57 protein-coding genes, 5 pseudogenes and 1 other annotated feature (2 of these 63 cut by a window edge) are annotated in these 57,671 nt (G+C 35.8%); of the genes and pseudogenes, 45 read left to right on the top strand and 17 right to left on the bottom strand.

The genetic code is table 11. The features are described 5' to 3' along the window. Positions 1-144, top strand: partial view of an SRPBCC domain-containing protein gene (locus tag ACQKMI_RS12410; RefSeq protein WP_427489259.1) — the 3' portion only. Its footprint begins 555 nt before the window's first position; the window shows 144 of its 699 coding nt (coding positions 556-699); its start codon lies off the left edge, out of view; the stop codon is at positions 142-144. A gap of 276 nt (positions 145-420) precedes the next feature. Here the strand turns inward: ACQKMI_RS12410 and ACQKMI_RS12405 are convergent, their stop codons facing one another. From ACQKMI_RS12405 to ACQKMI_RS12385, 5 genes are all read right to left on the bottom strand, one after another. Further along, positions 421-1,356, bottom strand: a complete 936-nt coding sequence (locus ACQKMI_RS12405) for a bile acid:sodium symporter family protein (protein WP_427489257.1) — start codon at positions 1,354-1,356, stop codon at positions 421-423. Between the two features lie 341 nt (positions 1,357-1,697). Then, the gene (locus ACQKMI_RS12400; protein ID WP_427489344.1) at positions 1,698-1,895 is read right to left on the bottom strand and encodes a hypothetical protein; all 198 of its coding nucleotides are present in this window, start codon (positions 1,893-1,895) and stop codon (positions 1,698-1,700) included. Between the two features lie 130 nt (positions 1,896-2,025). Then, entirely contained in the window at positions 2,026-2,145 is a 120-nt protein-coding gene (locus ACQKMI_RS12395) for a DUF2992 family protein (RefSeq protein ID WP_427489342.1), read from the bottom strand. Between the two features lie 304 nt (positions 2,146-2,449). Then, positions 2,450-2,596, bottom strand: a complete 147-nt coding sequence (locus ACQKMI_RS12390) for a YjcZ family sporulation protein (RefSeq protein ID WP_427489255.1) — start codon at positions 2,594-2,596, stop codon at positions 2,450-2,452. 244 nt (positions 2,597-2,840) lie between these two features. After that, on the bottom strand, positions 2,841-3,035 hold the full coding sequence (locus ACQKMI_RS12385; protein WP_427489253.1) for a DUF4177 domain-containing protein: 195 nt from the start codon (positions 3,033-3,035) through the stop codon (positions 2,841-2,843). 879 nt (positions 3,036-3,914) lie between these two features. Here ACQKMI_RS12385 and ACQKMI_RS12380 point away from each other — a divergent pair. Further along, complete coding sequence (locus ACQKMI_RS12380; RefSeq protein WP_427489251.1) at positions 3,915-4,322, top strand: hypothetical protein; 408 nt, start codon at positions 3,915-3,917, stop codon at positions 4,320-4,322. A 385-nt stretch (positions 4,323-4,707) separates the two neighbouring features. Here ACQKMI_RS12380 and ACQKMI_RS12375 read toward each other — a convergent pair whose 3' ends face one another. Beyond that, positions 4,708-5,475, bottom strand: coding sequence for a MerR family transcriptional regulator (locus ACQKMI_RS12375; protein ID WP_427489249.1), 768 nt, complete (start codon positions 5,473-5,475; stop codon positions 4,708-4,710). A 434-nt stretch (positions 5,476-5,909) separates the two neighbouring features. Between ACQKMI_RS12375 and ACQKMI_RS12370 the strand changes: the two genes are divergently transcribed. The 3 genes and pseudogenes from ACQKMI_RS12370 to ACQKMI_RS12360 all read left to right on the top strand — a co-directional run bounded on the left by ACQKMI_RS12370 (position 5,910) and on the right by ACQKMI_RS12360 (position 9,105). Next, positions 5,910-7,985 (top strand): serine hydrolase domain-containing protein, encoded by a 2,076-nt coding sequence (locus ACQKMI_RS12370; RefSeq protein WP_427489247.1) that lies wholly within the window; start codon positions 5,910-5,912, stop codon positions 7,983-7,985. Between the two features lie 457 nt (positions 7,986-8,442). Beyond that, positions 8,443-8,748 (top strand): annotated as a pseudogene (locus tag ACQKMI_RS12365) (recombinase RecT); the annotation flags it as partial. A gap of 195 nt (positions 8,749-8,943) precedes the next feature. Further along, on the top strand, positions 8,944-9,105 hold the full coding sequence (locus ACQKMI_RS12360; protein ID WP_427489245.1) for a hypothetical protein: 162 nt from the start codon (positions 8,944-8,946) through the stop codon (positions 9,103-9,105). Between the two features lie 245 nt (positions 9,106-9,350). Here ACQKMI_RS12360 and ACQKMI_RS12355 read toward each other — a convergent pair whose 3' ends face one another. Beyond that, the gene (locus ACQKMI_RS12355; protein WP_427489243.1) at positions 9,351-9,794 is read right to left on the bottom strand and encodes a carboxymuconolactone decarboxylase family protein; all 444 of its coding nucleotides are present in this window, start codon (positions 9,792-9,794) and stop codon (positions 9,351-9,353) included. 133 nt (positions 9,795-9,927) lie between these two features. On the opposite strand from ACQKMI_RS12355, the gene ACQKMI_RS12350 reads away from it, so the two are divergent. After that, positions 9,928-10,200 carry a hypothetical protein gene (locus tag ACQKMI_RS12350; protein ID WP_427489241.1) on the top strand — a complete coding sequence of 91 codons (273 nt, stop codon included), beginning with the start codon at positions 9,928-9,930 and terminating at the stop codon, positions 10,198-10,200. A 66-nt stretch (positions 10,201-10,266) separates the two neighbouring features. Here the strand turns inward: ACQKMI_RS12350 and ACQKMI_RS12345 are convergent, their stop codons facing one another. Beyond that, the gene (locus ACQKMI_RS12345; RefSeq protein WP_427489239.1) at positions 10,267-10,419 is read right to left on the bottom strand and encodes a YjcZ family sporulation protein; all 153 of its coding nucleotides are present in this window, start codon (positions 10,417-10,419) and stop codon (positions 10,267-10,269) included. A 353-nt stretch (positions 10,420-10,772) separates the two neighbouring features. Between ACQKMI_RS12345 and ACQKMI_RS12340 the strand changes: the two genes are divergently transcribed. The 16 genes from ACQKMI_RS12340 (at position 10,773) to ACQKMI_RS12265 (ending at position 27,997) form a co-directional block, all read left to right on the top strand. Further along, complete coding sequence (locus ACQKMI_RS12340) at positions 10,773-11,213, top strand: hypothetical protein (RefSeq protein ID WP_427489237.1); 441 nt, start codon at positions 10,773-10,775, stop codon at positions 11,211-11,213. Positions 11,214-11,389: 176 nt separating this feature from the next. After that, positions 11,390-11,869, top strand: a complete 480-nt coding sequence (locus tag ACQKMI_RS12335) for a GNAT family N-acetyltransferase (RefSeq protein WP_427489235.1) — start codon at positions 11,390-11,392, stop codon at positions 11,867-11,869. A 521-nt stretch (positions 11,870-12,390) separates the two neighbouring features. Beyond that, positions 12,391-12,612: a hypothetical protein gene (locus ACQKMI_RS12330; RefSeq protein ID WP_427489233.1), complete on the top strand. Its 222-nt coding sequence runs from the start codon at positions 12,391-12,393 to the stop codon at positions 12,610-12,612. A 154-nt stretch (positions 12,613-12,766) separates the two neighbouring features. Next, positions 12,767-12,976, top strand: a complete 210-nt coding sequence (locus ACQKMI_RS12325) for a hypothetical protein (RefSeq protein ID WP_427489231.1) — start codon at positions 12,767-12,769, stop codon at positions 12,974-12,976. A gap of 266 nt (positions 12,977-13,242) precedes the next feature. Next, on the top strand, positions 13,243-13,665 hold the full coding sequence (locus tag ACQKMI_RS12320; protein ID WP_427489229.1) for an ester cyclase: 423 nt from the start codon (positions 13,243-13,245) through the stop codon (positions 13,663-13,665). 664 nt (positions 13,666-14,329) lie between these two features. Continuing rightward, positions 14,330-14,518 carry an excalibur calcium-binding domain-containing protein gene (locus ACQKMI_RS12315; protein WP_427489227.1) on the top strand — a complete coding sequence of 63 codons (189 nt, stop codon included), beginning with the start codon at positions 14,330-14,332 and terminating at the stop codon, positions 14,516-14,518. Between the two features lie 663 nt (positions 14,519-15,181). Then, the gene (acnA, locus tag ACQKMI_RS12310; protein ID WP_427489225.1) at positions 15,182-17,887 is read left to right on the top strand and encodes an aconitate hydratase AcnA; all 2,706 of its coding nucleotides are present in this window, start codon (positions 15,182-15,184) and stop codon (positions 17,885-17,887) included. A 78-nt stretch (positions 17,888-17,965) separates the two neighbouring features. Continuing rightward, positions 17,966-19,375, top strand: a complete 1,410-nt coding sequence (locus ACQKMI_RS12305; RefSeq protein WP_427489223.1) for a YcdB/YcdC domain-containing protein — start codon at positions 17,966-17,968, stop codon at positions 19,373-19,375. Between the two features lie 671 nt (positions 19,376-20,046). Further along, entirely contained in the window at positions 20,047-20,718 is a 672-nt protein-coding gene (locus ACQKMI_RS12300) for a DUF3885 domain-containing protein (protein WP_427489340.1), read from the top strand. Positions 20,719-21,224: 506 nt separating this feature from the next. Then, positions 21,225-21,770, top strand: coding sequence for an XRE family transcriptional regulator (locus tag ACQKMI_RS12295; protein ID WP_323645763.1), 546 nt, complete (start codon positions 21,225-21,227; stop codon positions 21,768-21,770). Positions 21,771-22,074: 304 nt separating this feature from the next. Continuing rightward, positions 22,075-23,073 (top strand): ABC transporter ATP-binding protein, encoded by a 999-nt coding sequence (locus ACQKMI_RS12290; RefSeq protein ID WP_427489221.1) that lies wholly within the window; start codon positions 22,075-22,077, stop codon positions 23,071-23,073. After that, the gene (locus tag ACQKMI_RS12285; protein WP_427489219.1) at positions 23,063-24,064 is read left to right on the top strand and encodes an ABC transporter ATP-binding protein; all 1,002 of its coding nucleotides are present in this window, start codon (positions 23,063-23,065) and stop codon (positions 24,062-24,064) included. Before ACQKMI_RS12290 ends, ACQKMI_RS12285 begins: the two co-directional genes overlap by 11 nt. A 35-nt stretch (positions 24,065-24,099) precedes the next feature. Continuing rightward, entirely contained in the window at positions 24,100-25,695 is a 1,596-nt protein-coding gene (locus ACQKMI_RS12280) for an ABC transporter substrate-binding protein (protein WP_427489217.1), read from the top strand. A 103-nt stretch (positions 25,696-25,798) separates the two neighbouring features. Beyond that, complete coding sequence (locus ACQKMI_RS12275; RefSeq protein WP_323645767.1) at positions 25,799-26,812, top strand: ABC transporter permease; 1,014 nt, start codon at positions 25,799-25,801, stop codon at positions 26,810-26,812. Then, positions 26,812-27,645: an ABC transporter permease gene (locus ACQKMI_RS12270; RefSeq protein WP_427489215.1), complete on the top strand. Its 834-nt coding sequence runs from the start codon at positions 26,812-26,814 to the stop codon at positions 27,643-27,645. The genes ACQKMI_RS12275 and ACQKMI_RS12270 overlap by 1 nt, the downstream gene beginning before the upstream one ends. A gap of 13 nt (positions 27,646-27,658) precedes the next feature. Then, complete coding sequence (locus tag ACQKMI_RS12265; protein ID WP_427489210.1) at positions 27,659-27,997, top strand: cupin domain-containing protein; 339 nt, start codon at positions 27,659-27,661, stop codon at positions 27,995-27,997. 203 nt (positions 27,998-28,200) lie between these two features. On the opposite strand, the gene ACQKMI_RS12260 is transcribed toward ACQKMI_RS12265, so the two are convergent. Continuing rightward, positions 28,201-28,785, bottom strand: a complete 585-nt coding sequence (locus ACQKMI_RS12260) for a DJ-1/PfpI family protein (RefSeq protein WP_427489207.1) — start codon at positions 28,783-28,785, stop codon at positions 28,201-28,203. 141 nt (positions 28,786-28,926) lie between these two features. Between ACQKMI_RS12260 and ACQKMI_RS12255 the strand changes: the two genes are divergently transcribed. From ACQKMI_RS12255 to ileS, 3 genes are all read left to right on the top strand, one after another. Then, positions 28,927-29,370, top strand: a complete 444-nt coding sequence (locus ACQKMI_RS12255) for an Lrp/AsnC family transcriptional regulator (RefSeq protein ID WP_427489205.1) — start codon at positions 28,927-28,929, stop codon at positions 29,368-29,370. A 210-nt stretch (positions 29,371-29,580) separates the two neighbouring features. Then, positions 29,581-30,435, top strand: coding sequence for a DUF2785 domain-containing protein (locus tag ACQKMI_RS12250; protein ID WP_427489203.1), 855 nt, complete (start codon positions 29,581-29,583; stop codon positions 30,433-30,435). Positions 30,436-30,508: 73 nt separating this feature from the next. Continuing rightward, positions 30,509-30,748 (top strand) — a binding site (T-box leader). 59 nt (positions 30,749-30,807) lie between these two features. After that, positions 30,808-33,897, top strand: coding sequence for an isoleucine--tRNA ligase (ileS, locus tag ACQKMI_RS12245; protein ID WP_427489201.1), 3,090 nt, complete (start codon positions 30,808-30,810; stop codon positions 33,895-33,897). Positions 33,898-34,423: 526 nt separating this feature from the next. On the opposite strand, the gene ACQKMI_RS12240 is transcribed toward ileS, so the two are convergent. Continuing rightward, positions 34,424-34,867 (bottom strand): hypothetical protein, encoded by a 444-nt coding sequence (locus ACQKMI_RS12240; RefSeq protein WP_386828116.1) that lies wholly within the window; start codon positions 34,865-34,867, stop codon positions 34,424-34,426. Positions 34,868-35,203: 336 nt separating this feature from the next. Next, a complete protein-coding gene (locus ACQKMI_RS12235) occupies positions 35,204-35,806 on the bottom strand; it encodes a LysE/ArgO family amino acid transporter (RefSeq protein WP_427489199.1) in 603 nt (200 codons plus the stop codon). A 153-nt stretch (positions 35,807-35,959) separates the two neighbouring features. Between ACQKMI_RS12235 and ACQKMI_RS12230 the strand changes: the two genes are divergently transcribed. After that, positions 35,960-37,399: a PLP-dependent aminotransferase family protein gene (locus ACQKMI_RS12230; protein ID WP_427489338.1), complete on the top strand. Its 1,440-nt coding sequence runs from the start codon at positions 35,960-35,962 to the stop codon at positions 37,397-37,399. A 40-nt stretch (positions 37,400-37,439) separates the two neighbouring features. Here the strand turns inward: ACQKMI_RS12230 and ACQKMI_RS12225 are convergent, their stop codons facing one another. After that, the gene (locus ACQKMI_RS12225; protein ID WP_427489197.1) at positions 37,440-38,048 is read right to left on the bottom strand and encodes a CPBP family intramembrane glutamic endopeptidase; all 609 of its coding nucleotides are present in this window, start codon (positions 38,046-38,048) and stop codon (positions 37,440-37,442) included. A 372-nt stretch (positions 38,049-38,420) separates the two neighbouring features. Here ACQKMI_RS12225 and ACQKMI_RS12220 point away from each other — a divergent pair, with 372 nt between their 5' ends. From ACQKMI_RS12220 to ACQKMI_RS12210, 3 genes are read left to right on the top strand one after another with little or no spacing between them, the layout of a single operon-like run. Continuing rightward, positions 38,421-38,786, top strand: coding sequence for a DUF2089 domain-containing protein (locus tag ACQKMI_RS12220; RefSeq protein ID WP_427489195.1), 366 nt, complete (start codon positions 38,421-38,423; stop codon positions 38,784-38,786). A gap of 13 nt (positions 38,787-38,799) precedes the next feature. Continuing rightward, positions 38,800-39,180: an SHOCT-like domain-containing protein gene (locus ACQKMI_RS12215; RefSeq protein WP_427489193.1), complete on the top strand. Its 381-nt coding sequence runs from the start codon at positions 38,800-38,802 to the stop codon at positions 39,178-39,180. A gap of 10 nt (positions 39,181-39,190) precedes the next feature. Continuing rightward, positions 39,191-39,472: a hypothetical protein gene (locus ACQKMI_RS12210; RefSeq protein ID WP_427489336.1), complete on the top strand. Its 282-nt coding sequence runs from the start codon at positions 39,191-39,193 to the stop codon at positions 39,470-39,472. 174 nt (positions 39,473-39,646) lie between these two features. Here ACQKMI_RS12210 and ACQKMI_RS12205 read toward each other — a convergent pair. Continuing rightward, a pseudogene (locus tag ACQKMI_RS12205) lies at positions 39,647-40,248 on the bottom strand (transglutaminase-like domain-containing protein). A 193-nt stretch (positions 40,249-40,441) separates the two neighbouring features. Between ACQKMI_RS12205 and ACQKMI_RS12200 the strand changes: the two are divergent. Together ACQKMI_RS12200 and ACQKMI_RS12195 are read left to right on the top strand one after the other, a co-directional pair. Continuing rightward, positions 40,442-41,032, top strand: a complete 591-nt coding sequence (locus tag ACQKMI_RS12200; RefSeq protein WP_427489191.1) for an O-methyltransferase — start codon at positions 40,442-40,444, stop codon at positions 41,030-41,032. Positions 41,033-41,098: 66 nt separating this feature from the next. After that, positions 41,099-42,274 carry an oxalate decarboxylase family bicupin gene (locus tag ACQKMI_RS12195; RefSeq protein WP_427489334.1) on the top strand — a complete coding sequence of 392 codons (1,176 nt, stop codon included), beginning with the start codon at positions 41,099-41,101 and terminating at the stop codon, positions 42,272-42,274. A gap of 41 nt (positions 42,275-42,315) precedes the next feature. On the opposite strand, the gene ACQKMI_RS12190 is transcribed toward ACQKMI_RS12195, so the two are convergent. Then, complete coding sequence (locus tag ACQKMI_RS12190; RefSeq protein ID WP_427489189.1) at positions 42,316-43,467, bottom strand: MFS transporter; 1,152 nt, start codon at positions 43,465-43,467, stop codon at positions 42,316-42,318. 100 nt (positions 43,468-43,567) lie between these two features. On the opposite strand from ACQKMI_RS12190, the gene yeiL reads away from it, so the two are divergent. Further along, a complete protein-coding gene (yeiL, locus tag ACQKMI_RS12185; RefSeq protein WP_427489187.1) occupies positions 43,568-44,230 on the top strand; it encodes a transcriptional regulator YeiL in 663 nt (220 codons plus the stop codon). 6 nt (positions 44,231-44,236) lie between these two features. On the opposite strand, the gene ACQKMI_RS12180 is transcribed toward yeiL, so the two are convergent. Beyond that, positions 44,237-44,527 (bottom strand): hypothetical protein, encoded by a 291-nt coding sequence (locus tag ACQKMI_RS12180; RefSeq protein ID WP_427489186.1) that lies wholly within the window; start codon positions 44,525-44,527, stop codon positions 44,237-44,239. Positions 44,528-44,809: 282 nt separating this feature from the next. On the opposite strand from ACQKMI_RS12180, the gene ACQKMI_RS12175 reads away from it, so the two are divergent. Beyond that, a complete protein-coding gene (locus ACQKMI_RS12175) occupies positions 44,810-45,790 on the top strand; it encodes a diaminopimelate dehydrogenase (protein WP_427489184.1) in 981 nt (326 codons plus the stop codon). Between the two features lie 607 nt (positions 45,791-46,397). Here the strand turns inward: ACQKMI_RS12175 and ACQKMI_RS12170 are convergent. Further along, entirely contained in the window at positions 46,398-46,607 is a 210-nt protein-coding gene (locus tag ACQKMI_RS12170) for a hypothetical protein (RefSeq protein WP_427489182.1), read from the bottom strand. A gap of 562 nt (positions 46,608-47,169) precedes the next feature. Between ACQKMI_RS12170 and ACQKMI_RS12165 the strand changes: the two genes are divergently transcribed. From ACQKMI_RS12165 to ACQKMI_RS12130, 8 genes and pseudogenes are all read left to right on the top strand, one after another. After that, entirely contained in the window at positions 47,170-47,673 is a 504-nt protein-coding gene (locus ACQKMI_RS12165; protein WP_427489180.1) for a GrpB family protein, read from the top strand. Positions 47,674-47,963: 290 nt separating this feature from the next. Then, on the top strand, positions 47,964-51,155 hold the full coding sequence (locus ACQKMI_RS12160) for a BTAD domain-containing putative transcriptional regulator (protein ID WP_427489178.1): 3,192 nt from the start codon (positions 47,964-47,966) through the stop codon (positions 51,153-51,155). A 414-nt stretch (positions 51,156-51,569) separates the two neighbouring features. Next, positions 51,570-52,388, top strand: coding sequence for an alpha/beta fold hydrolase (locus tag ACQKMI_RS12155; protein ID WP_427489176.1), 819 nt, complete (start codon positions 51,570-51,572; stop codon positions 52,386-52,388). Positions 52,389-52,528: 140 nt separating this feature from the next. After that, on the top strand, positions 52,529-52,813 hold the full coding sequence (locus ACQKMI_RS12150; RefSeq protein ID WP_427489174.1) for a hypothetical protein: 285 nt from the start codon (positions 52,529-52,531) through the stop codon (positions 52,811-52,813). A gap of 222 nt (positions 52,814-53,035) precedes the next feature. Then, entirely contained in the window at positions 53,036-53,230 is a 195-nt protein-coding gene (locus ACQKMI_RS12145) for a hypothetical protein (RefSeq protein WP_427489172.1), read from the top strand. Then, the gene (tnpB, locus tag ACQKMI_RS12140) at positions 53,227-53,457 is read left to right on the top strand and encodes an IS66 family insertion sequence element accessory protein TnpB (protein WP_427489170.1); all 231 of its coding nucleotides are present in this window, start codon (positions 53,227-53,229) and stop codon (positions 53,455-53,457) included. Before ACQKMI_RS12145 ends, tnpB begins: the two co-directional genes overlap by 4 nt. Beyond that, a pseudogene (locus ACQKMI_RS12135) lies at positions 53,402-53,650 on the top strand (transposase domain-containing protein); the annotation flags it as partial. The gene tnpB and the pseudogene ACQKMI_RS12135, both read left to right, overlap by 56 nt. 83 nt (positions 53,651-53,733) lie before the next feature. Then, a pseudogene (locus ACQKMI_RS12130) lies at positions 53,734-54,021 on the top strand (DDE-type integrase/transposase/recombinase); the annotation flags it as partial. Positions 54,022-54,227: 206 nt separating this feature from the next. Here the strand turns inward: ACQKMI_RS12130 and ACQKMI_RS12125 are convergent. Further along, positions 54,228-55,124: a DegV family protein gene (locus ACQKMI_RS12125; protein ID WP_323646460.1), complete on the bottom strand. Its 897-nt coding sequence runs from the start codon at positions 55,122-55,124 to the stop codon at positions 54,228-54,230. A 166-nt stretch (positions 55,125-55,290) separates the two neighbouring features. Here ACQKMI_RS12125 and ACQKMI_RS12120 point away from each other — a divergent pair. From ACQKMI_RS12120 to ACQKMI_RS12105, 4 genes and pseudogenes are all read left to right on the top strand, one after another. Further along, a pseudogene (locus ACQKMI_RS12120) lies at positions 55,291-55,879 on the top strand (IS66 family transposase); the annotation flags it as partial. Positions 55,880-55,945: 66 nt separating this feature from the next. Further along, entirely contained in the window at positions 55,946-56,395 is a 450-nt protein-coding gene (locus ACQKMI_RS12115) for a hypothetical protein (protein WP_427489168.1), read from the top strand. Positions 56,396-56,728: 333 nt separating this feature from the next. After that, a complete protein-coding gene (locus ACQKMI_RS12110) occupies positions 56,729-57,280 on the top strand; it encodes a hypothetical protein (protein WP_427489166.1) in 552 nt (183 codons plus the stop codon). 239 nt (positions 57,281-57,519) lie between these two features. Continuing rightward, positions 57,520-57,671, top strand: the 5' portion of a protein-coding gene (locus ACQKMI_RS12105; protein ID WP_427489165.1) for a hypothetical protein. The gene runs 112 nt beyond the window's last position; only the first 152 of its 264 coding nucleotides appear in the window; the start codon lies at positions 57,520-57,522; its stop codon lies beyond the right edge, outside the window.

Raw genomic sequence — 57,671 nt, 5'->3', positions numbered from 1 at the left:
GGAGAAGAAATCGGAGGATATGAATCTTTTGAAAGAACATTGAATGAAAAAAATGTTAATGGCAATGTTACCTTAACGATAGAAAGCAAAAATGAAAAATCACAAGTAAACTGTCTTGTAGATACTTATCCTATACCTTATTAATATTTAATTAAAGGATTATCGGAAAAATTGTACATGTAACAAAAGGAATAAATGTAATATATGTACGATGTTTTATGGTCGAAAAAATATGATGTAAACTCGGCGGTAAGTTGGTGTGGTAGGGATACTCTCCAAAGGTATTCAACAAAATAATTAATTACAAGACGTCTGAGCATGCATAGATAATTGGTTTTTAAGTGAGTAAAACTAAAAAACTCTGGAAAGCCAAGGCTTCCAGAGTTTTTGAACATTTAAATGTTGTGTGTTGAATCTTATTTACGTATCTTTATCTTTCATACGGCTAAAAATGGTTGCTAATATAGGACCAGATATATTATGCCATACACTGAAGATCGCACTTGGTACCGCGGCTAATGGAGAGAAATGTGCAACGGCTAAAGATGCACCTAGGCCCGAATTTTGCATGCCTACTTCAATAGCAATAGCCTTCTTTTTCGCTAAGTTCATACCGAAAATCTTTCCAAATAAATACCCGATTAAATAGCCTAAACAATTATGTAAAACAACAACTGCGAAAATAATTAAACCAGTTTCAGCAATCTTTTGTTGATTGCCCGCAACAACCGCAGCCACAATAGCAACGATGGCTACTACAGAAACAAGTGGCATCACTTTCACACTTGCTTTGGCTTGTTTGTTAAAGAATTTTTGTACAATAAAGCCCAATGCAATCGGAATAATTATTACTTTGACGATCGACATAAAAAGTGCACTAGGTGCAACATCAATGTACTCACTTGCGAATAAATAAATAAGTCCAGGTGTGATGATCGGAGCTAATAAAGTTGTGATAGATGTAACTGTCACCGATAATGCCACATCTCCTTTGGATAGGAATGTCATGACATTTGAAGATGTACCCCCTGGGCAGCAACCTACCAATATAACACCAATTGCAATTTCCGGTTGAAGATTGAATAGTTTCACCAATAAAAAGGCTAAAGTTGGCATGATTAGAAATTGACCAACTACACCAACTGCCACATCTTTCGGTCTAGTTAAGACTTCTTTAAAGTCCGCAACTGTTATGGTTAATCCCATACCAAACATTACAATACCTAGTAATATCGTGATATACGCCCCAATCCAAGAAAATCCGCTAGGAATAAAAAAGGCAAGTGCTGCAAAAAGAAGCACCCAAATTGCAAATGTATTGCTAACAAACTGACTAAAACGTTCTAAAGCTTTCATGTAACACCTCGATGTAATATTTTACTAACATAGTAAACTATATATCGAATACAGAATTTAATCAATAGTGAGAATAATCAATTAATAATAGTTAGTTCTATATTCATAATATTTAGGAAAATAAAGTTATAATGCCTTGATGCAACTAAAAAAATAACCAGGACATCACGAGAGTTAGAACTATTGGTTGCGAATAATACTGAGAGACGTTGGAATGTTGTGAGTAGGATGAATTACATTTCTCAAGTTCCACGACCGTATCAGATACTATTGGAATGGGAACTGATGAGTTAATTACAATAACATCAATGTTCGTAATAAACCAAATGCGCAGGTATCGACTAATAAAAAAACTGACAACCAATGTTGTCAGTAAAGAGAATGATATTACCTACCTTTATGTTTATTTTTAGACTTTGAACTTTAATATTCCTAATATATTCTTTACGTTCTTCTTTTAGTCGTTTGCAGGTAACAGATTTTTCTTTTTTCCTTAGATCCAATTCTGCTTTGAGCGCTTCTTCAGCCTTAGTGGAAATACTAGGTTTTTTAAGTTCTTTCGCTACTTTTCTTTGAAGTCTTTTAGGGTTAATTTTTTTACTTTATTTTGTTGTATAGGTATTACACCATGTTTATCATTATTTTTGATTAAATCCAACAATTTCGTATTTACAAAATCATAGACTTCTGATCTTTAGGTTCTTTTCCAAAAATATACCGGTATGCTTTGTATTTGTTTTCGGAAATGTTTTCTATTAGCCCTATATAAAATTGTCCATCATAACAAATGGTTAGTTTCGTAGTAGGTCCCTCCTTAAAAATAACCTCGAATGATGGACATCCCAGGAGGGGAAGGTTAATGACATCAAAATGTGATGCATTCGGACTTCCAACCGAATCGTGTTTTTTTTTTCAAGTATGTATTATAAACCACTTGGCAATTTTTGTAATGTGAAATTTGGATTTTAATTATGAGTTGACTTGAAATTGATACAAAAAAAGAAAACCTCATAATGTAGAAATTTAACCACTATATGAGTAAAGTAACAATAAAAGGGTCACCGGGCTGGTGGGGACCCTATAATCTGAAATGTTAATATCCTCTATTCATGAAAGTAGCGCCGATAATAATTAAAAGTATAAATAGAACAACAATTAAGGCAAATGTTGAACCATTACGATGTCCGCCACCGTAATAGCAGCCTTCATTTATACCACCAACATTTCCGTAGTATCCCATAAAGTATACCTCCTTTCTACAATATATAATATGTAAGCTGTTGAGAAGGAGTGAGGTGTTAAACCATTTAGCTATAGGCATTAAAAAATATATTTTTGTGAGATAAGACAATAAAAAATGGTCACTTGGGATAGGAGTGACCATTGTAAAGAATCCAGGAGGTGTAAGGCTAAATTAGCTTTACATTACTATTAATATGACGTGGTAGCTATGTTTGTATAGTTTATAGCCTCAGGAAATAGATTTATGTATTTTGTGGTCTTTCGAAAATTAGTTCAAAGTAAGTACCTAACCCTGGTGCAGAAGTGAAATCAGGAGTTAAAATTTGAATAAATCTCCATCCTTCTTTTGCGTGATTATTAATTACTTCTCGATAATCTTCGGTAGGTCTACCTGTTATTTTTTTAAACTCAATTTTAACAAACTTATATTCGTACATTAGAAACAACTCCTTTTTACTAGATTATACCATAAAAAGTCGCAGCGTTAGCAGACGCTTCAGCTCAGAGTTGGTTTATGCCATTCTATTTAGGCTAAAACATAGGAGGGCAAAACTATGTAAAAAGAGAAAACACAACAAAATCGCTATCAGCTAGACAAAGCAATTAAGAAGTACCAAGACAACATGTGTAAGTATATGAGAATGAAATTCAAGAAGGACAAGAGATACGATTGGGAGAAGGATGATTTAGCTGAATGGCATACAGTTCTCATTGGAGGAATTTTTATAGTTGTAGTTTTTTATTGAGTATCTACTAGATTAGGTGGTGCAATTGGATGAATAATGTACAGACCAGATTTTTATTGCCCGCTTGGATTTTCAGAAATGCGGAGAATAATGATAAAATCAGTCGCTTGTTGCTGGAAATGTAAGACTAAACTTGTCATTTCTTGCGCTTACCCGGGAAATTATTTCTTATTTCCTAACCTGAGTAACCATTTCCCAAATAGCTTTCAAGGCAGATAAAAAATAATGCGGGGTTGAGGCTTTGCATATGGTTTTGTTAAAAAATACGTGATTTAAAATTTGAATATTACGTCAAAGAGAAATACGAGGGCAAGTGGCAAAATTCAGATACGACTATGCAACTTTTTATATTAATCCTCGTGCGGTTGAGGAAATGACAGCAGAGTGAGATTATCAGTACCTCTGTTTTAAAAGGTGGATAAAAAATAACGCCAAAAAGTGGTGATAATAACCTTTTAATTAGGAAAATCAGAAATAAAAGGATGGTAATACCTCGAGGGTAAGTATTAGTTATAGCTAATTAAAATTAAATAAATAGAGATAGCCTTATTATCATTAGGGAGTGAGGAAATGATTGATTATTTTGAACGAAAATTAAGATTTGAAGATATGGAAGTATGGGATCTTCGAATTGGAAAAGATATTTATCGGTTGTTTATTGTAGATGAAAATCGTGCTTCTGAAATAAAGGATCTGAATTTGCCTTCTAATGTAAGGGTATTTGAAGAAGATTTAAAAGAAAATTTAATCACTGTTAAGGTATACTCCGATAAACAAGTGAAAACAGAACATATAGAGTTAATAGACCAGTTTTCGAAACAAATAACTGACCATGTTGCATTAGCTCATTGTCAAGTAGTTCTTTCATTTTTTACTGGTAAGATTGATGATGTATTAGAGGATATTTTAAAAAATATGTATAATATAGAATTTGAAAAAATTCCTTTGAAGCATTTGTTACATTTAAACCAGGACTAATTTTTTTCTTTTATATAATGTACCTATCCAAACGATTGTTTTATTAGGTGGGGCACCATTCGTATTGACACATTCTACAAGAGTATTGAATTTTACCTTTGCTTAATGTGCCACGTATAGGTATGTATTCACTTTTTCGTAACTTAACATCTTTTAAAATAGTCCATTTCTTTCGAATAATTCGCTCTCTCTGATGGCCAATATAGTTTTTTGAACGATTATGTGTTAGACACGATGATTACAGACTATTAAACGTATTAAGGATAACATTGTGAATCAAATGATGGCATTACGTAGGGGCATTGTGCCCCTACGTAAGATAGGTACATATTTATGAATAATGAAATATAATTCACCTGTAATTTAAAATAGATTAGAGTTATTTTTATTCCATTTCTGTTTGTTTCATATAACATTCTATCGCTTGATTAAACCATTTTTGTTCCTCTTCTGTGAAAGGAGAAGGTATCCTATTTTCAAGTTCTTGAACGTTTAGTTCTTCCACCTTAGTATTAGCTAACTGTTGGATTAAATCATCACCAAGAAATGAAAAAATTGATTCTAAATAATTCTTGATCATGTCTTGTACTTTGGAGTCAGCTACTGGTTTACCATATAATTGTTTCATTTCTTTAGACAGTTGGATGAACGTTTTATCCAATGCAATTTTATCTTCCTCTGATTTCTTTGATAGCTCCTCCACGATATCTGTTAATTCATGATGTTCCATCCATTCTTTTTGTTTATGTTCTGTATTCATACCATAAATAAGGCTAAATAATAGTGTACTATCTACTTCTCCTTCCTCCTCGACTAACTTTATTACTCTTTTAATTGCTTGCATCGATTGCTCAATTTTTTCCTTTTCACTTTCTAAAGCAATTAAATGGAGGGATAAACTTTCATTCAAATCAACGTTAAAAGATGATTTATGTAATAAATTGGAAACTTTTTCTAGGCTATACCCTAAAAATTTTAGACTTATAATTTTTTGCAAGGTAATAATATCTTGATAATTGTAAATGCGGTGCCCTGAAGTAGGATTCTTTTCTGGTTGTAATAAACCAATTTCATCATAGTAATGCAAAGTAGGAATTGGTATTCCTGTTTTTTCTGAAAATTCTCCGATAGAAAACTTTTTATCCTTATTCATCAAAATTCCTCCTATTAAAAAGTATAGGTTCATCATACAACCTCAAGCAACTTGAGGTTCAAGAGGAAAATTTAAAAAGTGTATGAATAATTACTGCACGAGTTACAAATATGATACATGTTACAAACGGTGCTTATGATACATTCGTTACACATTAGGTATTTAATAATTAAGAAGATGACCAGCAAAGCTAATTTAGCCGAGCTGGTCTTTTTTATTTACTTAGTCATAATCAACCAAAAGTCTCAAGCTCGATATGGTCAGTCTATCATTGTATTTACGAGTAAATAAAACTTTGATATTCTATATATGGGAAATTTTTCTTAGTGAAGGGAGTAATAAGGGTGTTAAAGTGAGCAAAAAAATTATACCTGTGGGGCATTAATTATTGTTTTAGAAAGTGTATGTCTAGAAATCAAGGAGGCAGTTTTTTTATGAAAAATAAACTATCTGCGGTGTTAGCCGCTACATTAGCGTTAACGATGAGCCTACCAACAGGGGTAATGGCGTTTTCTAGCAGTCAGACTACGGTTGTGGCTAGTCAAGAATTAGCTAGTCAAGAACTGAAAAAGATAGCTGCAGAGAAGGCTACTCTACTCACGGAGTCCTATGAGACGACTAGCGTGCAGTATGCGCTAATTGATAATGGCAAACTTATTTTGTCGGGTCAGACAGGCAAGAACGATATGAAAGGGAAACAGCCGCTGACCAAAGATACCCTATACGGGATTGGTTCAATCAGTAAAATGTATACAACGGCGGCTGTAATGAAATTGGTCGACGAAGGAAAAGTAGATTTGGATGCTCCTGTCGTCCACTATGTTCCTGATTTTAAAATGAAAGACGAGCGTTACAGAAGCATTACGCCACGTATGCTGTTGAACCACTCTTCCGGCTTGCAAGGTAGTACGCTTAGTAGTTCATTTTTATTTGAAGATAATGATACCTATGCGCATGATAACTTGTTGCAGCAATTGTCCAACCAGCAATTGAAGGCGGATCCTGGGGCGTTCTCGGTATACTGCAACGATGGTTTTACGCTAGCCGAGATTATGGTGGAAAGAGTCAGCGGTATGAGCTTTACCGAATTTATACATCAACGGTTTACAAAACCCTTAAAGCTAAATCATACGAAAACGCCGCAGGACAAATGGGAAGACGATAAGCGGGCTGGACTTTATTCTCCAATGTACCAAGGGCAGCTTCCTACTGAAACGGTGAATGTGATTGGTACGGGAGGGATTTCTTCCACAGCAGAAGATATGGTGCGATTCTCACAAATATTTATGGGGCAGGAAAAAGGAATCCTCTCTGATCAGGCAATCAAGGAGATGGAGCAAGAGGAATATAAAAAAGGAATGTGGCCGGGGGATGAAGATAATACTTCCAACTATGGTCTTGGGTGGGATAGTGTGAAACTATATCCATTTGGTGAATATGGGATAAAGGGCTTGGCTAAAGGCGGCGACACGTTACTGCAACATGCTTCACTGGTCGTACTTCCTGAACAGAAGATGGCAGTGGCTGTATTGTCATCTGGCGGTAGCAGCACTACAAATCAACTGATGGCGACTGAAATACTGCTCGCTGCGCTTAAAGAGAAGGGCACAATTAAGGATATCAAGCCGAACAAATCCTTTGGCAAGCCGGTCAAGGCCAAGATGCCTCAAGACGTAGCAAAGAAAGCTGGTTATTACGGCAATAGTATCAGTCAATTCAAAATAGAAATTACGAAGAATGGTGAACTGATCTTCCCATCAAATCCAAAAGAAAAATATGTATATACTGCGGATGGAAGCTTTATTAATGAGGAAGGTACCGCTAAGCTCAATTTCGTTACTGAGAAGAATGGACGAACTTATTTGAAGGAGAGTACATATGTATCGGCTCCAGGTTTAGGGCAAGTAGCAATTACTCAATATGCAGCCGAGAAACTAGGATACTATGCGCTATCGAAGGAAACCGCTGCCGCATGGGCAAAGCGGGAAGGTGTCAAGTTCTATCTTGTGAGCGAGAAATTTAGTTCTATGCAATATTTAATGATGCTTACCGCACAAATCAATAGCAAGGAAGGCATGGCGGGCTATTGGGGAAGCCAAAAAATTACAGGCCCTGACTCGGCGATGAATCAGCTCCAAATACCTGGGATGTTTGGCCGTGATACGTCGGAAGCCCGTTTCTATACAGAAGGCGGCGATGAATATATGGAGATGTCCGGATATTTATACGTAAGTGAATCCAACGTAAAACCGCTGGATGCAAGCCAATCATCTAAATTTACGCTGCAAGCAAATGGGCATGCGAAATGGTTTACGATCCCACAAGCGGCAGCAGAGAAAACGATGACCGTGGCGTTACCATCGGAGAGTTCGTTCGTGGTGTATGATGAGAATGGTATATGCGTCAATTTTACTGTTGTGAGCGGCAATAACAAAGTAAAACTGCCGAAGAACGGAACGGTTGTATTTGCTGGCGCGCCGAACGCGGAATTTGCAATTACGTTGAACTAGCTATAATTCAAGAACGACTCCAACAAAACCAGTGCGACACAGAAATAACTCGAGCTCATTTGACTGCATTCTTAACTCTGAAATATGTATAAGATAATAAACAAAAGCTACTAAAAATGAACTATACTCCAAAAGTTAGACAGAAAATCTAACTTTTGGGGTCACTACCATAGTAGCTTTTTTATTTTTAAAAATGGAGAAAAGGGTTACAAACCTAGATGTTGTAAGTTATTTTCTTTGATAAAATTTCTACTATATAACGTACTTAGATAAATCGATTGTTGAGGCACCATTTAAAAAAACTACGAGTCCCCCAGAAAGTACCCCAGTCAAAAACATTTTATACACTTCGATAAAAAGGTATAAAAATGCCGTTTCAGCGAAACCTTCATATCATGCACATCAAAAATTAAATACATTAGGATAGAAATCAATGTCATAAGGATTACACAAGGATCTTGTTCATGTTCCATCTCAAAATCCGCAAGTGGAACCAATCGGCTACTATGCTGTATACCACTTGAAAAATGGTGGATACGACTTTGTTTACTGGACAAGAGAACGTATTGAAAAACATGCTCACAAGTTCTCTCAAGCAGTTCAGAAGGGTTGGACAAGTCCTTGGAAAACCAACTATGACGAAATGGCTAAAAAGACAGTACTAAAAGAAGTATTAAAGTATGCACCAAAATCTATCGAACTACAAAAGGTAGTCGAGGCTTACGAAACGATTAAAATCGACATGGTACGCACCGAATGCTGAGTTGGTGAAATGTCCTGTAGCTGGTTGTAATCACATGGGAATTATCATCACGAAAGTACATTGTAGATTAGAGCAGGGGATGTCAAGGGACGAGGTTGGTAAAATTTACGGGATGCCTAAGCGTGTTTTGACGTATAGCGAGAATCAAATTAAAGCGAGGGATGCAAAATGGGTGAGAAATATTTCATAGATTAAATGGTGTTGCATGTAGGGCTCTACAAGAAATATCAGTACAACAAAAATGTGATGGGGTTTTATCAGAACCTTGAGGACTTACGAAAGCTCAAAGAGTTTGATACACAGGACGAGGCATTGGATTATGCGATTGAAAAACTGGAAGGGGCCAAGGTCGCTTGAGTATTAGAGAGATTAACTCATTAGGACCATGTAGCATTTCTCGAATGCCGAGGATGTCAATAACGCAAAGCACATAATCCTACCAAGAAATGCAGAAGATGCAAGACTTATAGGCAACTACGGAGCATTGGAAAAGAGCTTGAGCAGATTAGTCGTTTGCGTAGATGGACTAAGTGAATAATTGGAAGAAATTGCGAAACAAAGGAAGGAAAAACGAACACCGTGAGATGTTCGTTAAAGAGTTATTATTTTTCAGTTGCTGTATTCCCCATTGCAATTGAAATTCTATTCCAACTGTTGATTTGATTGATGATTAGAACAAGGTCAACATACTGTTTCTCGTCATAGTATTCACGTACTCGCTTATATAGGTCATCTGGAACTCTTTTAGTAGGAATTAAAGTTATATGTTCAGATAATTCTAGAGCAACTTTCTCTTCAAGTGTATAAAAAGTACATTCATTCCAAGCATTTAAGCAATAAATACGCTGTTCGGTTTCACCCATCTTACGAGCATCGGATGTATGCATGTCTATGCAGAAAGCGCACCCATTAATTTGAGAGACTCTAATTTTGATAAGTTCTCTAGTTACTCGATTAATTGTAGATTTTTTAGTGTATTTTTCCATGTCCATCATAATTTTCATACCATCAGGTGCAACATCATAGTAGGCAACTCTTTGACTCATAAGGCAAGACTCCTTTTGTTTTTAAGATAAGATAATTATAACTATGCACGAACGTTTGTGCCAATTTTTAGCACTGTGACATTTCAATTAAATGGGATTTAAGAAAGAAAATGTGCAGTAGAGGAGAAGAAGTATGAAAAAAATGCCTTATGAAATAAAACAAAAGCTACGTCAATATAACAAAGCAAATTTAAAAGCGAAGACTTTACACGCTGAATTGGTGGAAATCTTTGAAGAATACAGTGTTCCGTATGAGAACCTAACTGCTAATCAAGTGTTTGGTAAATATGAAGAAGAACTAGTAACGGAGGCTCTTGCATTTATTAATAATTGTGAGGGTGATGTTGAAGATAATATTACTGATATTGAAGAAGTATTTTTGTACTTTTCTAATAAAGACAACTGAACAATTTGAGAAAAGTAACTTTAAAAGGGTCACCAGGCTGGGAGGGCGACCCTTAGATTGGAAATGTTAATATCCAGTATTCATCATGAATGTAGCGCCGACAATAATTAGAAGAATAAATAGAACAACAATTAAGGCAAATGCAGAACCATTACGATTTCCGCCACCGTAATAGCAGCCTTCATTTATGCCACCAACATTTCTACCATAGTATCCCATAAAACACACCTCCTTTTTACAATATATAATATGTTAGCTGTAGAGAAGGAGTGGGGTGTTAAACTATTCAGCTATAGTCATTAAAAAATATATTTTTATGAGATAAGACAATAAAAAGAGGGTCACTTGGGATAGGAGTGACCCTTAGTAACAAAAATCGGAGGTGTAAGGCTAAATTAGCTTTACATTACTATTAATATGACGTGGTAGCTATGTTTGTATAGTTAATTGCCTGAGAAATAGATTTAAAAATAAAAAAAGCTGCAGCGTGGTTAGACGCTACAGCTAAGAATTGGTTTATGCCCTTTGAGGTTTTTCAAAAGTATTATATCACACCGTAGGAGGGCAAACCTATGAAACAAGGGCAAACGGTAGTTACTAAAGAGAATTTATTACAGTGGATTGTGGACTACAGATGGATGATTGAATCCATTGAGGAAGCGCGGCAGCCAGTAGCAAATGTTGATAACAACAGCTATATTGGAGCTAAAACAGCTATGTATGGTATAGAGGCAACATTACCGAAAGCTAGTGGTGGCACAAGTGATTCAGTATTTTCAGAGGTTCAACGCCATGTATATTCACTAAACTATCGTATTAAGGAATATGAGCAAAAGATTGAGGAAGTACAAAAACGGATTCTATTTGTAGAAGGGGACAGAGAGGTCGAAGTGCTTCATAGATTGCTTGATGGAGATAGTATGCGTGCTATCGGTAAGCACATGCAGTTATCTAGCACAACAATCATTCGCACAAGGGACTGTATAGTTAAACAAATGTTGAAGGGGGATTAGAGCCCCTTTTAATAAAAGTGTTTTTTAAAATACTCTTTGTATTCCTAACGGTGCAATAGACTGTTGAAAAAGCAAAATATTTACGTCGGTATTATTTTTCGGAATTTTCAATTAAATGAATGAACAAAACCTAATTAAGTGGTAAGGTATAGAAAAAATGAATGGAGAATTATGCCATGGAAAAATTGAAAAGGGTTGTATTAAAACATTTTTCAAGTGAATATATAAAAGAATTGAACTCTTTTGTACTTACAGAAGAACAAAAACAATTTTCGGCACTTCCAAGCAAATTTGAGGTAATTAATGAAGGACAGTATCGTATTGTTATTTTAAGTGATAATACACCAGTTGGTTTCTTTCTCCTAAATTCAAACGAAAGAGTAAAGAAATACTCTAATAATTTGAATGCTATGTTATTAACTGCGCTATCAATTAATCATACTGAACAAGGAAAAGGTTACGCAAAACTAGGAATGACATTACTAGTTGATTTTGTTAAAAAAGAATTTCCTAATTGCGATGAAATTGTTTTAGTTGTAGACAAAGATAATATACCAGCACAAAAACTATATTTAAAAGTAGGATTTGAAGATACAAATGAGAGATTAATAGGACGTATCGGCGAAGAAATTATCATGAGACAATTAATAAAATAATATTAAACTACTATCATCACCAGAGTTGATTTCACATTTTGTAGATTAACTCTGGTTTTATGTTTTGCTTGGAAATTAGCTTTATAACATGTATCAAATGGCGCAAATGTATCATTTGTATCAAACGTTACATTTTATGTATAAGTGAAATTAACGTGTAAACTGTGAGGTAGGAAGGCGTGGAAATATTCCCCTGCGTTGGTATTTATAAAATACTGAATATTAGGGAAAGACAGACCAACGACCGACCTGCACTCCATTAAATTGTTCGAGGCAAGACATACAGGACCGGCCCATATTTTTAAGAGATTAATATAGGTTCTTTGCGCATACATTGTACTATTATGCTAACGTAGCAGTTTTGATAAAGAAGAGTTGAATCAATACTTATAAGTGATTTCTTGATTGGGAAAATAACGATTGAATATTCAGTTTTTAATATTTATAATAATAATGTCACTTCCATATTATCATCTCCTTTTTTGTATTACCTTATATAATTTCAAAACGGAGGTAATATGATGAAAACTTATTATTTTTGTAGTGCAGCAGAAACTTTGAGAACGAATCTTTCTGAAAAAGTAAAGGGTGTAAAGTCAGAGGACTTGGAACAAATTGTTCATTATGCTCTGAAATATTACGCTAAAATTCACCATAATCACCATAAAGGTGATGACCACGAATTTACTAGTCGTGATATTAAGCACCTGTTCCATAAGATTCTTGCTGATGCTATTTTATAAGTGGTGGCAAAACTGACTATCGCTTTGTGGTGGTCAGTTTTTAATTTTAAAGTAGTAGATGAATCTTATCCCTAGCACGGTAAGGCTTTTTATATGGGATATAAATTACATAATTTTTATCTTTCAACCATATAAATTGGATGGGGGTGGGATTATGTATAAATATAGAGCGCAAGTATATTTAACAGAGGGCGAAACATTGCCTTTTATTGAATTTGAATTAAACAGCGATAGTCATGTTGCTGCATTCAACTATCTATATTGTAATACTGCTGATAAATTTTTAGTGTTCCCTTTCTGGGAAAATCGAGTCTCTTTTGTTGCAAGAGATAAAATTAAACGAATAGAGATTGTTAGATGTTAGCATCCTACGGGATGTTTTTCTTTTGCTTTGAAAACAGCATCAAACAGCCATAAAACAATCGGAGGCTAGTTCATGGGCTATGGTGTACCGTTAGGAAGATTACGATACTTGAGCTTACAAAGATTAGTTATTAGTAGGGCGGAGTTTGGTGTGGTTTTGAGAGTGGAAATCGTAGAATAAGATTCCAATTCGTTGACTCTTGGATTATTATTAAGTACGGGGAGATATGATATCCTCGCCATCATGTATAACAACGGAGGGCTATAATGACACCAGAGCATATTGTTAAGAAATTTTTTGAAGAAGTACGTTCAGGGAAAAATCCAGATTATGCAACTGAATTAATGGCAGAGCAAGTATTGGCACACCAAGTTATTTCTGAAGAGGAATTAACGGTTTTAAGAACGCCCAAAGATTATGCTGACCATGTAAAAGAAATGGTAGAAGTGTATGGCAATTTTTCATTAGAAATACAAGAATTCATGGTTCAAGATAATAAAGTTTATGTACGTTGGAAACAAGTTGGTATGCATGTTGGAGAGGTCGATGGATATCAACCGACAAATCTTCCGGTTATTGAAATAGCAAGCGCAGTTTATAGAATTGAAAATGAAAAAATAGCAGAATATTGGATTCAAATTGATCGGGCTGGTATTGAAAACCAACTCATACGCAATAAGAGTAATTAACATCCTTCGGGGTGTTTTTATTTTGCCCTGAAAAGTGAGTATCGAGCAGAGTTTCCTTCCATTTGATTCGTAGGTACTTGCTTTTGAAGGCAAAAACTTATTAAGGTTTAGTACATACTATTTAATCTATATATGAATGGGATTATATAGATACACCAGGTGTATATCGTTCAAAGGAAACATTAGAATATTCGGCATACGGTGGAATAAAAGCGAAGATAAGACCTAAAAAAGATGCAAATCTCCGCACAGATCATGTATATTTAAGAGTGAAAAATGACTCTTACTCGGTTGATTCTTCATTTTAATTACTTAACTAATGAAAAAAGGTTATTTTAGTGGCAATAGAAGGTTTTTTTTGTTTAATCATTGAACCACTCTTATGGTCATTAGTTGTTTTTTTTAGCTTGCAGACAATTATTGTTACCTTCAATAATGCTGATACAAAAGCAAAAAAATATGCAATCGTCACTAGTGTCTTAGTATTTTTATTAGTTATATCAGATGATATTATGAGAATGATTGATATTATGAGATTGTATTAGACAAATCCAAAGAAATTAAAAATTGTCTACAAACTGAACCAGGTACTCATTTAAGTACCTGGTTTTCATTTATTTAGATATTAACTAATTAATACTTCTAAGAAACGCTTTTCGAGCCAGTGAAAGAAACTAATACAACAGAGCCAGCTCCACTGCCAGAACAGACAGAACCAACTATACCTAAAAAGGAATATTTTAAAAACTGTACAGAACTAAACAAAGTTTATCCTAATGGTGTGCAAGAAGGACACCCCGCCTACGACAAGAAGATGGATCGTGATGGTGATGGATGGGCTTGTGAGAAATAAATGTGTTTCCTTTATTATCGTTTACAATACAAGTCTTATAATAGAAAAAAATTTAACATCATAAACAATAATTAATTGAATATTTTAGATATGATGTATAGTTTCGTTTTGTGAAGTAGTTATTCATTATAGATAGGATTATTCAGGGTTTTGAAGAGAAGTTTAAGCGTTACAAAATGATGGAAGCAATCTGAAGAGCTGAGTAATGAAAAAGTCACTCATTTGAAAAATAATGAGTGACTTTTTTTGACATGCTTCTCTAATTTAATAACGAGTTGTAAGTTGTATTTCCTACTATTAAATTTCCTGTCCGAGAAATCCAAATTTCAGTTTTAAATTTACCATTATATTGCTGTGGTACAATTTCAATAAAAAACTCCTCGTACCTCAGTTTGTACCTCAAGTTGTACCACAGTTAAAAACATTTAAATACACTTTAATACATAGGTATAAAAATCTCGTTTCAGCGAAACCTTCATATTATGCACATCAAAAATTAAATACATTAGGATAGAAATCAATGTCATAAGGATTACTTATTGAAAAAGATAATATTAATGTAATTTACTTATGAATATAAATGAGCTATCATGGGTATTGGAGAAAAGATGCTTTAACAATTTATATAGGCCTTTTCAAAAAGATATTTAGGGGGATCCGCAAATGGCACAAGGTAATTTACACAACAGCCGCGCATCATTCGAAGTTAATGGTAAATCTTATAATTACTATGACTTAGCTGCGATTGAAAAAGCTGGCGTTGCAAAAGTTTCAAACCTTCCTTACTCAATCAAAGTATTATTAGAATCAGTTTTACGTCAATATGATGCATATGTTATCAAAGAAGAGCACGTAAACGAATTAGCAAAATGGGGTAATGGTGCAGATCCAGAAGCTGAAGTACCATTCAAACCTTCTCGCGTAGTATTACAAGACTTCACTGGTGTACCAGTAGTAGTTGACCTTGCTTCTCTACGTTCTGCAATGAAAGAAATGGGCGGCGACCCAAGCAAAATCAACCCTGCTATTCCAGTTGACCTTGTAATTGACCACTCAGTACAAGTTGACAAATACGGTAATGCATCTGCATTAGCAGCAAACATGGACCTAGAATTCGAACGTAACGCTGAGCGTTATAACTTCTTAAAATGGGCTCAAACTGCTTACAATAACTTCCGTGCTGTACCACCAGCAACTGGTATCGTTCACCAAGTAAACTTAGAGTATTTAGCTCCAGTTGTACACGTAAACGAAAATGCTGACGGTACTTTCGAAACATTCCCTGACTCAGTAGTAGGTACTGACTCACATACAACAATGATCAACGGTATCGGCGTTCTTGGATGGGGCGTTGGTGGTATCGAAGCAGAAGCAGGTATGCTTGGTCAACCTTCATACTTCCCAATTCCAGAAGTTATCGGTGTTAAATTAGTTGGCGATCTTCCAAACGGAACTACTGCTACTGACTTAGCATTAAAAGTAACTCAAGTATTACGTCAACGTGGCGTAGTTGGTAAATTCGTTGAGTTCTTCGGACCTGGCGTAACTAAATTACCACTAGCTGACCGTGCGACAATCTCTAACATGGCTCCTGAATATGGTGCTACATGTGGTTTCTTCGCAATTGACGAAGAATCATTAAACTACATGCGTTTAACTGGTCGTGACGAAGAGCACATCGCGGTTGTAGAATCTTACTTAAAAGCTAACCACATGTTCTTCGATCCAACTTTAGAGCCAGTTTACACTGACGTATTAGAAGTAAACTTAGCTGATATCGAACCAAACCTTTCTGGTCCAAAACGTCCACAAGACTTAATTCCACTATCTCAAATGCGTTCTCGTTACAAAGAAGCAGTAGTGGCACCACAAGGTACACAAGGTTTCGGTTTAACTGAAGATGAATTCGCAAAAACTTCTGTAGCTAAATTCGCTGAAGGTGATGTAGAAATCCCAACAGGTGCTGTAGCAATCGCTGCGATCACTTCTTGTACAAATACATCTAACCCTTACGTATTAATCGCTGCGGGCTTAGTTGCGAAAAAAGCTGTAGAAAAAGGTCTAACTGTACCTAAATGGGTAAAAACTTCTTTAGCACCAGGTTCTAAAGTAGTAACTGGTTACCTTGAAGATTCAGGTTTACAAACTTACCTTGACGAAATCGGTTTCAACACTGTAGGTTACGGTTGTACAACATGTATCGGTAACTCAGGTCCATTACTTCCTGAAATCGAGGACGCTATCAAAGAGAACGACTTATTCGTAACTTCAGTTCTTTCTGGTAACCGTAACTTCGAAGGCCGTGTACACCCACTTGTAAAAGCTAACTACTTAGCTTCACCACCACTTGTTGTTGCTTATGCACTTGCTGGTACTGTGGATGTCGACCTACAAAAAGATTCATTCGGTAAAGACAAAGATGGCAACGAAGTATTCTTCGCTGATATCTGGCCTACAACTGAAGAAGTTAACGCAGTATTAGGTACTGTAGTTAACCGTGAATTATTCCAAAAAGAATACGAAACTGTATTCACAGCGAACGAAAAATGGAATGCAATTGAAACATCAACTGAGTCTCTATACACATTTGATGACAAATCAACTTACATCCAAAACCCACCATTCTTCCAAGGTCTTGCGAAAGAGCCAGAAGCTATTAAAGGCTTAGAAGGCTTACGCGTTATGGCGAAGTTCGGTGACTCAATTACAACTGACCATATTTCTCCAGCTGGTGCAATCGGTAAAGAAACACCTGCAGGTAAATATTTAATCGAAAACGGTGTTGCAATCCGTGACTTCAACTCATACGGTTCTCGTCGTGGTAACCACGAAGTTATGATGCGTGGTACATTTGCAAACATCCGTATCCGTAACCAAGTTGCTCCTGGTACAGAAGGTGGTTTCACTACTTACTGGCCAACAGGTGAAGTAGAGTACATCTATGACGCATGTATGAAATACCAAGAGCAAGGTACTGGCTTAGTAGTACTTGCTGGTAACGACTACGGTATGGGTTCTTCTCGTGACTGGGCTGCTAAAGGTACTAACTTACTTGGTATCAAAACAGTTATCGCACAATCTTACGAGCGTATCCACCGTTCTAACCTAGTAATGATGGGTGTTCTTCCACTTCAATTCATGCCAGGTGAATCAGCTGATGCTTTAGGCTTAACTGGTAAAGAAGAAATCTCTGTTAACATTACTGACAACGTGAAACCACGTGAAATCTTAACAGTAACTGCTAAATCTGAAGACGGTTCAGTTAAAACTTTCCAAGCTTTAGCTCGTTTCGACTCAGAAGTAGAAGTAGACTACTACCGTCACGGTGGTATCCTACAAATGGTTCTTCGCGCAAAAGCTGCTCAATAATCATTTAAATAAAAAACCGATCTCTTAGGAGGTCGGTTTTTATCTATACATAAAAAAATTGTACGGGGAGGCATTGGTTTGCAAAAAGAAGAACTGAAAAGACGGGCTTTATCCATTGTTCCATTACCAAGTCACTATAAACTAATCATAGAAGAGTATTCTGAAGATGAACGAGTGATGTTCTTATGGGTGAATGAACAACAAGATGAAAGTATAACTGTTGAGTTAGATTGCACCGGTCACCTCATACACTTATCAATTGAAACTAATGATACTGTTTCTAAGGTTGATTCTTTATCTATTGAAGAAAAAAGAAGCAGTGCGGAACAATTTTTACTGAATCATTATTCGGAAGCATTAAAAGACTTAACATGTTCTCGAGTAATAAAACTGTCGTGTGTAGAACGTTTTTATTTTGAACAGTTTGTTATGGATGTACCATTAGCACGTGCGGGTTGTTTTATTGATGTTGATCCATTAGGAAATATTGTTGGATTTACTTACTACGGGGTGAAGACGTGCCCTGAAATCCCTTCAAAGCTAGTTTCGAAGGAAGCTCTGATGGAATATGTGCGGAATACGTTGGCGTTACAACTAGTGATAACAAAAATATCTCGCGATGTTTACAATGTGAAGAAAGATGGACTTCGTCTCGTGTATGAGGTACATTCATTTTTAAAGTTTAAAGCAGACGTATTAGAACCAACTTTAACGATTATTCATGATGAAAATGATCCTGAAAGTTATGCTACTCTTCCTCCTTTGCCAGCTAACTTAATGGTCCATGAAGTTACGAATGAAGAAATCATTGGTATAACAGATGAACTGGAGTTTATTCGAGAAGTAGATACAGGACCAGACCTAGGGATTGTGTGGCGTAAGCGGAGTTGGGAGATGAAAGAAAAAGATTTATCGATGAACAGCTTCTTTAAAATACAGTCAGAAGATACAGTAAAAGCTTTTATTTCAAAAAAAACTGGGAAAATACAAAGCTTTGGATGGTTGCATAAACGCTTAGGAAATTTACAGCTTAGTCAAGAAGCATGTTATCAAATAGCAATAGACTTTTTATTAAAAATAATTCCTGACTACTATCCTTATCTTCAACGATTAATTCGAGGAGATGAGGAAGAGGATGAAAGAGAATCAGTATCATTTATATTCCATGCCCATAATCAAGGTATATTTATTTTTGATATAGTTATGGTCGCTGTTAATCGTACAACAGGTCAGATTGATTATTATAGTGGACCGAATTTTGATTTGGATGAACTTAGCCAAATGCCTTCAGTACCAGCTATTTCTTTGGAAAAAGCGTATCGTCGATTTATAGAAAATATCGATTTTCAATTGGCTTGGGACAAAGATAAAGAAGATGAAATAGAGTCGTATCAACTTGTCTATCAAGCTTGTGATCGACATACTAGGTTACCTATCCGGTTTATTGACGCAACAACTGGCGAAATTATTGTCAGTAATGTTTATTGAATTGTTTTTTATATGGAAGCAAAGCGACATTACAGAAGTCTCCAATCACTATAGGTAGTGAGATTAATACGGATCAAAGTTATTTTTCGGGAGGTGTCAAAACATCCGTAGCCAGTTGTACTTGGTACAGAACCGATTTCCTGGGAAGTCGGTTTTTTTATCTACTTCTTTCAAAATGAAATGCTCGGTCTAGAAAGTAATCGAAGTCGTGGATAGGACCTTTGAAATCATGGATAGAAACGCTAAAGTCGTGGATAGAAACCTCGAAATCGTGGATAGAAACGTCAAAGTCGTGGGTAGAACTGCCGAAATAGTCGATAGAAGTGTTAAATTGATGAATAAAGTCTCCAAAGTTGTGACTCTAACCATCAAAGTGATGAATAAAATCATCAAATAGACGGTTAGAGCCGAAATTGTTAAAAAAGTTTATACGCTATATTTCTTCTTCATACTATAAAACTGTAAACAAATTGCGAATATCATAAAAATTGTCGCAAAATAAATCAATGTTATTGTTCCCATCTGTAAGGACAATTTTGTGGCTTCCCTCATCTTAGGTAATAGCAGAGGACTACATAATCGAAAAGCTACTACTTATAATCATATTCAACTAACGGCTAGTTAAAAAGTGATATTATTAAAAGACAACATATAGAATGGAGAGAATGACGATAGATTTAAGTCAATATTTACATAATGCTTTTCCAGGACTTACTTTGGCACCTAGTCTTTATTATCAATGGGATATAGGTATTCACTTTGAATTAGGGGCTGGGATTTATCAATTAAAAGATGATGGCAGTCTGAACCTCGAAATGTTTGACTGCGTATACAGTCAAGCATTGTCTATTTTCAACGAACTTTTTTCTGGTTTGGATGAAATTTTTCTTGTTACGAATGTTTATCAGCACAGGTCTGATGAAATTAAGAAAAAGCGGACAAAGGTTTATGATCGCTATATAAAAAATAAAGATTTAAAATTCCTTTTAAGACAAGAAACTTTGCCATATGTATTCGATGATGAAGAAGCTGACGATTATTATACTTCTCGATTTTCCTTAAAGTGCCGCAAACAAGATTTTAAATATCCATTACTTATTAAAGCAGCGTGTAATAAGGATTTCTCCTTGAAGCCTAGGTTAGATAAAAAATGGGGGTCAGGTTCAAACTATCCAGATGTGTTTTTTATAAATATGACTAAAAATGTGATCTTTTTCATTTATGATGATAGAGGATGCGAGGTAATCGCAACTAATAAAGAAACCATATATCCTTTATATAAAAAATACGGCGATTGGATTGATGAATACTCACTAGAGGAAATTGTTAAACGTTTTAAATAAGCGTGTCATTATGTAATTCTTACTAATTCTTACTTCTATAATAACTTGTCCTCGAAAGAATTGTTCATACTTTTTGTTGTACGAACGGGGTGCTTTAGTTAAATTTCGATTCACGAAATATCAAACCAAGTTGTACAAAAAAGGTACTGCGAATTGCAGTACCTTTTAGTATGCTAATTAATTGTCTTTTTAATCTACAATTTTGCTTTTTGTACTTCAAAACAGAACCCGTTACTCTTAGGAGGTCGGTTTTTTTGCGTGCGCCCCTTTAACTAGCGGCACTACTAGTATTAGGCAATTAAGAAGGGGATGCGTTTTAAATTTGACATTAGTCAATGAAATAAAAGAGTGACACTATATTACAAAAGTATCTAGAAATAACTTTATATTGTGAATATAAAGAATATTTTTAAAATTTAGTTTACATTTAAAACAATTATGATAAAATTTAAATAAATTACAGTTATACAGTAATTATTCCTCTATTAAAAGAAAGGAATTAAGTTATGGAAGAAATTTTTCAAAAAATAAAGCAATTAAGATTTGAACATGGCATGACTTTAAAGGAATTGAGTGAAAAGACAGATTTGTCCGTTAGCTTCTTATCCCAAATTGAGAGAGGAACATCATCACTAGCTATCACATCATTAAAAAAAATTGCTGACGCGTTTGGAGTGAAGATGATTCATTTCTTTGAAGAGACGGAAAATCTAAATTATGCAGTTAAAAAGCAAGATCAGAAACCTTTTAAAATAGAAAGTTCTGATTCTACTTATGTTAGGTTAAGCAATAATTTTATAGATAGAAAAATAGAGCCATTTCTCGTAACAATAAAGCCTCACCAAAAGGAAAATGAATCATATAAACATCCGGGTGAAGAGTTTTATTACGTTCTAAAAGGGGCAGTATTATTCACTGTTGACGAAACGGAATATTATTTACGTGAAGGGGAATCAATACATTTCCCTTCAAGTCTTCCTCATATATTGGAAAATCCTTTAAATCAGGAAACTATATTGCTTTCCGTAATCACGCCAGCTATTTTTAGCTAAACAAATAAATTTCATAAAAGGAAAATCTACCTAATAATTTAAGATTTGATTTACTTGATGGTTGTTAGAATTTCAGAACGGATCCATTTATTAAAGATTAATTTAAGCACTTAAAGGATTTATTTGATTTTTCGACAATCCAAGAAACTTGGCCGAAAATTAAAGGGAGATTGCGAGCATGTTCCACAAGGTAGGCCACGTGCTTTGTATGTATAATTTTCTGAATTATCCATTTATTTATTTTTGTAGTATATCTATTCTTTAGCAATCATTTTTAACAATACTTTTGAAAGAGGTGAAACTGATGACATTACTAAGAGTGGAGGATTTGACGATTAAATTCAAGTCACGCCAAGGTGTTGTCAAAGCAGTAGATAATTTAAACTTTGAACTAGCCCAAGGAAGTTCATTGGGAATCGTTGGTGAAAGTGGTAGCGGTAAAAGCGTTACCTCCCTTACTATAATGGGACTTCTACAAAATGCTAATACTGAAATCACTGGAAATATTGATTTTGATGGTTTAGATTTGTTAAAACTCTCACCTTATGAAATGCGGAAGATTAGAGGGAATTCGATATCAATGATATTTCAAGAGCCGATGACCTCACTTAATCCTTTACATACTTGTGGTAAGCAAATTATGGAGCCAATTTTGATTCACCAAAAAGGTGTAAGTAAACAAGAGGCAAAAAAACATACAATTGAATTACTAAGAATGGTAGGAATCCCTTCTCCTGAGCAGCGATTTCATGAATATCCACATCAAATGTCTGGTGGTATGCGACAAAGAATTATGATTGCCATCGCATTAGCGTGTAATACCAAACTATTAATTGCTGACGAGCCTACTACTGCATTAGATGTTACTATTCAAGCGCAAATTCTAGATTTAATGAACAGTCTGAAGAAAAAGAGAGATATGAGTATTATTATGATCACTCATGATTTGGGTGTCGTGAAAGAAATGTGTGAGAAAGTAGTAGTCATGTACACTGGTCAAATTGTTGAAAAAAGTCCAACTGAGTTAGTGTTTGCTGATCCTCTTCATCCGTATACAAGAGGATTGCTTAATGCCATCCCTAAAATCTCTAGTAAAGTGGAAAGACTTGAAGCGATTGAAGGCACTGTACCTGATGCTTTGAATATGCCAAGTGGTTGCAGTTTTCATCCTCGTTGTAAATATGCAACAGAGAAATGCAAATTGGAAGCTCCACCATTATTTCAACTAGAAGATGGTCGTGAAGTAAAATGCTTTATTTATGATGGATCTGAAAAGGGTGATGGCGTAAATTATGAGAAATAATCCCGATGGTATAGTGGCGGTATCAAAACACAATGGCGTAGAAAACATTTTAGAGGTTTCACACTTAAAAAAGACCTTTCATATTAAAAGCCCAGATGGAAAAAAAGGCTTACTTAGAGCAGTAGATGATGTTTCTTTTACGATAAGAAAGGGTGAAACATTTAGTCTGGTCGGTGAAAGTGGATGTGGTAAAAGTACACTAGGTAGGACGTTACTTGGTCTATATACACCTGATCAGGGATCTGAAATTTTATTTAATGGCGAGGATATTACAACTTTCTCAAAAACAAAACGGAAAAATTTCGCCAAAAAGGCACAACTGATTTTTCAAGATCCTTCTGCTTGCTTAAATCCACGTAGAACTATTAAGCAAATTTTATTAGAACCATTCAAAATTCATAAAATACAAAACGGTGAAGCAAAAATTAAAGAACTAATGGATATGGTTGGTCTAGCAAGTCGTTTCCTCGATAGATTTCCTCATGAAATGTCAGGAGGTCAGAAACAAAGGGTTGGAATTGCTAGAGCATTGGCACTAGATCCGGAACTTATCGTGTGTGACGAACCTGTCTCAGCTTTAGATGTGTCAATTCAAGCACAGGTAATTAACTTACTAGAGGACTTACAGAAACAATTTAACCTTACTTATCTATTTATCTCGCATGATCTCAGCGTTGTACACCATATTAGTGACCGAGTCGCAGTTATGTATTTAGGTAAAATTGTTGAATTGGCTACTCGTGATGAACTATATGAAAAAACGCAACATCCTTACACGAAGTCGCTCCTCTCCTCTGTTCCAGATATTAGCGATGAACATCGAGAGAAGATTATTCTTACAGGGGATGTTCCAAGTCCATCTAATCCGCCTGCCGGATGTCGGTTCCATACAAGATGCCCTGTAGCAATGGATATATGCAAAACACAGGAGCCTGACTTTATTCAAACAGGTAGTAAGCACTTTGCTGCATGTCATTTGCATACAAAGTAATACTATATATTTTTTTATAAAAGGAGAACTTAGATATGAAAAAAATTTCTTTACTGTCTATCCTATTGGTATTAGTTCTATCGCTTTTCGCCTGTAGCAAAAATGAAGAAAAATCTAATGAATCTGGAAGCACATCAAACACGGATACAATCGTCGTTGGTGTTGCTTCTGACTGGAAAACATTAGATCCAGCTCGTGCTTATGAAGTGTTTGGGAATTTCTATTTCTATGCAACATATGAGAATTTATACACGTTGGAAGGGTCAGAACTTACACCAAAGCCAGGCCTTGCAAAAGAATATACAGTAGACGAATCTGGACTTGTGTATACATTTAAGCTTGAGGAGGGTCGTAAATTTTCGAGTGGTAATGCTGTAACTGCAGAGGATGTTGTATTTAGTTTTAATCGTACAATAAATTTAAAAGATAATGCTTCTGCTCTTGCAGAAGGAGTTGCCAACGTGGAAGCGCCAGATGACAAGACTGTTGTTGTCAAACTTAAGGAAAAGGATGCATCATTTCTTTCAAAACTTACAAGTAATACCTTTGCAGTTGTAGATAGCAAAGTTGTGAAGGAACAGGGTGGCTCAGATGCAAAAGATGCAAATTCAACTGATGCAGCAACTACTTACCTTGATGGGACATCAGCAGGCAGTGGTCCATATGTATTGAAGAAGTGGACTCCAAATACAGAGATGGTTCTTGAAAAGAATCCGTATTATACGGGTACTGTGAATGCGAGTAAGGTTATCATCAAAGAAATTCCGGATCCAAATACACAAATTAAAGCACTTGAAAAAGGTGAAATTGACGTAGCATTAAGCGTTGGACCTGACCAAGTGAAAAACATCAAAGAGGGTGGCAATTCGAAGGTTGTATCTTCACCAACTTCAACAATATCATTCTTATTAATGAATAATAGTCCTGAAATAGGAAAAGAAATGGCAAATCCGCTCGTTCAGCAAGCTGTTCGTTACGCACTTGACTATAAAGGCTTCCAGCTATTAGCAGGTGATGGCTCATTATTACCAATGTCATTTGTTCAAGATGGTTTTGTTGGTGCAAAATCTAGGCCAGATAATTATCAAAACTTAGAAAAAGCAAAGGATTTGATGAAACAGGCAGGGTTTGAAAAAGGCTTTACCGTACCACTAACAGCTGCTAATTACGATTCAGAAGGACTTTCATGGGTAACAATTGCTGAAAAAGTAAAAGAAGATCTTGCGAAAATTAATATTAATGTGGAAATTCAAACTGGTGATGTTGGGGTTGTTATCGAAGACTATCGAAATGGGAAAACGCCATTTCTAGTTATGCACTGGTCACCTGACTACTATGATCTAAACAATCAATTAGCATTTATTCCAGGCGATATTGTAGGGAAACGTGCTAACTGGGAACCTTCAGCTAATGCAGAGTTAGTAAGTTTAGCTGAACAAGCGAAAGTGGAAAATGATGATACAAAACGTGCAGAAATTTCCGGAAAAATGCAGGAAATGGTGGCTGAGAATAGTCCATATGCATTCTTAGTACAGCACCCTAAATCATTTGCTGTAGGTGCCAATCTTGAAGGTGTTTCTTATAACGACCTTTATAAATTACGATTAAATGAATTAAAGCTTTCAAAATAGTTTTTTACGATCGAGCAGCTACTTGTATATAGGTAACTATATACAGTAGCTATTTATTGAGATTTACTAGGAAGTTGTATTTAAGTTGGGAGTGTGATCCGAATTGCTTAGATTTATTGCTAGGCGTCTATTATTTCTGCTTTTCTTATTATTTGGTGTGGCACTTTTCGTTTTTATTCTTTCACATTTAGTGCCAAGTGATCCGGTTGCTGCGAATTTGAGCCAAAGTGCATTGAATAATCCTGAAATTGTTGCTGCTTTTAAAGAGAAGTGGGGACTAGATCAGTCGCTTTTTAGTCAATTACTTCTGTACTTCCAACACTTATTGACTGGTGATTTGGGTACATCAATACGAACAGGTAGACCTGTGTTTGATGATTTAATGCAGTTCTTCCCAGCAACATTGGAATTATCGATAGTAGCGATGGTGATTGCTTTAATATTAGGTATTTTATTTGGAACAATCTCTGCCATTTTCAGAAATAAGGCTATTGATCATATCATTCGTACTGTTTCGATTAGTGGAGTATCTGTACCAAGCTTTTGGTTTGCTTTAATCATGCTCAATATTTTTTCTTCGGTTTTAGGCATTACGCCTGGACCTGGACGAGTTGATGCACGAACAACAACTCCTGAAGGGGGAACAGGATTACTTCTACTAGATTCACTTATTAGCGGGGATTTTCAATTATTCGGTGATGTGGCAATGCACTTGATTCTGCCAGGGACGGTGTTAGGATTCTTTACTATGGGATTAATTGCTCGTCAAACAAGATCAAATTTGCTTGAAGTGTTGTCAATGGACTACATACGTACAGCTCGTTCTAAAGGTATGAAGGAATCTGCGATTATTGTTAAACATGCGATTTCCAATGCAATGATACCGGTCATTACAGTAGCTGGAATAGGATTTTGTAATTTACTAGGTGGAATGGTGCTCGTTGAGAATATTTTTGCATGGCCAGGAATTGGACAATATGCCTACCTATCTGCTGTTTCACTCGATTTCCCAGCTATATGTGGCGTCTCATTATTAATTGCTTTTATTTATGTTGTTATTAATCTATTAATTGATATCCTTTATGGGATTATTGATCCGAGAGTGAGGTATAAATAATGAGAAAATTTAGCTCTTTTATCTCTCAAAAAGGATTTCTTTTTAAACTGGGATTATTCATTTGTGCATTTTGGATTCTCGTTGTTATTTTTGCACCATTAATCGCTACACATAGTACAACTGTACAAGATTTATCCATTCGATACCAACCACCGAGCTTTTCACATTTCTTTGGAACCGATGAGTTGGGGCGTGATGTATTCTCACGTGTTATGTATGGTTCTAGAATTTCTTTATCAGCAGGTATTATTACCGTGATAATTGCCTTTTCTTTTGGTATTTTCTATGGGGGAATAGCAGGATATAAAGGTGGGAAAGTAGACGAAATAATGATGCGTTTCTCAGAGCTTATTATGGCATTTCCACCACTTATTTTAGCGATGGTAATTGCAGCTGCACTTGGTCCAAGTATCATAAACTCAGTAATTGCAATGGCCATTATATGGTGGCCAAATTATGCAAGGTTAATGCGTTCAATGGTTATCTCCTTAAAAGAAAGCGAGTATGTTACTGCTTCTCGCGTGATGGGTGCTTCACATGTTCGAGTTCTATTTTTAGAAATTTTACCGAATAGCTTTGGTCCCTTATTGGTTATGGCAACACTTGACCTAGGAAATGCAATCTTGATGTTTTCTGGATTAAGCTTCCTTGGACTAGGAACACAGCCGCCTACACCCGAGTGGGGTTCAATGGTATCAGATGGGGCAAAAGTTATTCAAAATTGGTGGGTATCTACCTTCCCAGGGTTAGCTATTTTCTCAATATCTATAGGTGCTAACTTTGTAGGGGATGGTCTACGAGATTTCCTGGATCCAAAACTCCAAAAAGAATAGGTGGTAAAATGAAATGGAAAAAATTAATATTAATCAAGTCGAGCCCATTGGCATGCCGATTTATGAAATGAAGAAACTTTTTACAAAAAAAGGGAATTTTCAAGAAGTGAGCATGAGTGTTATTTCTCTTACACCTGGCGAACGAATTCCTACTGAAGGCATGAGCTGTCATGATGAAGATGAGTTTTCTTATATTTTCAGTGGGGAAATAGAAACATACAGTAATGGTGAATACAGTGTAGAAAAGGCTGGAGATGCAACACTAATCCCCGCTGGCGAAGAGCACTGGTGCGTTAATAATAGCAGTGAACCATGTATGCTCGTTTGCTTTATGGTGAAAAAAGCTGAATAATAATTTGCGCTTTCTCATCCGAAATTATCCAGTAAGATATTCAACAAATCTAAATTTGTAAAGAAGATTAAAATTTAAAATCGTCTAAGTAAAATAATATGTATGCCCAGTATGTGTATGAACTATAAAAGTCCCTTGTCCCCGCAACTGCTTTCGATAAATGAAGCTGTCTCACTTGAAATCATTGAGACAGCTTCATTAAATTAATTAAACCCCATTAAATCCTTTACCTTTTTTGTATTTTCCACAGATGTCAGCATTTCTAATAAGCTGAATGCAACGTCGAATGCAGTACCGGGATTTGAGGAGGTAATTATATGTTCAGTTTGAACAATTCGTTCGTTGACGATGTCTGCACCATAGGATTGTAGCTGTGCTATTCGTTTACTTGTTGGGTGATTATAAGTAGTAGCTTTTCGATTTTGTAGTATGCCGCTATGACCTAAAATGAGGGAAGCTACACAAATCGTTGCAATCGGTTTTTGTTGTTCATCGAAATGACGAATGACAGCCTGGAACTCCTCGCTAAAAGCATCTTCATAAAATCCAGCTTCCTCAAAACCACCAGGAATCGCAAGTGCATCAAAATCCTCCAATGAAATTTCATGAAGTAATTTTTCGGGGGCTACGTTAAAATTCCATGTACATTGCAGTTGCTGATGTAATCCTACAGTCATTACTTCTGTTGTACCGTCTCCCTCCCATTTATTCCAGCCAAGTACATCTGTAAAAACACTCGCTTCAACAGCCTCAAAACCATTTGCTAATAGTAATAATATTTTTTTCATGTTGTAATCGCCTCCTTTATAAGTTTAATTGTAGTGAATAAAGCTATATAATGACAGAACCTGTATAATGTAATTCGAATGAATTGCTTTATAATAAAAGGAATTTTATTAAATCTAGTTTATAAAAAAAGGTGGATATTTATGGATCAAATAGATCGTGAAATTTTACAGCAATTGCAACGAAATGCAAAAATGTCGATGAAGGAATTAGCAGCGACGGTTCATTTATCGTCTCCAGCTGTTATTGAACGTGTAAGAAAACTGGAAGAGCAAGGAGTTATTGAAGGTTACGGTGCTAGGGTTAATTTAAAAAAGATCAATCGTGACATTCAAGCCATTATACTATTTAAATCAATTGATTGTAAAAGTCTTTCTAATTTTTGCAACGCACATCCCGACGTCCTTGAATGCTATCGTGTAGCAGGTGAAATTAGTTATATTGTAAAAATTGCGACCAATTCAGTCGAAACATTAGAGCAGTTTATCGATGATGCAATGCCTTATGGAACGCCATCAACGAATATTGTGCTTTCTTCAAATAAAAAATCCGTCATTGTGCCTTTTTCTGATCGAAATTTAGACTAATTGAGTCCGGAACTGCTCCGGTAGTCGAAAATCTGGTCAGGTGATGTAAAGCTAGACATTCAAAAATTTCAAGAATGTCTAGCTTTTTTAATTTCCTTTTGTATTTGGGCTAGAGTACAATTACTGTAAGGATTTGTATGATCAAAGGGTGTAGTAAAAGATGATATGCAAACTCTTTATCAAAACAAAAAGTAGGGGAGAAAATTGAATATGTTACTTAATAAAAGTTTACTTAAAGAAATTGAATTAAAAGAAATACTAACAGACATAAACAGCGGAAATAAAACATGGCAGCAAGAGGATCAAACACATATCATACAGTCAATGATGCTACATATTGGATCATTAGATAGTGAACTGAGAGATGACTTAATATATGGGTCGTTTTACGAATTAATTTTAGAAAAAAACGTACTTGAACATTCACTTTTAACGGATCTTCTAGATTATAGTCTGAAAGACCTGCTTTTTAACGGTATTACTGAAAGAGAATCAGATTTAGTTTTTACTCGAACATTTACGTCGCTTCTTATCGCACTTATTTTACATAGGGATCATGAAGACGATTTTTTATCTGAGGACAAAATAAATGATTGTAAAGAGCAATTACTAGCTTATTTATCAGCAGAAACGGATGTAAGAGGCTACGTGCCAGGTAAAGGATGGGCTCATAGTGTTGCCCATATGGCTGATGCAATCGATGAATTGGTGAAAAATCCAAAATTAAATAAGGATTCTTATATCGAAATTGTAAGCGCATTATGGAACGCCGTTTTGCAAGAAAATTATGCTTTCATTCACAATGAAGATGAACGGATATTAGTTCCTATTTTCACAATGCTTGAGCAAGGTTTAGAGGAGCAAGAGATCATAAAATTATTGCAAGAGCTACCTATAACTTTAATGGGAAGAAAGGAACAGCTCGATGTACAGCACCACAGAATTTTACTGTTTAACTGTAAAGCCTTTTTAAAAAGCTTTTACATTAAAACAAATGGAAAGCCTAAGTTCGTAGCTCTTCATAATGGCATCGAGGCATGTCTCGATGAAATTGTAAGGAAATAATTACCGATATTAGTACTTTGAAATTATTGACAGCCGAAATTAAGTTTGTTAAGATGAGTGACAATAAAAGCATACAAATTCGTTGATGAGAAAGAGTAGTGTTTCATTTTGTTCTACAGAGAGCCGACATATTGGTGGAAGTCGGTGTGCAAGTGTTACATGAAAATCCTCTCTGAGAAGATTAGCTGAACATAGTAGGCTGATCCGGGTGTCTACCGTTAAAAAGAACACGTATGATTGTACGTTGCTGAGTGCTATTGAACGATGCTTCAATAGAATTAGGGTGGTATTCGCGGTTAACCCCGTCCCTTACTTGGGACGGGGTTTTTTGTATGCCTTTTATACAAAATTAATTGTATAGGAGGAACTAATATGCATGCAGAACAAAAGAAGGAAACAACGGTTGAACGAGAAACACGGATTCGAGCATTGTGGGAGCAAGAAGGCACGTTTGCAACATCCGTGACGAATCGTGTTGGACAGCAGCCATTTGTATTTTATGAAGGACCGCCAACAGCAAATGGTTTACCACACGTAGGTCACGCATTTGGCAGAACGATTAAAGATGTCGTGGCTCGTTATAAAACGATGCAAGGCTATTTAGTGGAACGTAAAGCTGGTTGGGATACACATGGCTTGCCTGTAGAATTGGGCGTAGAAAAAAAGCTAGGCATCTCTGGCAAGCAAGAAATTGAGAAATATGGTGTTGAACAATTTATACAGGAGTGTAAGGGAAGTGTCTTTACTTATGAGAAGAAGTGGCGCTCTTTTACAGAGCAGCTCGGCTATTGGATTGACATGGATGATCCCTATTTAACGCTAAGTAACAATTACATTGAGTCCGTTTGGAATATTTTAAGTCATGTGCATAAGGAAAAGCTTTTATATAGGGGGCACCGCGTTTCACCTTATTGCCCTAGCTGTCAAACATCATTAAGCTCTCATGAGGTTGCGCAGGGCTATAAGGATGTCAAAGATTTATCTGTCACAGCAATGTTTAAGCTGAAGGACAAAGAGGAGTATTTTCTTGGCTGGACAACGACACCATGGACATTACCTGCTAATGTTGCCTTGGCGATGAATCCTGAGCTCGTGTATGTTCGAGTGAAGCAGCACGATAAAGTATATATATTGGCAAAATCATTAGTGGAAAAGGTTTTTACTGAACCCGTTGAAATATTGAGTGAGCATAATGGGCATGAATTTGAAGGTGTATCGTACAGTCCACCTTTTTCATACGTAACCGTTGATAAAGGTCATGTCGTTGTGCTGGCCGATTATGTCACAGAGCATAGTGGAACTGGAATTGTTCATATCGCTCCTGCGTATGGGGAGGACGATTATAAAACGGTTCAGCAAAATGGGTTATCGTTTGTCAATGTTGTTGATTTGAAAGGCTGTTATACAGAAGAGGTTCCAGAGCTTGTCGGTAAGTTTGTGAAAGATTGTGATGTCGATATTATAAAAATGCTCGCTAAAAAAGATCTATTGTTTGATAAGGAAAAGTATGAGCATAGCTATCCTCATTGCTGGCGTTGTGATTCACCTTTACTTTACTACGCGACTGATAGCTGGTTTATCAACATGTCTGCATTGAAAGATGAGCTTTTGCAAAATAATGATCAAGTTACATGGTATCCAGAGCACATTAAACACGGTAGATTTGGTAATTTCTTAGAAAATCTGGTGGACTGGAATATTAGCCGAAATCGCTATTGGGGAACGCCACTCAATGTGTGGGTTTGTAAGGATTGCGGTCATGAAGAGGCACCAAATAGTATTGCTGCCTTAAAAGAGTTAGCGAAAGGTACTTTAACTGACATCGAACTTCACAAACCGTATATTGATGAGGTTGTGTGTACTTGTCCAACATGTACGGGCGACATGGAACGCACACCTGAAGTGATTGATGTATGGTTTGATAGTGGTTCAATGCCATTTGCTCAGCATCATTATCCTTTTGGTAATCAGGATACATTTAACAATCAATTCCCTGCCGATGTTGTCATCGAAGGTATCGACCAGACACGAGGCTTTTTCTATAGTTTATTAGCCGTATCGACATTATTTACTGGCAAGGCACCTTATAAAAATGTACTTTCTTTAGGGCATGTTTTAGATGAGCAAGGACAAAAAATGTCGAAAAGTAAAGGCAATGCATTAGAGCCAGTTGAACTAATTCAGCAGTACGGAGCAGACGCTTTAAGATGGGCATTTTTAGTCGACAGTTCTCCTTGGAATCCTAAACGCTTTTCAAAGAAAATTGTGATGGATGCGAAATCAAAGCTCGTCGATACGCTAGATAATACGTTCAAATTTTATCAGCTTTATGCAGAAATAGATGGTTTCCAATACGATGCTAATAAGACTGGTACCCGTACAAAACTAGATCATTGGATATTATCTCGATTACATCATACGATTCAGCTAGTGACAAAATCTATGGACGATTATCAATTTACACAAGCAACACGTGAAATCGGTAAGCTTGTGGAGGAGCTAAGTAACTGGTATATCCGTCGCTCAAGAGCAAGATTTTGGGCTAACGGATTGTCAGAAGATAAACGAGGCGCCTATAGTACACTGTATGAGTTACTAACGACAATTTGTCAATTACTAGCACCTTTCACGCCATTTATCGCAGATGATTTATATCAACAATTATGCGGAAATAGCGTACATTTGCAAAACTACCCAACATTCAATGAAGCGCTCGTGAATACGAAGCTTGAAAAAGAGATGGCGAATGTTTTAACAATTGTAGAACTAGGCCGTAGCATTCGTAATAGTCAAGGCATTAAAGTTAAGCAACCTTTCAGTGAAATGATTGTCTCTGTTGAAGGTAAGCTAACCGATTATCAACCATATAGCGATCTTGTGAAAGATGAATTAAACATAAAAGAATGTCTTTGGACAAATGATTTCTCTGCATATGAAACGGTTCATTATAAACTTAATTTTAAAACAGCAGGTGCAGCATTTGGAGCAAAAGTGAACAAAGTAAAAGATTACGTAGTGAATTTAAGTGATGAGGAGAAAAATTTATTACAACAAACAGGTTCAGTTGCGTTAACGATTGATGGGGAACAGCTAACATTGCTAAAAGCGCACGTGTTAACAGAATCCGTTGTAAAGGACCAGTACATCTTAGCCGAAGAAGCTTCTTGTCGAGTCCTTTTGAATGTTCAGCTGACAACTAGCCTACTTGAGGAAGGGCAAATTAGGGAACTCATTCGCACAATCCAAGATACACGCAAAAAATGGCAACTTCCTGTTGAGCAGTATATATCGATTTCGATTGCTGGAAGTGCTAAAGTAAAAACGATCATCCTGCAGCACGAAGCATTATTAAGGGCAAATGTGTTGTTACATGATATTCATTATGTGAGTGTCGATCGTAGTGAACGGAATATAGAGACAGCAATGTTTGATGAAAAAGTTTCTGTTTATTTTAAGTTGTAAATGCTCGGGTAGGCAGAAGAAGTGATCAGGTAAGCCCTGGAACTGCTCGGGTAGACAGAAGAAGTGATCAGGTAAGCCCTGGAACTGCTCGGGTAGACAGAAGAAGTGATCAGGTAAGCCCGGAAACTGCTCAGGAGTCACCAGAAAAAGCATAGAACGACGCAAAAAACGCTAAGGCACAAGTATAAATGGTCAAGGATTAAAGTAATGCACAAAATAGATCAGTACCACTAAATACAATGCGCAACAAAAGAGCTGAACTAATTTTGACATTAGTTCAGCTCTTTTTTGTGTATAAAGATATGGTCTGAAAATATTTAACAAAGTATAGTATATACGAATTTTTCTATATGTTGTTAAACTAACGCCACTGTAAGTTTAAGTACATTCATCCACAAATTCATATATTTTACTAAGAACATTCAGTTCACTTATTATTGGAAAGCATCTTCGTTAGTAAAAAAGCTTCTCCAATCATTGTGCCTCCCTATATAAGATAAATAAAGGTTTACGAATCCTACAAAATTTACGAGATGAAAAATCCAACTATATAATGACTAACAAAAATGGCAACATAAATTAAAGTAATATAAGGTTGATAATCAATATAAAATTCTTTATGTGTTAACCTAAATTTATGGGGAATTAAAACCCAACTTATATAGTCAATTATTATTGAAAGTGTTGTCCATTGGATAACGGTATAAAGCATAAACTCTTTTACATTATTTGTATCAATTCCTTTGCTATATAGCCAAAGAAAAATTGGAAATATTAAAACATTGTAAAGAACCTGATAGGGTCTAGATTTAACATAAACTGGTGATTTTAAAAAAGTTGTACCTGCCTGTTTCGCATTTTGAACACCAAAAAATTTATTGGTGATTAACATATGTATAAAAACTACTAAAGTTGCGACTGAATAAGCAAGTAACATCCATAAAAAAGACATACCTAAATTATTAAACAATTAACTTCACCTAACTTTCATAATATAATATTTATACCAATTTATTGAATTATCCTATAAAATAAAGTGGCTGTAAATGTAATATTCGGAAAAGTATATCTATTACTTCGATGACTTAACGATGTGGTGTGAACTTTATTAAGGGAAATCATTATTCGACTATATTGCACCGTTACGGATAGATACTATATTTTTATTCAATATACTCAAGCTATATCTTTAAAAACAAACAAAAGCTGAACTAATATCAAAAATAGTTCAGCTAAATTGCATATTATAATGTTGTAGATTATATATAGGAACTTGAAATATTAAGTGCAATTTTTTTGTTAAAGGTTATAGTATTCCACTAAAAAGATAGAGAGCGGTTGCCCAAATAAAAATAGCTGAGCATTTATTAAAAATATTCATAAGTTTCCCAGAGCTATCAAGTCTTTTCAACGATGCACCAGCAATAATAAGACCGAAAAACCACAACCAAGAAATTAAAACACATGCAGCCGTGAACAATATTTGCTCCGTGCCACTATATTTTAAAGCACTCGTTCCAATAACACCAATTGTATCTAAAATGGCATGTGGATTTAAGAGAGATACAGACAGTGCGAAAAAAATTTGTTTTTTTACAGGTAGTGCTTCGTTATTAGTAGCAGTTGCCGGATTAGAACGCCAAATTGTATAGCCCATATAAAGAAGGAAAAGTATACCAACACTCATTAACGTGATCCGTAACCACTCAAATTGCAACACTATTATAGATAAACCAAATACCGCAAGTAGTATTAGAAGCGTATCACAAATTGCAGCTGTTATGCCTGCGGGTAAAGCACGAACTAGATGTGGCTGTGTTGCACCTTGAGAAAAGACAAAGACATTTTGTACGCCTAAAGGCAAAATAAGTCCAAACGCTAAAATCATTCCATGAAGAAATGCTTCCAATGATATTCCCTCCTTTCACTAACTATTCTAGATGTGTTATAACTAAAAGAAAACGACCAATTGGATGGTTTTTTATCCATCCAATTTTATCTTCTTTCAGCGGGTACCTAAACATCCGTCGGAGGCATAATTGATATGTTTGAGGTGAAACGAATGAACTGGCAACCTAAAAAACAAGGTGAAATGACATTACAGCAACAAATTGTGACTTGGATTACTGAGCATATAGAACGGGGAGATTGGGTGGCAGGAACAAAACTACCGACACAAAGACAGCTAGCGATGCAGTTTGGGGTTAATCGCAGTACTGTTCAGCAGGCGTTAGAGGAGTTAAAAGCAGCAGGAATATTGGAATCGAAGGTAGGCTCTGGTATATTTGTAGCTCAAAACTCTTGGCATTCCTTAATTACACAATCACAGCCAAATTGGCAATCCTTTATTGACACAAGCTTACATAAGCCCAATTATCATACCATTCAATTAATCAATGAATACGAGCAGCGCGATGATGTCATTCGATTAGGTACTGGGGAACTAGCACCAAGTTTATTACCGACAGCTGAAATTGAAGTATCATTGAAAGAGCTCTCTTTGCAGCCGAAAACTCTAGGCTATTCATCACCGCAGGGAAGCGTTAAACTTCGAGAAGCAATTTGTGTTTACGTTAAAAAAAGGGGCATTCATACAAATCCCCAAAATGTTTGTATTGTCTCTGGTGCACTACAGGCATTGCAGCTTATAGCAGTTGGACTGCTTGAACAAGGGTCTATTGTATTTCAGGAACAGACATCTTATTTAAATTCAGTTCATCCTTTTCAGTCTGTAGGTATGCAAATGCTGTCTATCCATCGTGATGAACAGCTTGCACAAACATTAGCTCAACGAAAAAGAAAAAGGCAGGCTGTATTTTATGCTGTCCCTACGTTAAACAATCCGACAGGAGGCGTGTGGACAACGTTTGAAAAAGAGCAGCTTTATGAAGCGTGTAAAGCGTCTCGCATTCCCATCATTGAGGATGATGTGTATCATGAACTGCTCTTTGAAGCGGCAACTTACCCAATAAAATCAATGGATGAAAGCGGACAAGTCCTTTACATTGGAAGTGTTTCGAAAACATTAAGTCCTGGGCTTAGAATCGGCTGGTTAATCGGTCCAACAACCGTTATTGAGCGATTGGCGGATATAAAAATGCAAACAGATTATGGATCAAGCGCCATCTCGCAGGAAATTGTGCTGCATTGGTTGCAGTCTGGAAAGTATGAAAAGCATATCGTCGGCTTACGCCAAAAATTACGGCAAAGAGCAGATTATGTAGATACGATATTACAAGAAAAATTCTATGATATTGCGGAGTGGAGTAAGCCAAAAGGAGGCTTTTATATTTGGCTAAAGTTTCATGAGCCCATTGTTGATAAAGAGTTGTTTACTAAGCTTTTGCATCGACAAGTCCTTATTAATCCAGGCTATATCTATGACCCGCAAGATACCCAGCATATTCGATTATCATATGCTTATGCGACAGAGTCAGAATTAAAGGTTGGCTTAGAAATATTATATGAATGCGTAGTTGAAACGGTAGTAAAACGACATTAAGAACAAAAACATCACACCTTTAGGGGTGTGATGTTTTTAATTACTTTTTCAAACTTATTAAATTGTATTTGAATAATAATGTCATTCCGAGATTCATCAGAAAATGCGCAAGAAAAGGTACTATGATATTGTTTGTTTCAAAATAGATCCATCCGAAAATTAGACTAGGAATGGCGATATTTAGTAACATAATAGGTTTTTTGAAGTATTGAATATGAAATCCTAAGAACAATAAAGTTGTTATGATAATGGCAGCCCATTTGTGTTCAATAAATACAAGAAGTAAATTTTGAATAATTCCTCTAAACAACAATTCTTCAAATAATGCTGCTATAAACATAAAGGAAGAAATAGCCAACAACGAATAGTTTTGATAGCTTTTGTTAGTTTCGTCCATGTAATTCGAGGGAATATACATTGTTAAGATTACGCCAAACAAAAGTAGACCGAATGAAGAGAGAACTATACTCAATACTATCCTAAATGGTTGATCAAATGATAGGAATTTATGTATCGTAAATACATCATAAACGATAAGAGCAAAAATGACTGCCACACAAATGAATGTAAAAGAGGAGAAAACAAAAACAGCGTCTTTTGAGCTAAAGTCCTTCTTTGTCTTTTTTGGTTGATCTTTTATATGCTCCATATCCTTCCTCCTTTTCTTGAAAAATTTAGAACAAAAAATATTTTACCATAATATTGTAGCGGGAAGTATGGCCTTTATTGAAGAGAATTTCTAAGATAGGGACCGAATTTGTTTATCTTCCTTTAATGGGTGTCCAAACATCCGCCGCGGTCGCTTCTCTTTGCACAAAAGACATTTGTTGGCCTAATGCTGGACGGAGTTAAAATGTATAGTCATAAGTTAATTCACATTAAAAGTGAAAATGGTTAATTAATAATTTTAAACAACAAATTAATAATATTTATTTTTGTAATTAAAAAGTTTAACTTTAATTACTTGCATTTTCGATTTCTTGTTGTATAATCAAATCAACTAGAAGGAAGGGATTTCACTATGGCATATCAAGTTATCACAAATTGTCCTGTTTGCAGTAAAACATTGAAAATTACAAAGTTGCAGTGCTCTCATTGTCATACAACGATTGAAAATGAGTTTGAATTATCTAAGCTGGCATCTTTATCAAAGGATCAGCTTCATTTTGTGGAAGTATTTTTAACATGCAGGGGGAATATCAAAGAAGTGGAAAAGGAACTGGGGATATCGTATCCAACGGTTCGAGGCAAGCTAACAGACATTATTTCATCCCTTGGATATGTACAGAGGAAGAAAAATGAAGTAGACGAGAATAAAGTTGTTACCATGTTGGAAAATGGCGAGATCACACCAGAAGAAGCTATTAAGCTTTTAAAAGAAGAATAGGGAGGAATCTATCATGAAAGAGGAAATTGCAAGAGTATTAACAATGGTCCAAGAAGGAAAGATTGATGCACAACAGGGATCAGAGCTGATTCAAGTATTAAAGGAAAAAGAAGAAACAGGTAATGAAGAACCGAATAAATATTTAGATAAAACTTTAAAAGTCCGTGTTGTATCAGCCGAAAATGATAATGTCATGGTCAATTTGCCTATAAAACTTGTCAAGGTAGTATTATTGGCTGGACACAGCATCGCAGCGAGTGTTCCTCAAGCGGAAAAATACGTTAAAGATATAGATATAAACCTTATTATTGAAGCAATTGAAAATGAATTAGATGGCCAAATTGTTGATATTAAATCAGCAAACGGAGATACCGTTTCGGTCATCATTGAATAGTGATTTGCTTATGATGCATGTAAAAGTGAAAACAAAAGGCTTTCGGCTTAATATCCCAATGCCATATGCTATGTTAAACATTGTTATTTCAATTTTGTCATCGAAACTTTTGCAACGAAATTTAAACAAATGGACAAAAGAGCCATTCGAAAGAAAAAAAATAGACTTTACCTTTCCACTTATAGATAAAAACACGCTAAAGCCTATCGTCAAGGAACTGAAAAATTATAAGGGAATCGTGCTAGTAGATGTCAAAGCAAAGGACGGCACTGAGGTTAAAGTTAGACTATAATTGATGATTACCAATGACTAGCATGTTGAAGGAAAAAGTCTTATTTCTTGCTAGCAACTGGGGAAAAATAAATGCTTAAAGATGCAATTTCTATTGCATCTTTTTTACCGTTTTTATTTTAGATTTAGAATAGATACGAGTGATGATATTTATGTTAATTAATTAAAGCCGCTGTTATATACTTTCAGGTAAATAGTGCTTATACATTTCTAATAAATCTGTATGCTCCTTTAATACAGTAATGGTTTTGGAGTTTGGCTTTATAAAAATAACAGAATAATCTTTTTCACCAAGTTCCTTGTTAATTGGAAAAGCTAATTTTTCTTCATCTATTGAAAATTGAGCCTTAACACCAGTTTTATTTCCGCGAGCATCTAATCGTATCCACTTATTAAGGGATTTAAGATATACAGCATTCATAGCGTGGATCGAATATCCTTTTTTTGGGGTGTCAAACAACATTAATCGTTGATAACAGAAACCTGTTGGAATACCTTGCGAACGTAATAATGCTGCTAAAAGGTTTGATTTTGCATAGCAAATACCTTGTTTGTACTTCAATACATCTGATGCATGACAAGTAACTTTTTCTCCTTGAATATCCCAAGAATGTGATATTTCATCACGAACAAATTCAAAAGCAATCTTCGCTTTTTCAACATCTGTATGAGTTGAGTTAAATAGTTCCTCAATTTAATAATCGGGTTTGAGTAATCAACCACAGCTAATTCAAGTAAGTAATCCCCTAAATCCTCAGATTCAAAAATAAATTCCATAAACCATTACACTCCTTTGCATTTTTATTTAAAGATAGGTATTATTATACAGTAAATTCAGAATATTCATATATATATATTTTTAACGTAGATGCAAACCTCTATTTAGGGGTTAGATGTTTTTTAAAGGAATTTTAAGGAAAAAATCGAATAATAATTAAGAATTTAAAATTCGAAAAGGTGGTCGATGATTATGTTAACGAAATATCGCTCCAATACATATATCCTGGAATTGGTGAAGGCAAGTAAAATGTTAGCCCAAAGAAATAGTTTCGAATATTCTTGTTCGGATGAGGCTGGAAGATTGCTATCTGTGCTTGTCGGTCAAATCACACACGGAAAAATTCTTGAAGTTGGGACTGGCTATGGCGTAGGCAGTGCTTGGATTCTTTCCACCATTGCACCAAACGTACAGTTTTACTCAGTGGATCATGCAAAGGAAAAAATCGAGGCTGCTGCTCAAACAATTTGTCATGAGCAAGCAGAATTTATAGTTGGTGATTGGAAAGAGGCTATAGCAAAAGGTCCTTTTCAATTTATTTTTGCTGACGCAGCAGCGGCTAAAACGATTGAAGGAGTAGAGCTATTGGATGCATTAGCAGTTGGAGGTATGTTAGTGATGGACGATTTTACGCCAGAAGAACATTTTCCGGAAGAATGGAGAGGGAAACCTGATGAAGTCAGGGAATTTTGGTTAAATCATACGAAATTGAGAGCCACAGAGATTTATTTAACATCAACATCTTCTGCAATCCTTGTAACCAAGCTAAATGGAAAAGAATAATCAAAGTAAAGAACTCATACATATGTAAATAACGAGTTTTTTTAAAGAGGTGAATAATTGGAGAACATGCCAGAGGGTTATTCTTATGTTCCACAGCCAATTCGGAAAGATGGTGCAGGTGGGGTGGATAAAGGACCAAGAGATATTATGAGGGATTTGGAAAATCCTGATATGCTTGTCCCACCAAAAACGGATGCTGGGCTTGTACCAAATTTAAAATTTTCATTTTCTGATACGCATATGGTTTTAAAACATGGTGGTTGGTCTCGAGAAATTACTGCTCGCGATCTGCCAATTGCTACGACATTGGCAGGTGTCAATATGAGTTTGACACCTGGTGGGGTACGTGAGTTACATTGGCATCAACAGGCAGAATGGTCGTATATGCTTCTTGGTCATGCACGCATTACAGCGGTCGATCAAAATGGTCGTAATTTTATTGCCGATGTAGGGCCGGGGGATTTATGGTATTTTCCACCGGGGATTCCTCATTCCATACAGGGTCTTGAAGATGGCTGTGAATTTTTACTAGTGTTTGACGATGGGCATTTTTCAGATCTTAGTACATTTTCAATATCTGATTGGTTTGCCCATACTCCTAAAGATGTGCTGTCCTCTAATTTTGGTGTTCCGATGAGCGCTTTTCAACATATTCCAAAAGAACAAGTCTATATTTATCAAGATAAGGTTCCGGGAACTCTTGACACACAAAAAGTGCAATCTCCATATGGTACAGTTCCTCAAACCTTCAAGCATCGTCTGCTTGCACAAACTCCTATTAAAACCCCCGGTGGCAGTGTCAGAATTGTGGATTCGACAAACTTTCCTATTTCTAAAAATATCGCAGCAGCACTTGTCGAGATTAAACCTGGTGCTATGAGAGAACTGCATTGGCACCCGAATAATGACGAATGGCAATATTACCTACAAGGGAGAGGGCGTATGACAGTATTTACAGCTAATGGTGTGGCGAGAACATTCGATTATCGTGCAGGAGATGTTGGATACGTGCCGTTTGCAAATGGACACTACATTGAGAATACCGGTACGGAGACATTATGGTTCCTTGAAATGTTTAAAAGTGATAGGTTTCAAGATGTTTCATTAAATCAATGGATGGCTCTTACTCCAGCTGAGCTGGTACAAAGCAATTTAAATATTGGCCCGGAACTTCTACATGTATTAAGAAAGGAAAAGTGGCCGGTCGTGAAATATCCTGGGTTTTCGTATTATCCAAAGTGAGTAAATAGAAAAGCAGGTGAGAAAAATCTCACCTGCTTATTTTAATATTGATATTTATTTCTAGTAGTAAGCAGTATACCGATTGCTGGAACAGTACAAATAAGCATTGCTGCAAATGATAGTCCAGGAGAAATTTCGTATAGATAGCCGCCTAAAAATGTAAGGATAGCTGTACTTAATCCCATTGCTAATGCAGAGTAAAGGCCTTGTGCATTTGGAATTTGCTCCTTCGGCAATACTTTTGTTAAATAGCTGATAAAAGCGTAATGCGCGAGAGCAAAAGATAATGCATGTAATGTTTGAGAAGCGATAAATACCCAGACATTCGGGAATAGGTAAATAAGTAGCCAACGTAATGATGAACCACTTGCTGCTAAAAGTAATAAAGAAGATGAGCGCCATTTTTTAAATAGTGTATCAGCCTTCATAAAGTATAAGATTTCGCAAATAACGGCGATGTTAATAATCATGCCCATGTAGAATGGGTCGACATGTAAATCACCTAAATATATATAGCCGTAGCTGTAATAAGAAGCGTGAGCGCCTTGTAATAAAATAACGATTAATAAAACAATAGGGAAGCCTTTAATAGACCATAATGTTTTCATCGACAATGATTTTGCACGTTGTTCTTTCGTCGGTACAACGAGTAACTCTTGTGGAGTAGCCATTTGTTGCATCAACAGCATACCAATCAGGCCGACCACCATACTCCAAAAAATAATGTCATTGCCAAATGCACCTGTCAGCATACTAATGATTAATACTGCAATGACAAAGCCAAGGGAACCATAAGAGCGGCTTTTACCATAGTGTACATTTCCATGCTGTACGAGCGTTGCCGCGCTACTTTCAACGGCAGGTAGCAGTGCTGGATAGAAAACGCTAAATAAAAGGGTAACAATAAGAAGCGAGATAAAGCTCGTGCTTAGTAAGTAAAATAAAGTTGTGATGAGGGCACCTATTGCTAGAATGCTAGTGAGTCGTTTGTTATTCACATATTTTGCAAGCGTCGGGAAGAAAAATAGATTTGATGTTGCTCGTGCTAAAAGACCACAGCCCATTACGACACTAGCCTGTGAAACTGTAAGATGTTTGGCATCTACAAGCCAACCAGTCCAGTAAGGTAAGAAAATACCCCATGTAAAGAAAAATGCAAAGAAATTTTGAGAAAGCCATCGTTGATTGTTCATAAATATTCCGTACCTCCAATTTAACTATGTTGAATAATAGCACGTTCATCGTTACAATAATGTGAGATATCTCACATTATTTCGGAGGAGAGATTAAAAAATGCAAATACTGACAGCTGAGGAACGATCATATTATCTAGATAAATTTCCAATAGATGATTTTTTTTCTTTTGAAATTGATCCATTTCTAGAAATATGTAAGTTTGACAAAGGTGAATGGATTTTTCAAGAAGGGTCATTTCCAGATACGCTATACTACATGATCGAAGGAAAGGCGAAGCTATACATGACACATAAAAATGGCAAGGTCTCGCTTATCGATTACTTGGAGGCACCACTTTTTATGGGGGAAATTGAGTTACTTAATGAGGCAAGATATACGAAGGGGATTCAGACAGTAACCGAGACGATTTGTTTTTCGATTAAACAGTCCTGCAAAGCAAAGTTACTCACGGATGTACTATTTTTACGTAAACTTTGTTTGTTTTTAGGGGAAAAGGCGTTCAAAATGACGTCAAAATATACACAAAATCAAGCATTTCCACTTGAAAATCGACTTGCTGCATTTATTCAATTTTCTTCAGATCAAGGAGTCTATAAAGAAAAGCATACTGAAATCTGTGAATATTTAGGGGTTTCCTATCGACATTTATTATATGTACTTGCACAATTTTGTGAAGAAAAAATTTTAGAGAAGAAAAAGAATGGCTATCACATTATTAATGAAAAGCGTCTTTCCGAATTAGCACAGGAAATACTGTGAGGAATACTAAAGCTTATTGTATTCACTTTTTTTAACTAACCAGCGTGCTATCTCCTTGCCGCTATGGTAAAAGTTAGCCTCATTGACTCTTCGGTTTTGTACGGAGATAGCTAGGGTTTCTTCTATAACGCCAAAAGGTATAACCATTAAACATTGGTGTGTGTCGGGTGGGATCTTTTTGTGCTTTACCTCAGTTTCAATGTGAGCTTTAGCAGATTTTTGTGCATTTTGGAATGGACGAGTAAGTAATTCTCCTTGTTTCAATGTTGTGCTTGGTGAATAATAATTACCTTTCATTCAACATGCCCCCTTTGTCGTTAGTTTTATTGTACAAGACATGCGGTGGAAAAAGTCTTCATTTACATGGCTTTAACGAAAACTTAAAGGTTAGTCATTTGATTTTTAATATGTAACCGTATTCATGCCATTTACGAATAGAAATCATAGAAAACTTGTATGATTTCAAGAGAAAAACTCGTACTCAAACTATTGTGAATTTTCCTAACACAACGTATTATTGTAAGTAGATTTAACGTGAAGGGCTTCACATAGTCACGTAATCGTGAGGAGGAATTTTTAATGAGTGCAATTCGAGTAGGTATTGTAGGTTATGGAAATTTAGGGCGCGGTGTAGAGTTTGCTATTTCACAAAATCCAGATATGGAATTAGTAGCGGTATTCACACGTCGCGATCCTTCAACTGTAAACATTGCAAGTAATGCAAGCGTATATTTAGTGGATGATGCTGAAAAATTCCAAAATGACATTGATGTAATGATTTTATGTGGTGGCTCAGCAACAGATTTACCAGAGCAAGGACCACACTTTGCACAATGGTTTAATACAATTGATAGCTTTGATACTCATGCGAAAATTCCTGAGTTTTTCGAGGTTGTAGATGCTGCGGCACAAAAATCTGGTAAAGTATCCGTCATTTCAGTTGGCTGGGATCCAGGTTTATTCTCTTTAAATCGTATACTCGGGGAGACAGTTCTACCAGTAGGCACAACTTATACTTTCTGGGGAGACGGTTTAAGTCAAGGTCACTCAGATGCAGTGCGTCGCATTGAAGGCGTTAAAAATGCAGTACAATACACATTACCAATTCAAGAGGCTGTAGACCGTGTTCGCAACGGTGAAAATCCTGAGCTGACAACTCGTGAAAAACATGCACGTGAATGCTGGGTTGTTCTTGAGGAAGGTGCAGATGCTGCGAAAGTTGAGCAAGAAATCGTGACGATGCCAAACTACTTTGATGAGTATGACACAACAGTAAACTTTATTTCTGAAGAAGAATTTAAAGCAAACCACACAGGCATGCCACATGGTGGATTCGTTATTCGTAGTGGGGAAAGCGGCGCTAACGAAAAACAAATTCTAGAATTCTCATTAAAACTTGAAAGTAATCCAAACTTCACGTCTAGTGTTCTAGTAGCATTTGCACGTGCAGCTCATCGCTTAAACCAAGCTGGAGACAAAGGTGCTAAAACAGTATTCGATATCCCATTCGGTCTTTTATCACCAAAATCAGCAGCTGAATTACGTAAAGGACTTTTATAATTTTAACCTATTAAACTACCCGATTATCATATAGTTGATAATCGGGTTTTTTCATTTTAAGAAGTCAATTATGTTAAATAAATGCTGTTTTCTCAAAGATTGTTGTTATAAAACATAAAGACAGCATGAAAAAACACACGTAGTAGTGTGGTTTTGAATTTTATAGTTATTGATGATTCATTCTAAAATAGATATTTTCCAGAAAGGTAGCGAATGTTCCATTATATAATCTACTTCTTTTCCATTATCCAAAAATTTGAGTGCTAAAGCTCCTAAGACTTAATTTCTACAGCTTCATAAAGATTCCCTTTAGTTAAAGAGACTTGATTTCCAGCATCCCCAACAAATATATTCAGTTTCGGAATATAAAAAAACAGAGCTAAATGTCTACACATTTTTGTAGATTAACTCTGTTTTTCCGATCCCATTTATCAACTAACTATTTTTGATTATTGTATTTATATGAATCTATTACATTTCCGTTTTTCCCTATATCAAAACGCATCACTAAATTTCCGTTTTCACGATAATACCAAATTTCTTTTCCTTTCACTCGATCTTCTGGTATACCACCAGCATAAAATGAATGCTACCCATCTTGTTTTAATTAGCTTTCGGCAATACCGTAAGCAAGTAATACAATATACCCGATGATACAGATTGCAATAATGTTAAGTATTATTAGTAGCCATTTTAATAAACCTTTTTTTGCTTTGAATCCTAAAAAAGCTCCTAATAATGGGAACAAAAACATTGAAAGAATATATGGTTTACCTAATGCTCCTAACGACACTCCACTCCACATTGTAAAAAACATAACAACGAAGATTACTAAAGTAGTAAGTGAAAGAACACTATATTTATTAATTTGGGTTCACCTCCCCAGAAGTTGGTTGTTATTCCTAATTTATTATATTCAAACCTTTATATAATGACCGTTTAATTCCTTTTATGTCATTAAAGTATCACAATATTACTTTTTGGCTTAAAAGCAACAAAGTTTATGAAAACAGCCTAAATAAAATATAGTATATGGTAAACTGTCAATAATTTGGCTCATCACCACAAGCTAGGATGACAAGATTAACGACTGGCATAATCGCTAAAAAGATAAATGCCCGAAGTGTAGTAGTTTAAGTAACTAAAACTGTAGGTAGTGCAGTTTTAGGAATAATTATTGTAAATCTTGCGAAGAATCCAGATGAAACATTACATATTGGCGATAGGTAAAATGGGGCTATGATGGTAAAATAAAGGATGAAGTACCAATTGGAATTACTACGCTTACAATAGAATTAGTTTAGTAATATTTACTAAAGTAGTTGACTATGTAACGTTGCTACTTTGTATAAAAAGGGTAGATAGGGATGGTGTTTTATATGGAAAAAGTAAATTTTTTTAATAGTGAACTATTTCATGAAAATGCTGAGAAAACTTTTTTGATACACGAAAATAAAATAAAAGAATTTCTACCAGAGGCTGATATCCAGCATGTTGGTAGTTCAGCAATTCCTGATAGCCTTACTAAAGGTGATTTAGACATTCAAGTACGTGTTAGTGCTGAACAATTTTCGAAAGCGGTAGAATTATTATCAAATTTATATGAAAGAAATGATGAAAGTGTCAAAACAGATACATTTAGGGCATTTAAAGATGATACAAGTAATCCTCCTTTAGGAGTTCAATTAACTGTAATTGATTCTGAGTTTGATTTCTTTTGGAAATTTAGAGAAATTTTATTGGCAAATAATAAATATCGCGATGCATATGATAAGTTGAAGAAAGAGTACGAAGCCAAATCAATGGAGGACTATAGGGAAGCTAAAGATATCTTTTTCCAAAGACTAATGGAAACTTCTGAGTTTAAGAAATACGATAAGTAATATTTGTCCTAAAACTGATCATTCATCGGATGGAAAGAAACTTGAAAAAAAGTTGGAAACGGTAAAATCAATTTGATAAACTTGGAGAACAAAGCGAAAACTCCTCTCGTGGTTTGACTTAGCAACAATTGCGATACGTGAGTTTTCGCTTTTATTTGATACTTAATTGTAAAATTATTGGATTATACAAGATCAACCCACGTTATTATGATGAGCTCATCATGTAAAAGATTTTAACTCTAAAGACTTGTAACCTTACATAACCAGTTGAATGGGGAGGTTATCACTAAATGACGACAGACATTATTATTCAATCAAAATGTATTCCACCGAGTCCGTCTAATCATTGTATTAGTAGAGCTACATTAATGAGAACATTAAAAAAAAGCCGAGACCATGCTTGCACACTTATTCATAGTGGAGCTGGGTATGGCAAAACAACAATCCTTACACAATTTCTACATGCACAATCATGCAAATTTTCCTGGTATAGTGTGTCGGAGGAAGATGATAATATATTGCCGTTTTTAAGGCATTTATTTTTTAGTATCACACGAATTGTTCCGGGCTTCGGCCAAGAATTTGATGCTTGGAATCAATTATCTCGTTTTCCGAAAATAGAAGAACTAAATCGTTGGTTTAAGCTGTTTGTCAATAGTTTATGTGAAATCGAAGGGCCGATTTTAATTGTCATTGACGATTACCATCTCGTTGACCATGAATTTCATATAAATTATGTGATGGAAAAAATAATTGAGTTTTCACCACCGAATGTTCACTTTATCATCGCCTCTAGAACGATGCCGAATTGGGATATTACGAGGAGATTAAAGCTACAAAAAAAATTACTCGTTCTTACAGAAGGAGAATTAGTCTTTTCCTCAGAGGAGATCGCTGTTTTTTTCGAGGATTATGCAGCAGTGCATTTAACAGAGGATGAAATATCTAAGGTTGTGGAAATTACAGAGGGATGGGCCATTAGTATTTCTTTATTAGCTGAGCAATGGAACAATGAGGCATTAGATCATTGGTTAAATATTTCTACCAATGATCTTTTCACTTATTTATCAGAGGAAGTTTATCTTAAAATGTCTACATTTGAGCAAGAGGTCTTATTAAAGCTGGCGATTTTCCCCACTTTCTCAGAAGAGTTTATTTCACAATTTTATAGTACGGAAATTGCACAGGCGTTAAAAATGTTTGTTCAGCGGCATTTATTTATTCAACCTATCACGAAGGATGGTTTATATCGTTTTCATGCCTTGTTCAGTCGATTTTTAGAGCTAAAGTGGCAACAACAAAATGCTTCACAGTATATTGCATTGCATAAACAAGCTGCATTGTATTATGTAAGACAAAACAATATACAAGCTGTTCTTCATCACGCATTTAAAACGAATGATCAGGATTTTTGTGGGGAGCAATTACAAAATCATGCTGAAAGTCTAGTACGTGCTGGCCAATTTGAGTGGTTATTAGAAAAGATAAACCGATTTACATCTGATAAAAAGTCGGAATATTATAAATTGTATTATTTTGAAGGTGAGTGCCACCGCTATCGTGCTTATTACGAAAAAGCGAAGCAGGCCTATGAACATTGTGCAAACATCGCTAAAAGTAAGAATGATTATCTCTTTATGACAAAAGCGCAGGCAGGTTTAGCACATATTTACCTCGACACAATCCAGCCAGCATTGGCAGAGCCGCATTTAAAAAAGGCTTTAGCGTTAGCGAATCATACTCCTTTAAACGGAGAGGAACTTCTCGAATTGCAACGTCAGTATGCTGAAAATCTAGTGAATTTAGGGAAAGCGAAAGGAGCGCAAATTTTCACCGATGAGGTTGCGTTGACGGAGGAAGTGCTACAAAGAGCAAATGTCGATGTTCGTATATTGTTAAGAACTGGGCAGCTACTAGAAGCAAAGGAATTGCTGACGAAGAGATTGGAATTACCGCCACAGCTTGTCGCGACACATAGAGAGAGTGAGCTGTTAGCATCTTTTGTCTATGCGCTATTAGGGCTGGGAAATGATGCTTGGTATGCCGCTCAGCATGGGATTCGTAGGGGATTACGAGAAAAATCGGTTTTTATTGAGGCTGTTGGCTATATTCGCAAAGCACATGCTTACCTACTAGTGGATTTTCCTGACTTTCAAGGAGCCTGCCAAGCTTATGAGAAAGCTCTTACATTAATGAATACCATTAATATTTCTCGCGTAAAAGCCGAGCCTTACATGGGACTAGCGATTGTCAAACATGCGCAAGGAGATATTATTTCAGCTAAAAAATATATAGCCCTTGGCTTACAGGAAACGGAGCAAGTACAAGACGCTTGGATGACAGCTCTAATATTAATTGCTGAGGTGAAAATCATTCTTTCTCAGCATGAATATGAACGAGCGCGACAATTATTAATGAAGGCACAGCAGTTATTTCACGACTGTGGCGATCAAAATGGTGCGATGCATGTACTATTCTTTCAATCTGTCATTGCCTTCAAAGAAAATAATCCGCAGCAATTCAATTATTATTTTCAGCAGTTTGCACAGTTATGCATTGCAAATGGCTATGACTACTTTTTACAAAGGAAAACTATTCTCGGTCCACCAAATAGGATGATTTTTTATGAGCTTTTACAATTTTGTAGAAAGTGTGATGGGGAAAATGCCGCTATTTTGACGATACGAAGCTATTTTCAAGTGGAAGACAATATCGTTTATCCGCATGAGGAAATGCAGGTGAATTTTTTAGGAAGTATTGATTTAATCAGAAATCATCGAAAGCTTGAGGATAAAGAATGGCAGCGCGATAAATCGAAGGAGCTCTTTGTCTATTTATATTGTCATCGCAATCGTTTTACGCCAAAAGAAGAGATTGCACAGGCATTATGGCCGGAGCGGAATGTTGATTCACTCGATCGAGATTTTAAAGTAGTCTTGAATACGTTATTAAAGGTTCTTGAGCCTAATAGAAATGCACGGCAAGAAAGTTTTTTCATACAGCGTAAAAATAACATGTATCAATTGCAGCATATTCAATTTCTTCAAATTGATGTCGAGCGTTTTCTCTATTTTTATGAATTAGGGATGGAGGAGTTCGATCCACAATTGTCAAATGAATGGTTGTATCTTGCTGAAACGAGCTATACGGATACACTTTATGCTGAAAAAAAGCAGTTAGATTGGCTTATGCAGGATCGTGAAAAGCTGCAGTCATTATATATTGAAGTACTGGAAAGATTAGCACAAAATGCGACGCGACAGCAAAATTATAAGCGAGCTATTTTGTATGCAGAAAGAATGATTCGTGAGGATGCCTTATGGGAAGAAGGCTATCGCTTATTAATGTATAGTTACTATCAATTGCAAAACCGTTCCCTCGCGCTAAAATGGTATGAAAAATGTGTGCAGCAATTAAAAAGAGAACTTAATACAACACCGATGGAATCGACGATGGTGGTTTATGATTTAATAATGAGTTAGTGTATACTATATAATTGGTTATTATTGGGGTATCACCATAACGTGGTGTTGATTTCCGTTCCGACTGGGCGCTTTGTTGCTGACGCTTCGCTTTCGCACAGAGCAAAGCTTCCTGGGGGCGTCAGATGAGCCGCTTCCCTCGCGATGCTCGCTCCAGGATCTCGGGCCAACAGATGTTTTCTGCGCGAAAGCGTAGTGCTAACGAAGCGGCAGCAGCACCGATGTTGGTCACGAAGGCGTTATCACAGGACGTGATGCTTTTAGCCTTCGTTCCTCTTTATCGCTAATCCCCAAGGAGTCGCCCAGTCTCCACTCCAATCAACCGGCTCTTCTAAGAAAAAAGCCATGGCAACTTTTGTTGAGCAATATATATATTAATCAATAATTTTTTCTAATAAAATTGGAGGAACTACTATGTCATTTTGTAAGGTAAGTAAGGCGAATATTTACTATGAAGTGATTGGAACTGGAACACCAATCATAATGCTCCATGGATATTCGCCAGATCATAGACTAATGAAGGGCTGTATGGAACCCGTTTTTGCAGAAAGGGCGGGCTGGAAACGAGTTTATATAGACCTTCCAGGAATGGGCAAAACGACAGACTATGAAAAAATCAATGACTCAGATGAAATGCTAGAGGCCGTAGTAGAACTAATACACACCTTACTACCAAACGAACGTTATTTATTGGTAGGAGAATCTTACGGTGGATATTTAGTCCGAGGAATGATGAGGGAGTTTCATGAACAAATTTTAGGTGCTGCGTTTATTTGTCCGTTGATTATCCCTGATAAAGAAGGTCGAACAGTACCAGAACAAAGTATTGTCTTGTCGGATAAAGAATTTTTATCGACATTAACGAAAGAGGAACTAGAAGACTTTAGATCGCATCTTGTTGTTTTAGATGAATATAATTGTCATCGATATACGAATGAAGTGTTAGCAGGGTGTGAAATCGCAAATATGGAGTTTTTAGAAAAAGTCCAGAAAAATTATCGTTTTTCTTTTGCTGTAGATGAACTTACTTTCGACAAGCCAAGTCTGTTCTTGGTAGGTAAACAAGATTCGATTGTTGGCTATAAGGACGCTTTTGCCATTTTAGATAAATTCCCTAGAGCGGCCTTCACAATTTTAGATATGGCCGGGCATAATTTGCAAATTGAACAAGCGAATTTGTTTAATAGCCTTATGTATGAATGGTTGGATAGGGTAGAGGAATTTGACGATTGAAATACATTTTTTAAAAAGGCTGTTTTCGTAAAGATTGTTGCTCTTTAACTAACGGCACAGTTTAGTTCAATAAAATAAGTGGAATGTTATATTTTGTTAAATGATATAATGTATGTATTACCTTATGGGGGTTTTTGTAGATGAACAAAAATTTAATGTCTTTTTCTATTATTTTCTTAGGATTCTGTATTCTTTTAGGTTCATGGTTTATATCGCAGTCTTTAACATCCGAACAAGTCAATAAAACAAAGGAAAAACAAACAAAGGAAGAACAATTCAGGTATGAGTTAATTTCGCCAAACGATAGTAATATCATTATATTTGATAAGCAAAGTGGGGAGTATTGGAGGAAGTATATTGAACCTAATGAGGGACCAACTGATTGGGAAAATCAAACTTCACCAATTTCTAAATCATTAAATTAAATGCGACTTTTATTGAACTCCCATGAAAGAATTTAATCATCTTTCATTTTCTGTGGTGAAGAGCTTATTATTGTACTAACGTGGCAGTTTAGTGCAACAAGGAGTACCTTCAAAATTATGGGGATTAACAACGCTAAGTGTAAGCCCGTAATCAAATAACGCATATAAATAACCAGGCATCTCCGGTACGATAAATGTATCAATTAGAGGAGGTGCTTCTTTATGTCAACTACCAAACTAACAATTGTCCCTGTGACACTAGATCCGATCACTGCCAACTCTTCATCAACAACTTCACCACAAAACTCTCCTGAGCCGAGCTGCATCATTAAAAAAACTAGTGCTGAAATTTCCTTCTTTAATGGCGTAGATGAGCGCATCATCCAAACGATCCTGAAGGAGTTGAATAATCAATGAAGCAAGATTTTACGAGCGTGCAGAACATCTACATTATTTGCGGTAAGACCGATATGCGTAAAGGTATTGACGGTCTCGCAGCACTCATTAAGGATTCTTTTAAACTTGATCCATATAGTGATTCCATCTTCTTATTTTCTGGAACGAGTAAAAACAGAGAAAAGCCAGTTCATACGACCAATCACATTTGGACGAATCGCATTTTCAGTCGGATTATTATCGATTAGTGAAGCAGGCGCTAAAGCGAATGCCATCTGTTTAAGTTTGGCTGAAACGGCAAAAGCAAACGGCATCGATTTCTATCAATACCTAGTGACGTTAATGACAGAATTGCCAAATTTACCGACTCACCAGCAGCCAGAGATTTTAAATAATTACATGCCTTGGTCGAAAAAAATCCAAGCCACATGTACAAACTAGCCATCTATCCGAAAAAAATTAGGATAGATGGCCATTCGTCGTGTGTACCGAAAAGGTGCGCTTTTTTTTATATTTTGGGCTTACTCTATATCGGAGAAAGTGTAGCGCAAACAATTGATTCTACACAAGATACGTCATTCGTTTTGGATACTTTATATCTATTACCTGATTTACCGCAAGTCTGCATCTTGCATAGCGATCAAGGCTCTATGTACACATCATATGCGTATCAAAAATCAGTCAAAGAAAAAGGAATTACCATAAGCATGTCCCGCAAAGGCACGCCCACTGATAATTCCCCAATTGAAACGTTCTATCTCGACGGAATCTACCGCACGACAAATGCGCATATGATTCAAATCGTCGAAGACTAAATTACCTATAATAACAATATCCGTATTCAAACAAAATTTAACAGCCAGTCCCCCATACCTGAATGAAAACACTGCTATCATTCAAAAAATAACGTTACATCTGCCAGTTTACTTAAGCTAAAATGCTCTCTGACTGTATAATAGTTGGTTTATAGGAATTTCGCAACTTCATGTACCTACAGTAATTTAGATTACAATTATGTTTATATAGTAACTAATTCAGCTTTCTTTTTCTTAAGTGGTGCAAGCTCTGGTAGACGTACCCAACTTAAACCAAGCGTTCCTTCACCTGCATGAACCGCTACACAAGCACTTAGTGGTAATACGGAGAAGTTTATGAGCGGATATTCGTTCTCTAAAGCTTTTTTCCAAGCGGTTGCGCCTTCTTCATCATTACAGTGAATAATTGCAACTTCAGGGATAATACTTTTTTCTAGATCTGTATTTAAAACATTTTGTACATATGTTTTAGCTCTAGTCGTAGCGCGTACTTTTTCTTTCATAACGGGCTTCCCATCTTCAAATGATATGACAACTTTAATATTCAACAAGTTACTTAAAAATGCTTGAGTCCCTGAAACTCGACCACTTTTATGTAATTGTGATAAGTTAGCCGGAATAAATGAAAGCTCACTGTTATCTGCCATCTCATTGATTCTTTCAACAATATAGCCAGGTTCAAAACCTTCACGCTCTAACTGCTGACCGAGTTTAATCATTTTCATCATCGGAAATGACCCGATTTTTGAATCCACTGGATATACTTCAAATTCAGCTTGACCAGCTGCTGTGAAAGTGCTTTGATAAGTGCCCGAAAGATGTTGAGAGGTATGAATTGCAATTGCACATGTATACCCTTGTTCTTTTAATGATTTATATAAGTCTACAACTTCACCAATAGCAGGTTGTGATGTCTTTGGATTTTTTTTAGCATTTCGTAGCTTTTCGTAAAACTGATCATGTGTCATATCAACAGTTTCGCGTAAAGCCCCTTCTTCGAACACTATATTAAGTGGTAATACGTGAATTTGATTGTCCTGTATGAACTTTTCATCTAACAATGCTGCTGTATCTGTAACCCATGCAATTTTCTTTCCCATTTAAAAGTAATCCCCTTCATCTATCGTAGAATATTATTCATTTTATCTTATGCAACTATACACAGATAAGATCATCATGAGTAGTGATATTTATAATACTGTATTTATTTTTTACAATCTTCGACATTATTTCGACAATAATTGCGATAAAAATAGCATTTTATAAGCATACGGTAAGCTATCTAATATTTCATTCGCTAATTGTTGGGCGCATATACGACGTTATTGGCTGAAAGCCGATAGCAAAAATGGGAAAATCGGCTTGGATTACTGTGATCAACTGTATCGCTTAGAACGGCAATATAAGCATCTCTCACCAGGAAAGCGTCGTAAAGCACAGCAAAAGCAATCAAAGCCGATTGTCGAAAAGTTTCAGGAATGGGTAGATAAATCGCCTTTCTTCGGAAAAAACACCTTAGATAAAGTTTCCAAAAACGCATTGAATCGTGTACATGGGTTAAAAGTTTCTCTGTTCGATGGTCGGATTGGTATTGATAATAATCCAGCTGAAAATCCGATTCGTCCAAATGTGATTGGCCGAATGAACTGGCGTTTTTCTGTGAGTGAAGCTGGTGCTAAAGCGAATGCACTGCTTGAGTCTGGCTGAAACAGCAAAAGCGAATGGTATCGATTTCTATCAATATTTAGATAAACTAATGATGGAGCTGCCGAATTTACCGATCCATCAGCAACCCCAAATTTTAAATAAATACATGCCTTGGTCGAAAAATATCCAAGCCACATGTGGAAAATAGCCATCTATTCGAAAAAAATAAACTAACGGAGCTGGTTAGTTAAATAAGAAAAAAAACTACAGCATATTGAAAAAACCACCTTATGGTGTAAAATTACACTATAAGGTGGTTTTTCCTTATCGATTTAATATGGGGGGGATATATAAATTGAAGAGGCTTATTATAGGTATGTTGTCTTTATTTCCAGTTCCTTTCTTATTTCATTTTTACGAATATAATAGTCATCTTGCTAGGCAACACGCTGATTTTTTGTTTCCGGTATTTCTAGTGTTCATAATTGTTGTAGGTATATCATCGAGAAACATTAAATTTCCTTTGTTCTTTGGCTTGAATTTTATTATGACCGTTATCTCTTTGATATTCGGCTATTTTTATATAGTTGATGATGGAGGTTGGTTTAAACCTTTTGGCAGAGATGCCGCCATTATATTTGTTTCAATTATTTATATTTTAGGGCAATTAATAATAAGAGTATTTAGCAAGCAAGGTCATACTAACAGCCAAAGTAATAAGTAAATATGAAACGAAAAGAAGTAATTCTTCGTTATGATGGATTGCTTTTTCATAGGCTGCTAACGGAGTAGTATTTCTGTAATATATAAACTGTTTAATTTTGCTAAATCAATAAAGTTTGTGAAAGAATGTACTTAAACTAATGGAGTGCTTTACTTGAAGATCATTGAGTTGCATATGCAGCTCTTTTTGCTTTAGGCTGTATTCGAAAAGATTGTTGTTAAACGAATGGGGGTCCCGTATTTAAAAGAGTATGGGATATTTTGGATTGTAGGAAAAGGCGACTAAAATAGTATAATTAAGCGTAATTTACTTATTTCGTAAGAGGTGCTGAGTTTGTTTAAAAAGAAAATATTAGTTGGACATTCAGAAGATACTGTCCAGGCAATTATCGAACACTTAGATAGAAGTAACGTTCCGTTTGAACTAGGCATCAAAGATATTTTAAGGCAACCGTCCGAAAGACTCCGCTCGAAAAAAAATAATGAAGTATACATAGTGTTTTATGCAGTCAAAGTTCGAAAAGAATATGCGGGACAAGTAGAAGCTATTGTTGAGCAGTATGTATCTCAAGAAGATGTGAAACAATGGTATAGAGTGTCGAAAAAGAATGATAGAAAATTAGAAAATAAGGAAGTATCGCTTTTTTCATTTGTGTCTTTTATAAACTATATAGCGATGCGAATCATCGGTCAAAGTAAGATTGATGGCGGGGGAATTCTTTCGTATATAGCTTGTGTGGTCATACTGATGACTGGTGCATTTTTGACGACAAAATGTTATAAGGAGATGCAAAAAAAATCGGGCTATTGGAGACTACAGATGATTATCGGTATTGGTATGATATTTTATGCCGTTTATTCTTTTATATCTATACTTCGATTTTAATTATTTCTTTTAGATAGAGAGATTGTTCCGGCGTCTAAAAAAAGCTTTTTGGTTTGCTCTTTTTCATTTACTTACATCGATATTTTCAAGGGAGCAACAATCTATAAGAAAACAGCCTTTCTTTATTTAACTTACGGGGCAGGTTAGTAAAAGATTTAAACTTTTTATTTTTACTTGTTTTAATAGTTTGGAGAGTAGCCTACAATTGTTTTTATATAAGTAGTTAGAAAGAGGTTTATATGTTTCAAAATAGAACGTTTATTGTAATATTACAAATAGTAATATTGTTATTTATATTATTATTATGCTGTGCTGGTATTGTTATAGGTGCTTTTATATCAAGTATTACGCGTAATGATGCACCTAATATGGAGCTAATTATAAATATAGT

It is taken from the genome of Lysinibacillus sp. NPDC097214 (assembly GCF_050277945.1).
Taxonomy (GTDB): Bacteria; Bacillota; Bacilli; order Bacillales_A; family Planococcaceae; genus Lysinibacillus; species Lysinibacillus xylanilyticus_B.
This window is presented reverse-complemented; position numbering and strand designations above follow the sequence as displayed.

What these genes read in the sequence shown, in the direction of transcription:
- ACQKMI_RS12145 (WP_427489172.1), top strand. Translation starts at nt 53,036, where the DNA reads ATGTCAACTACCAAACTAACAATTGTCCCTGTGACACTAGATCCGATC.
- ACQKMI_RS12385 (WP_427489253.1), bottom strand. Translation starts at nt 3,035, where the DNA reads ATGTACGAATATAAGTTTGTTAAAATTGAGTTTAAAAAAATAACAGGT.
- ACQKMI_RS12270 (WP_427489215.1), top strand. Translation starts at nt 26,812, where the DNA reads ATGAGAAAATTTAGCTCTTTTATCTCTCAAAAAGGATTTCTTTTTAAA.
- ACQKMI_RS12370 (WP_427489247.1), top strand. Translation starts at nt 5,910, where the DNA reads ATGAAAAATAAACTATCTGCGGTGTTAGCCGCTACATTAGCGTTAACG.
- yeiL (WP_427489187.1), top strand. Translation starts at nt 43,568, where the DNA reads ATGCAAATACTGACAGCTGAGGAACGATCATATTATCTAGATAAATTT.
- ACQKMI_RS12155 (WP_427489176.1), top strand. Translation starts at nt 51,570, where the DNA reads ATGTCATTTTGTAAGGTAAGTAAGGCGAATATTTACTATGAAGTGATT.
- ACQKMI_RS12265 (WP_427489210.1), top strand. Translation starts at nt 27,659, where the DNA reads ATGGAAAAAATTAATATTAATCAAGTCGAGCCCATTGGCATGCCGATT.
- ACQKMI_RS12195 (WP_427489334.1), top strand. Translation starts at nt 41,099, where the DNA reads ATGCCAGAGGGTTATTCTTATGTTCCACAGCCAATTCGGAAAGATGGT.
- ACQKMI_RS12250 (WP_427489203.1), top strand. Translation starts at nt 29,581, where the DNA reads ATGTTACTTAATAAAAGTTTACTTAAAGAAATTGAATTAAAAGAAATA.
- ACQKMI_RS12220 (WP_427489195.1), top strand. Translation starts at nt 38,421, where the DNA reads ATGGCATATCAAGTTATCACAAATTGTCCTGTTTGCAGTAAAACATTG.
- ACQKMI_RS12125 (WP_323646460.1), bottom strand. Translation starts at nt 55,124, where the DNA reads ATGGGAAAGAAAATTGCATGGGTTACAGATACAGCAGCATTGTTAGAT.
- ACQKMI_RS12170 (WP_427489182.1), bottom strand. Translation starts at nt 46,607, where the DNA reads ATGTTTTTTACAATGTGGAGTGGAGTGTCGTTAGGAGCATTAGGTAAA.
- ACQKMI_RS12350 (WP_427489241.1), top strand. Translation starts at nt 9,928, where the DNA reads ATGAAAAAAATGCCTTATGAAATAAAACAAAAGCTACGTCAATATAAC.
- ACQKMI_RS12290 (WP_427489221.1), top strand. Translation starts at nt 22,075, where the DNA reads ATGACATTACTAAGAGTGGAGGATTTGACGATTAAATTCAAGTCACGC.
- acnA (WP_427489225.1), top strand. Translation starts at nt 15,182, where the DNA reads ATGGCACAAGGTAATTTACACAACAGCCGCGCATCATTCGAAGTTAAT.
- ACQKMI_RS12150 (WP_427489174.1), top strand. Translation starts at nt 52,529, where the DNA reads ATGAACAAAAATTTAATGTCTTTTTCTATTATTTTCTTAGGATTCTGT.
- ACQKMI_RS12390 (WP_427489255.1), bottom strand. Translation starts at nt 2,596, where the DNA reads ATGGGATACTACGGAAATGTTGGTGGTATAAATGAAGGCTGCTATTAC.
- ACQKMI_RS12355 (WP_427489243.1), bottom strand. Translation starts at nt 9,794, where the DNA reads ATGAGTCAAAGAGTTGCCTACTATGATGTTGCACCTGATGGTATGAAA.
- ACQKMI_RS12360 (WP_427489245.1), top strand. Translation starts at nt 8,944, where the DNA reads ATGGTGTTGCATGTAGGGCTCTACAAGAAATATCAGTACAACAAAAAT.
- ACQKMI_RS12280 (WP_427489217.1), top strand. Translation starts at nt 24,100, where the DNA reads ATGAAAAAAATTTCTTTACTGTCTATCCTATTGGTATTAGTTCTATCG.
- ACQKMI_RS12285 (WP_427489219.1), top strand. Translation starts at nt 23,063, where the DNA reads ATGAGAAATAATCCCGATGGTATAGTGGCGGTATCAAAACACAATGGC.
- ACQKMI_RS12380 (WP_427489251.1), top strand. Translation starts at nt 3,915, where the DNA reads ATGATTGATTATTTTGAACGAAAATTAAGATTTGAAGATATGGAAGTA.
- ileS (WP_427489201.1), top strand. Translation starts at nt 30,808, where the DNA reads ATGCATGCAGAACAAAAGAAGGAAACAACGGTTGAACGAGAAACACGG.
- ACQKMI_RS12335 (WP_427489235.1), top strand. Translation starts at nt 11,390, where the DNA reads ATGGAAAAATTGAAAAGGGTTGTATTAAAACATTTTTCAAGTGAATAT.
- ACQKMI_RS12375 (WP_427489249.1), bottom strand. Translation starts at nt 5,475, where the DNA reads ATGAATAAGGATAAAAAGTTTTCTATCGGAGAATTTTCAGAAAAAACA.
- ACQKMI_RS12345 (WP_427489239.1), bottom strand. Translation starts at nt 10,419, where the DNA reads ATGGGATACTATGGTAGAAATGTTGGTGGCATAAATGAAGGCTGCTAT.
- ACQKMI_RS12325 (WP_427489231.1), top strand. Translation starts at nt 12,767, where the DNA reads ATGTATAAATATAGAGCGCAAGTATATTTAACAGAGGGCGAAACATTG.
- ACQKMI_RS12200 (WP_427489191.1), top strand. Translation starts at nt 40,442, where the DNA reads ATGTTAACGAAATATCGCTCCAATACATATATCCTGGAATTGGTGAAG.
- ACQKMI_RS12225 (WP_427489197.1), bottom strand. Translation starts at nt 38,048, where the DNA reads ATGGAGCATATAAAAGATCAACCAAAAAAGACAAAGAAGGACTTTAGC.
- ACQKMI_RS12180 (WP_427489186.1), bottom strand. Translation starts at nt 44,527, where the DNA reads ATGAAAGGTAATTATTATTCACCAAGCACAACATTGAAACAAGGAGAA.
- ACQKMI_RS12340 (WP_427489237.1), top strand. Translation starts at nt 10,773, where the DNA reads ATGAAACAAGGGCAAACGGTAGTTACTAAAGAGAATTTATTACAGTGG.
- ACQKMI_RS12160 (WP_427489178.1), top strand. Translation starts at nt 47,964, where the DNA reads ATGACGACAGACATTATTATTCAATCAAAATGTATTCCACCGAGTCCG.
- ACQKMI_RS12230 (WP_427489338.1), top strand. Translation starts at nt 35,960, where the DNA reads ATGAACTGGCAACCTAAAAAACAAGGTGAAATGACATTACAGCAACAA.
- ACQKMI_RS12330 (WP_427489233.1), top strand. Translation starts at nt 12,391, where the DNA reads ATGAAAACTTATTATTTTTGTAGTGCAGCAGAAACTTTGAGAACGAAT.
- ACQKMI_RS12215 (WP_427489193.1), top strand. Translation starts at nt 38,800, where the DNA reads ATGAAAGAGGAAATTGCAAGAGTATTAACAATGGTCCAAGAAGGAAAG.
- ACQKMI_RS12260 (WP_427489207.1), bottom strand. Translation starts at nt 28,785, where the DNA reads ATGAAAAAAATATTATTACTATTAGCAAATGGTTTTGAGGCTGTTGAA.
- ACQKMI_RS12175 (WP_427489184.1), top strand. Translation starts at nt 44,810, where the DNA reads ATGAGTGCAATTCGAGTAGGTATTGTAGGTTATGGAAATTTAGGGCGC.
- ACQKMI_RS12210 (WP_427489336.1), top strand. Translation starts at nt 39,191, where the DNA reads ATGATGCATGTAAAAGTGAAAACAAAAGGCTTTCGGCTTAATATCCCA.
- ACQKMI_RS12190 (WP_427489189.1), bottom strand. Translation starts at nt 43,467, where the DNA reads ATGAACAATCAACGATGGCTTTCTCAAAATTTCTTTGCATTTTTCTTT.
- tnpB (WP_427489170.1), top strand. Translation starts at nt 53,227, where the DNA reads ATGAAGCAAGATTTTACGAGCGTGCAGAACATCTACATTATTTGCGGT.
- ACQKMI_RS12295 (WP_323645763.1), top strand. Translation starts at nt 21,225, where the DNA reads ATGGAAGAAATTTTTCAAAAAATAAAGCAATTAAGATTTGAACATGGC.
- ACQKMI_RS12255 (WP_427489205.1), top strand. Translation starts at nt 28,927, where the DNA reads ATGGATCAAATAGATCGTGAAATTTTACAGCAATTGCAACGAAATGCA.
- ACQKMI_RS12320 (WP_427489229.1), top strand. Translation starts at nt 13,243, where the DNA reads ATGACACCAGAGCATATTGTTAAGAAATTTTTTGAAGAAGTACGTTCA.
- ACQKMI_RS12165 (WP_427489180.1), top strand. Translation starts at nt 47,170, where the DNA reads ATGGAAAAAGTAAATTTTTTTAATAGTGAACTATTTCATGAAAATGCT.
- ACQKMI_RS12405 (WP_427489257.1), bottom strand. Translation starts at nt 1,356, where the DNA reads ATGAAAGCTTTAGAACGTTTTAGTCAGTTTGTTAGCAATACATTTGCA.